The following is a 44,797-nucleotide window of genomic DNA, read 5'->3' as shown; positions in this document are numbered from 1 at the left end:
GGTTCCAATGGACAACGTTCTCCATTAGATTATGAAAAGGCCCATCAAAAGATGGTTATGTGTGTCTAGAATTTTGGTGGCTATTCAAAATTTCTAAATTGGGTTGGTCTATTTTTAAATGGATTAAAAGAATTAATACTGTTAGATCTGCTAGGTGTTATAGTCTCATAAAGGACTTTAACCATTTCATTTGTCATACTTTTATAGAGATACTTCTTTTCTCCGTGAATAGTTTTAGTAGATTTTCTAATAATTTTTTTCTTAAAATCGATATGTTTTTTAATATTTGATTTGATTTTTTCTATTTCTTTTCTATCTAGATGAGGGTGTTTCTTTACAGTCAGATAGTCATCCATAAGATAAGTAAAAAATTTCAAAAAAGAGCGGACCTTGTTACTAATATTTATATAATTTACTTTACGATTTCCCCCTAAGTATGTGACATGGCTTAAGTCATTATTATTTTCGAGGTAGATGATAAAAGTATCAATTTCTTCATAAATCAGTTCAAAATTATAATTTGAAGAATAGAAAAACTCGCAGAAGGAAATAGCGTATTTTTTATACCAAAACATATACCAATCTTTTAGTGCCATCAAATCAGAATATTGAGTAGATAAGCTTTGAAAACGTATCACTCTCAAGCTAAACAACAATGGAAATAAGCATGGGAATGTCGATTCAGTATCAAACAATAATTTGATTTCGTTCTTATTCGATATCTTTTGCTCTAACTGGATACTTTTGACTTCAAACATAGTGAACTTCATGAACTAAAATTTAGGTCAACATATCATATTTTTGATTAGGAGTTATATTTGTATAAGTTATTGATATTAGGTAGGTGAAGTATAATTATGAAGTTATTATCAGGTGTATTATATTTAACATAATATACATTATACGAAATACAAATATAACTCCAAATAGATCTGGTTGCGCTGCTCAAGCAACTTATATTTTTAAAGCACTTCAAACTCAATCCGGCGATTTTTCTTGCGACCTTCAGCTGTTGTGTTGTCTGCTACGGGTTTACTTGCACCTAAACCTTCGGTATTCAACAATTGTGCTGGAATATTTTTTTCGATTAAATAAGCTTTCACTGTTTCTGCACGTTGCTGGCTCAGCACAAGATTTTTATTGGCATCACCCGAACTATCCGTATGTCCAATAATTCGGACTTTTTTGCCTCCCACCTTATTTAAGGCAATTACCATTTCATCCAGAATCTGTGCACCTGAAACAGCCAATACCGCACTGCCAGATTCAAACTCGATAATCCGGTTCTTCAATGCGGCATCAATAATTTGCTGCGAAGCCTGATTAACTGAAAGCTGTGTATTTAAACGATAATTTGCAGGCGTTAAACCCTGAAATTTTGCAGTTGTCTGCTGAAGCTGTTCGGGATTTGATACTTTACCTATCAGCTGAATATCAGCACCTTTTACTGTTAATTTTCCCTGTTTTACCTTTTTCAGGTCTTCATTAATTACATTGCTGACGGTATTTGACCAGCCTGCTGATGCCGTAACCTGACGGATCTGGATGCGATCTACTACATTTTCCCGTCCATAAGTTGTATATAATTTACTCAATATTTCCTGTTTAGTGTTTTCGTTTGGTACAGTACCTTCGATAATGACCGGTTGTGCATATACAGAAAAACTCACTAATAAGTATGATATTGTATTGATTTTTATAAGTTTTTTTAATTTTAAATTCTTGATTTTTATATTCATTTTATATTTCTACAAATGTCTGTTTAAATAATTTGATGCCTCGAGCCAGACTCATCTGACGCTCACTTAAGGACTGTTCCAGTGTTGCCAGGCCTGCATTATTTTCCAGGTATTGATCAATCCAGGTTGCATTGATAAGTGATACCCAATGCTGACTATCCAGATTTTCCGTGAAAATGTCGCTCAAAGCCTGTATGTCTGCACCTTTAAAGCCAAATAACAAGATTGGCTTTTCTTGATGCAATACACCAATCAATAGTTCTGTATGATGATGTTTCACAAACTGACTGATTAAACTGACCCAAAATGCTGCAATTTCATAGCAATAACTGATGTTATGAATGGGTAAAATCAGTACCTTATTCAAACGACTTGTGCCTTGCTGAATAACCGGTTGCAGCAATAATCCCAATCCAATCAGGCTTTGCGACAGCTGATACGCACTAAGATTCATCAGTCTGGCAAAGGAATGAATAGTATGAGGTTCATAAAATATCTGTGCCTCTTCATAGCTGGATACCATAATCTGGTTACTAAGCTTATTCAGTTTATCCAGCAAAATATCGCTATCTCGTATTGAACGCATTACACGATTGCACTGATAAAGCTCAACCAGTGCTGACTTATAACACAAGGGTGAATACACGATATTTTCAAATGGCTGTTCATGCTCAATCATATGACTGACTACCATGGGAAACTGCCGGCCTGAGCTGTCTTCACTGGAAATCAGATTCGCTACCAGAAATAGCCTTGCCTTCGGATTGGCAATAAAGAAATCCAGCGATGGTAATTGCGCATAGGCCTGTTTGAACTCTGTCTTTTGCATGGCAAATTCCAATGCTTCCGTAATCCATTGATCAATCAGCTGAATCAGCTGATATTGTCCTCGTGACTTGAGAAAATCGCCACGAGCTGGACATTTACCATAATAAAGTGGTGTAGTTTTTAACTCATACATTACTCACCTCCACCATTTTCTTCAGTTTGAGTTGAATCCTCATCATGGTACAGCTGCTCCTGTATTGGCGAATGCCGTAGTCGGACCTGCTTGGCCTGAGCTTTGCTGAGGAGATATAGAAACACTTTGCGCAGCGACGACACGCACCGATTTATTGGAAACTACCTGATCTACCAGTTGCAGGTTGGCATAGTTCGGCTGGCCACCAATTGAATTGCTATTCTGGCCGCTAACCAGCCGGAAGTTTACTTTTACTGAAAGTTCCGGATTCTCCTTGCTCTTCCAGATCATTTCAAAGTTATTGCCTTTTTGGGTACGCTGGGCACTTTCAATCAGGCGGTTAATTCCATATTCACCTGGTTCATCAAAAATGGTGTGGGTCTTCCCTTCCAGATCCACCACGGTAATACGCGCACCCGGAATCGATCCCGGATTTGGCCAGACAAAGTTCACCCATTGTTGTACCCCATTTTCAAAAAGCATACGCTGCCCATCGATATCAAAGGTATAGGCTAAAAGTTTTGGATTTTCCAATGGGTAGAACTGGAAATTGGACTGGTTTACAGCCGGTACTATACGCTGCCCCTGATTCAATTCACCTGTTGCTACGCCATGACTAGGTGCTACATAGGTCTGGAAATTCGCTACAAAAGTTGGATTAAGGCTGATCCCCAGATCCTGCCAGCTTTTTGAAGTTAAGGTATAACCACGACGGATCACCAAAGGATCCAGATGCTCTTTTACAAAACGTGCAATACTGCCACTTTCACCAAAAATCTGATTAATTTCATTAGAAGTAGCTTGTAAATTTGCCTGACTGCTAAATGGATACTTCTGAGCCAGACTCTGGGTAAATGGCTGGTACGACTGCATGGTCCAAAGCTTGTTGATTTCTGCCTGTGCAGGAACAATCAGGCTTTCAAAAGACTGGATTAAGGGTGCAATCAGCAGGTTTTGCAGTAGCTGCTGATCCAGCTCTGTAGTGCCAGCCGACATTTTCTCGGCCACAAATTTATGGGTGGTGTTGAAAATGGAATTCTGCTCATGAATAGTTTGTTTTACTAAGGCCATACTTGCAGGACCAATATCACCAGAGCTTTTCAGGTCATTGAATTGACTGCGGATTTTGGAAATCGAAAGCATGTAGCCATCTAGCAGGGATTGATTCTGCAGATCATCCCGATGACGCGCCATCTGGTAGAATACCTGAAATTCACGTGCAATCACGCCATGGCCTAACTGGTTACTCGCCAGTTGTGCTTGTTTTTCTGCATCACGATTGAGCACTTTACGTTTGAACCAGGCAATAAAGCCTTTTTGTGGCACAGCCAGTTCTGCTTGAACCACCGGATTATCCCAGCTGGTTTCTTTGGCCACATGCTGGATCAACGTCCTGATTGGAGAATTTTCAGGTTCACCCAGGATATCAATCTGTTTGATTTGCTGGTTAAAATCACCTGCCTTGGCATAATGAACCGCATTCAGAAACTTACGCCATTCGGCAATATATTCCTTTTTATACAACTCAGTCAGCTGGCGACGGATCTGTTCAGGACTACCACTAAAGCTTAAGTCATCTGATTGTGTGGTATTCAACACCCAGTCTCGACTATCCGTTGAACTGGTTGCTGCCTGTTCAATCGCTTGCTGCACATAATCTTTCCAAGCCTGATAGGTATAAACTCCTGGCAAAGCATAGCTGCCCAGCATGACATTCTGGTTAGTTTCCCCCAGAATCTGTTTTACCGTAATTGCCGGGAAACGCACCGCAGCACGCATCTTGATTTCGTTATAAACGCGATCACGTGCAGAAACACCGGTGTTAATTGCTGTTAAGATCTGACGGGTCTGATCAACCAGTACCGCATCAGAATTCATCTGAGGGAAACCATTATGTCCTGACAATGTAATGGCATAGCTTAAAATCTGTTCAGCTTTCTGGATCATTTCTCCACGCGGCATTTCACCCCGGTTTTGCTCCAGCCATGTACGCCAGAAACGCGTCATCTGATCACTTAGGTGACTGGAATCCATATATTGAGGATTACTCAACATGAGATAGGTTTTCAGGGCATTGTAGGCATCTTGAGAATTTTGATCAGAAGGTTCTGAAGCAATCTGACGTCCTTGCGCCACATGAGTGATTTTCACCCGGATATGATTTTCTTTTAGAACTGCTTCATTGGCTTTAACCCGTTGCAGGTACTGTGCAATCTGTTGCTGGGTTGGCTGAAGAACCAGATGCTCAATGCCTTTCAGATATTCAGTTTGCAGTTTTTCCCGAATCTGATTACCTTGATACAAACTGAAACTGTATTTCAATGGCCGGTTTTGATCAAATTGATCCAGTTGCTGTAAATGACCTTGTAAAATCAGCAAGCTATCCAGTTGATGAGTGAGTGAAGGATTTGCCTGTACTTGCATCTTTACTACTTTATTAAGATCAGCCTGAACTTCAGCAATCAACTGCTGGTTATTACGGTAGGACCATAGCCATAAACTAAGAACAATTGATATGCTAAGAATCGCTCCTGTGAAGGCCATAAAGCGCTGGCGTTTTTTCGCAGGGTTAATATGCTGACGCACCAAATGCTTATCTTTTAGGATGACCTCAGAAAACAGATTTTTCAGAAAATAACCATGATCCTGAGAAATAGACTGTTTCGGCAGACCAATTTCACTATCATCACTGCGGATCAGATGAAAATCATCAGCGATCTGTTCCGTCATCGGACTTTCAATTACGCCGTCCTGCAAGGCACTGGTAAAGTAAAAGCCTCGGAAAATCGGTTTAAACTGGTAAGGATTTTCCTGAAATAGTGTAGAAATGAAGGTTTTTAGAACCGGTTTTAAGCTCTTAAACTCCAGCGGAAAAGTCATGACACTTGGAGAAATATGCTGTGAATGGCGACGGCTCAGATGTATTGTACTGACACTTTTCAGACCATCGTATAAAATGTTGTAATGTTGCTCGAATAATTCTACCGCCTGCTCGCTGGAATTGGCTGCATACGGTAAGGTTGCCCCCCAGACCTGATCAAATTCCTGTGCATCATAACAGTCAAAGAATTCAGTAAATCCTGCGATCAGGTCCATTTTAGAAAAGACTAGATATACAGGAGCAAAAACTTCCAGACGTTCGGTTAAATCCTGAATACGGGCACGAAGGTTTTTGGCTAATTTTATAGATTTTTCCGGGCTTTGGCTCACCAGTTCAGCAATACTGACAATGACAATCAGGCCATTTACGGGTGCCTTATAACGATTTTTCTTAAGAATGTTCAGGAAACCAAGCCATTCAGAATGATCTTCCGTATAGACTGAATAACGTCCTGCAGTATCCAGCAGAACACCTTCAGTTGAGAAAAACCAGTCACAGTTACGGGTTCCACTTAAGCCAGAAGACACCATTTTCTGGTGATGTTCTTCAAATGGAAAGCGCAGCCCTGAATGATAAATGGCAGAGCTTTTCCCAGCTGCCGGATTGCCAATCACCATATACCAGGGCAACTCATATAGCGCAGCATTGCCCTTACGATCTCCAAGTCTGGACTTGCGGATCAGTTGAATTGACTCCTTCATCTGCTGTTGGATCAGCTGTAACTCTTCCTTATTCTTATGCTTGTACTGTTCAGCTTCAGTGGTACTAGCAATCGCCTCGTAAATCTCTTCACCTTTTTTGGCATGTCGATAATGCTGGATTAATGCATAAATACCCCAGATCATCAGTATCAGGCTATAAACCGTTACCAGAATCCAGAACACACGCTCGGAAACGGTATTTTTCATGGAAAAAATCACCACGAAAAATGACAATGCCATAATCGCTTTTGGATTGGTCACATACTGCCAGACATATCCCAAGATCGTATAAAATAATGTATTCACTGTAATCTCTTATATTTCTTTATTATTTTTCAGATTTTTAAAATTTTTCAGGCTGCGTTCTGTTCAAGTTCCTCAACCATACTGACGGGTTGATAGACAAAAAATGTCTGAGGATGCTGTACTGAATAAGCCAATGTAATGACATCTTCATTCATTTGCATACACAGCAATGTTCCAAATAGTGCTTTCATCTCTGTTGCACCGCCTAGATAAGCATAACAATACAGGCCGTGATGCAGTTCTATTCCAAATTTACCCAGATACTGTTGAACCTTCTTTGCTGTGCTGATCTGTAAGGGATCATCCAGAAAAAGTATAAATGCAGCTTCCTGCTGTAGCTGATCAGCAAAGTTTGGACTTTTTTTCTTCAAATATTCACTAATATTTTTGACATGCTTAACGAATTTTATTGTTTTTATTTCTGTCAAATCTTCAATGCTTAACTGTAGTGAAGACAGGCATATACTCGCTGCATATTCTCCCGGCAGATATTGTTCCGACTGCCATAACTGCTGTTCCAGCCACTCCTGGTCAATTTCAGACTGTACAGCAATCACCAGACTGACCAGTTCATTTTGCTGCTGAATATCATTGAGCAGGTTCATCCAGAGTGAATAGGCATTGTTATGATCGACATAATGAAACTCGACATGAATCTGGCTCTGCACAATTTCATATTGCTGTTCTAGCTGTTCAATCAGCTTCTGTTGGGTTTCATCTGGCCAGAGATGAATTAAGGTTGCCGGCAGCAGAATATGCAGATTCAATTTATTTAATCGTGCAACCTGTTCAACTGGAATATCCGTTTCTTTCTCTTCATCAAACTGTTCATTGATCCAGCCCGGATGCATACGATATTGATAAGCTGTCTCTGCATCATAGAACATAGCTGACTTTCTAAGATGTGTAGCAATGTGATACAGGCTTTCACTATGTTGCTCCATCTGCTGCTGAATCAGTAAATTTATACGTTGCACTCGCATGCTGTGCAGGGTGTCATTCTCTTCTGCTTCGGGTAATAGCTCGTCCAGACTCCGAATACGATAAGACAGGATGGGCAGTCCATAGTGATTGGCCAAGGTTTCATCCAGTTCCGGGCTTTTAAACGCCTGCATAGCATCAATAATGTCCTGATTTTCACCAAAGCTGTGGATTGCCGCAGATGAATAGACTTTTAGCGTCAGTTCTTCGACCGGTTTCTCCTTGTTTTTCTCTAGTTCACTTTGCTGTTGCAGATGTTGCTCTTTATTTTTAGCAGCTTCTAACTTTTGTGCTTTCCCTGTCTGATAAGCTTTTAGCGATGTGTAAATCAGCCATGGAGAAAGCAATAACAAGCCAGCACAAACCGGCAGCAGAATAAAGAATTGCAGCATATCCATGCCGGTTGGATCGTATTGCACATCACGCCAGTAGTAGATGACTAGACTACTTGTAATCAGGATCAACGCCAGAATAGTAGAGACAATGACCTTAATCATGCTGCTCTCCCCATCAGGCTATAACAGGTTTCCTGATTATCAGCAGATGCTTGTGGCATCAGAAAAGCGCCCTGTCCTAGCCCTACACTTTCATCACCAAGCCGGATGGGACGGATTTCTTCCTTGTTTAATATCAGCCGCAGATCCACCATCAAGGTCGGGCTGCACCAGGTTGCAATGATCTGTTTGAGTTTTTCGCTCTGCTTTTGTTGCGGAAGAAAGCTTAGATAGTCTTGCCGGTTTAATGGGCCAATTACGATTTCAATTTTTTCATCAATCTGGGTCAGCAATTCACCACAAAAACTATTGATTCCCAATAAAGCGGGAGTAGATCCACCCAAGGAAGATTTTTGAAAATCTTCCAGCTTGAACTGTTCTGGTAAATACTCCCTGATCTTCACCTTATGCTTGAACATGCAACTCAGCATGGTTTTCAGCACATAAGTACTATTATTTTGCCCCTGCATTAAGCCGGAAAATTCAGCAAAATAATCATCCAGATGATTCTGCTGATGCTGTTCACGCACATAGCCATTTAGCGCATGTAAAATTTCCAGATAATAATTGTCCTGTTCAATTTCATAGCGCAGTGGCAAATGATAGTTAACTGAAGCATCAATATATTGCGCGGTGAGTTTATGATTAAACAACCCGAGAAAATGCAGGGTTTCCTCACGCTGTTGACGTGGACTTTGCTTAATACGATAGGTATAGGCATAAGGCAATACTCCCTGTATACCGGTCAAGCCAATCATCGCGCTGGTCAGCTGAATTTTCCGATCTTTCCATTCCAGACATTCAATCTCGGATTTTGCAAAATTCAGGTTCAGTGAACTCGTAAAACTAAATCCCCTGTTCCAGTCCTGTAATTGATTTTGCTCAGGATAATGACGCAACAAACGAGTCGCCTGCACCAGTTCAAAGCGGGTTGGCTGCTGATACAGCTGCTCCACTACAGAAGTTTTTTGCCACCAACGTTCTGCACGCATTGGTATACCTCCTGTTCTGTTGCAGCATCAATTACAACCATTTCCACATAACTGTTCATTTGTACTTTCAGGTTAAAAATATGATTAAGCAATTGGACAAAGACATACAGACTTGATCCGCGAAATGCTTCGTTATTCATCTTGACCTTTGCACTTACACCACGGACAAACAGTGGAAAAGGTTTATGGTCCAATAATTTCTGGCTCAATGAAAAATCAATCGATTGAATTGCTTCAATCATCTGCTGATTTTCTTTGGAAGCTGGCAGGTTATACAGTTCCAGCAATTCCTTAAGATGCGTGACTGCATCGCCTTTCATCAAGGAGAGATTATTCAGGCAAAGATGGGAAATAATACGCCATTGTTCTTTTTGGCTCTGCTTGAATATATAAGGTAAAGATGGGCGCTTTAACAACACTCCACGTCGAGCCAGCTGACTGTCATTTAAGCTGAGTGCATTCTGATCCTTGTTATAGCTTTCATAAGGCAGATCGCGGTTACAGCACAGCAGCCGAGTACTGATAAAATCAGAGAAGGTATTCTGTGGCTCCAGGCTTTTGGAAATTAAAGAAAATTTCAGGTCATTCTTTTGCGTACTGGCAATTTCTGGCTGCAGATGATAATAAAATTGCGCGCCGTCATGTCGATAATAGCTCATAGCAAAAAAAGGCAAAACTTGTTGAGTAACCTGTTCTTTATCACTCTTTTCACGAATCAGGTTCATCTCGGAGACCGAATACACTTGATAATATTCAGGATGATGCGCATCTGAAATGAGTGGATATTCCAGTCGCTGATGATTGATTTTCTGTGGTTCGGCCTGTTTCTCAAATAGATTAATGACTGGCGTAGTGAACAGCTTGAAATTGGCAAGATCCAGTTCTGAATAATTACGAATCGCGGCCTGATCATTCAGGTTCATTTTAAAGTGAACATGCAGCTCAAAATTTGACGTATCGGGTTCGACCTGATTGAGAAAATCCAGATTCAGGTTCAGGAAACTGAACTTGTCTGGAAAGCAAAAGTATTCAAGTAATAATCGATAGGCATGATGAGTATGCTGATCCACCGGCAGTAAACTCTCCTCCTCAGTAAAACCTAACAATTCAAATGGATTAGGAATTTTAAATTCTTGATCATGTATCTTGATTGAAAATTGGGTTTCAGACTTAAAGATCTGATCCATAACCTGTAAAGGAAAACTTGAAATTGCATCCAGATAAATGGGTAGCTGGTGCTGTTGCAGTAATTTCAGCTGATGATTAAAGATTTCAAAATCCAAAATCAGTGTGGCATTACGGTTTAAGTGAATATGCGCCGAAGGATGAGTTTTGAAATTGACAGCTTTCAATGCAATGGGGAGTAAAGTCACATTCTGCACAGTCCGGTATTCACATTGTACGCCGCGTACACTTTTAGACTTTAAAGATGTATTTTTAGGAATCAGATATGCATTACTTAGCTGTTTGATTTTATTGACATCTTCAAAACTAACAATAGAACATGCTGGAAACGGCTTTAAATACTGGGGAAACATCACCTCAAAAATTGATCGGGTGAAAATTTGATAGCTGTCATTCAGCTTTTTATCAATGCGTGCCGAGATCAGTGAAAATGCCTGAATCAGGCGTTCAATATGCGGATCGTCAATCTGCTCCTGATTTAAGGACAGACGCTGGGCAATTTTAGGATATTTATTGGCAAATTCTCGGGACTGCTGGCTAAATTCCTGCAGCTGTTTTTCGTAATAAGGTAATACTTCTTCAATCGCGCTCATTCTAATTATAATCTTGGCAAAATAACGTATTGTTGTGTGGTCGGCTTCAGTAAAGCATCAAAAACTACAGGTTCATATAAAGGATGGATATTTAAATAGGCATGAATGCTAAGGCAGAGACTACCCATATTGTTTTCATCCAGTAGCATTTCAACCCGTACATGCTTAAGCCGTGGTTCATGTGCTGAAATAGATGCTTCTATTGAGCGACAAATTTTGTCGCGATCCATTGGGTTTGCGGTTGATAAACCGACAAAATCAATAATGCCAAATTGCAGGATGGACTGTTTTACCCAAGCATAGTCATCAATAATATGATCCAGTTTGGCCAGGCGGCTATTTAATAAATCTTCCAGATCTGCCGCCACGGCTTCACGCAATTTCTGAATCGACTGGCCTTGTGTACTGACATCATCTTGTGGCAACAGTCGGTCAAACAAGGTTGGACGGAATCCATAAGGATAAAGCTGATCCAGATTCATGCGTTTCCATCATCCATTTGGAATATTCAAATTTCAGCTAGAGACTTGCATATGCAAGCCTCTAAACACAGAAGAATTAAGCTGCATAAGATGCGGTATTATTCGATAATGACCATTTTTTGGTTATGGCACCTTTCTGTGTTCCGTTAATATCTTGCTGGTTATAAGTCCACTCAACCGCAGCATATTTCAGACCAAATGCTTCAGTCGGTACACCTTCTTCATTCACGCTTGGCGTTACTTGAGAAACCAGCACGTGTTTCAGTTTGATCTGAAGGTATTTGATACGCTTGTCACCGTTGGCACGATAGAAGTCAATTTGCACTTCATCAAAGGTATAACCAGCAGAGCAGGCTTCCCAAAGTTTGGGGCTGGTTGCATCCAGGTCTTTAACAAAAATCATGTCAGAATGTTCTACACGCTCAGCGGTATGGCCACCAACGCTAGAAGAAGTTGCAGATTTTGGCTGACGAATATTATGTGACCAGGAATTTACTTCTAGCCAGCTTTTATGTTCAGAATCGCGTGATTCACCATCTACTTTATATTTACCGCGAAATTGGACGTATATATCTTTCATTGTTATTTTTAACCTGTTTTATTATAAATAATTAAAAATGCAACCGGCTTAGTTACTCGATTGCGGCAATTCAGTGACCAGTCTCAGGGATACTGACAACTCATCAAGCTGGAAATGTGGTCGCAAGAAGACCACTGATTTGTAGTGACCAGGTTCAGCTGGACTTTCTACAACTTTGATTGACGCTTCACGTAATGGATACTGCGCCTTGGATTCCTGAGAAGCACCGTCATCCAAGAGTACATATTGTGATAACCAGTCATTCAGGAAGGCTTCAACATTACCAGCTGAAGCAAAACTACCGACTTTGTCACGCATCATCGCTTTCAAATAATGCGCAATACGCGAAACTGCCATAATGTATTGGATCTGACTTGATAAAGCTGAGTTGGCATTGGCTGCATCATTGTCATATTTTTTCGGTTTCTGGGTCGATTGCGCACCAAAGAACGCTGCATAATCGGTATTTTTACAATGTACCAGCGGAATAAAACCCAGGTCGCTGAGTTCTTTTTCACGTCGGTCGGTAATGGCAATTTCAGTTGGACATTTGAATATTACATCACCATCATTGGTCTTGAACGTATGTACAGGTAGACCTTCTACCACCCCACCCCCTTCTACACCACGGATCGCTGCGCACCAGCCATGCATGTCAAATGCATTGGTCAAACGGGTACCGAAGGCATAAGCAGCATTCATCCATAGATATTCGTTATGGTCTTCACCAGAAACCTCTTCAACGTAGTTAAAACCTTCAGTTGCAGCACCTTCTTTTGGATGATATGGCAGACGACCCAATACTCGTGGCATGGTCAAGGCGACATAACGTGCATCATCACTTTCACGGAAGGAACGCCATTGCACATATTCAGCGGTTTCAAAAATCTTGGAAACATCGCGTGGACGATCAATATCAGTAAATGATTCAAGACCAAACATGCTTGGACTAGCTGTCGAAATAAATGGTGCATGTGCTGCTGCTGCCACATGTGAAATCTGTTCCAGTAAAAACATATCTGTTGGCGTACGATCAAACTCAAAATCACCAATCAAGGTCGCATAAGGTGCACCCCCGAAAGAACCATATTCTTCTTCATAAATCTTTTTAAATAAGGTACTTTGGTCAAAATCAGTCGCACTTTGGAAGTCCTTGATTAATTCCTTTTTAGTGGTATTCAACATCCGGATTTTAATCAAGGAATTGGATGGCGTTTCCTGACAGAAATAATATAAACCACACCAGGTTGATTCAATTTTCTGAAATTGTTCATGATGCATGATTTTGCTGAGCTGGGTTGAAATTAGCGCATCGATTTCGGCAATACGTTTATCCAATGCCAGGATCATGTTGTCAGATACGGTGATTGTCCCTGCCATGACTTCGCGTGCCAGTTCACCAATCAGGCTTTTGGCACGATCATGCTCTTCATCAGTACGCGCGATACGACTACGCTCAACGATAGAGTCAAGTAATGAGTATTCTTCTACATTCGTATTTTCAGCAGTTGCTGCATTTAAATTACTCATTTTCAGCCTCCACACTCATCTTGCGAATCTGATCCGTACTTTTCAGCACTTCATCAAGAAGATCTTCCAGACGTTCATTATTGGAAATTTTGTTGCGTAAATCCGTTAAACGTTCACGTGCCTCAACCAGCCGACGTAATGGTTTAACCTGCTGTACCACCTGTTCTGGCTTAAAGTCACCCATGGAATTGAAAGTCAGATCTACAGACATCTTGCCACCCTCTTCAGTCAGCGTGTTCTCAACCTGAAAGTTGGCACGTGGCGCCAGTGATTCCATGACTTCATCAATATTGTCTAAATCCACAGTGATAAATTTCTTGTCTTTTAGTTTGGTTTTTTCCAATTCGGATGCTGCTGAAAAATCTCCAAGTACCCCAACCACAAAAGGTAATTCTTTCACTTCACGTGCATCACCGACTTCTACATCGTAAGTTAATTGAACCCGCGGTGGACGAATCCGCTGTAATTTCTTCTGTACACTTTCACGCTTAGCCATGATGCTGATTCCTATATTATTTTTTATTAATTATTACGAAGTGCGCCAAATGGATTGGAGGTAGGCGGAACATTACGGGTGACGACAGGCTCATTTTTCTTGGCGACAACATTACTGGTAGATGTTTCTTTTGCTTTAGTCGGAGCACTTGGACGTGACTTGGTCGAGCTGGATTTTTTGCTCGAACTTGCCACAGTTTGTTTCTTGGTGCTTGAATTCTTCTCTGCACGTAGAGGCATTACAGTGACGGGTTGAGATAGACGCACATTATCGTTGAAGACTTTGGTAATGGCATAGGTTTCTTCAGTCAGCGGACGAATTTCGGTGCTGCGCATATAATTCACAGCTTTATTTGAAATCGCCACACTAGAAAAGAATGTGATATCTGTTAATTGACGTGTTGTATAATTTTCACGATTTAACTGATCTACAGCTTGAAGTGCCTTCAGATGCAGACCACGATCCAGATAAAGTTGTGCAATATTGGCTTTAATTTCACGCTGCAAATTAAGATCTTTCTGAGTTGGCTTGGCACAAAGCTGTTCATACTGTTGCAGTATTTCTGGATCAGTATCTCCGTTAGCCAATGGATACGCTTTAAGACATGATTTTTTCAGGGTTGCAGCATGTGTCTGCATCAAACTCATCGTGCAGACAGCCATCATCAGCACGAGTATGGAACTCATATTTTTTTTCAAAATAAGCCTCAATTTTTTCTTTTTCTGGTTGTTGATTTTTTTACTTGAAATGATTTTTCTGTATTTATTGTTTAAAAATCATCTTGCGAATTTAACAAAAAATGATCACACTAAGTCAACAACAAAAATTGACTTTTGTAAAATATTTTTTAACAGTCTTTCAAATAATGTTAAAGATTATATGACTTTGATCATTTTATTCTGTTAGAAAATATGCAACAACATGATCAAATAGATCAGTAAAAATGATTGGCTTGCAGTCATTCAAATAAATAATAAGAACAGCACAGTGGTATTTTTTAATTTTTAAAGACATTATGCCTTGCAAGAATAAATAATGAGAAACACATGAATAACCTAAAAATTTTAATTACTAAATTATCTGATCATGCACGCTTATGTCTTGAGAAATCTGCCAACACCTGTATTAACCAGCAAAACTACGAAATCGAAATTGAACATTTTTTCCTGGAATTGCTGTCGCATGAACAGCTAAATGATGTCCAGTTTCTGCTTAAAAATTACAAGCTCTCCAAAGATGCCCTGCTGGATGATCTAAAGGAAAGTTTACTCCAGCTTAACAAAGGAAACTCACGCACCCCTATTTTTGCCAAGTCAATTATCCGTTTACTTGAGCAAGCTTGGCTATTGGCATCTGCTGAAAAAGAACCTGTCATCCGTAGTGGACACCTACTGGTAGCTTTACTGACTGCTTCCGATCTGTATCAGATTGCGATGCGTTCATCCTGTATTTTTGAACTGATTCCGATCGATACAATGAAGCATCAGTTTCTGGCTTTATGTCAGGACAGTATCGAAAATGTGTCAACTCAAACTCATCCTTCTCTGCCAGTAAAAACTCCAAACTCTCAAACTTTACTCAAAAAAACACCAGCACTGGATCAATACACGATCAACCTGACCCATAAAGCTGTTGAAGGAAAAATTGATCCAGTGATTGGGCGTGAATTTGAAATTCGCTTAATGCTGGATATTTTAATGCGCCGTCGTCAGAATAATCCAATTTTGACGGGTGAACCGGGTGTCGGCAAAACTGCGGTGGTTGAGGGTTTGGCACTAAAAATTGCCCAGCAACAGGTACCTGACGCTCTGAAGAATGTGCAATTACATGTGCTGGACATGGGGCTGTTACAGGCCGGTGCCAGTGTCAAAGGTGAATTTGAGAACCGCCTGAAACAGGTGATCCAGGAAGTACAAAGTTCTTCTCATCCAATCATCCTGTTTATTGATGAAGCACACACCTTAATTGGCGCAGGTGGTCAGGCAGGCCAGAATGATGCTGCTAATTTACTCAAACCGGCACTTGCACGGGGGGAATTACGTACTATTGCAGCAACCACCTGGGCAGAATACAAACAGTATTTTGAAAAAGATGCAGCTCTCAGCCGCCGTTTTCAGGTCGTTAAAGTTGAGGAACCGACTGAAGCGGTCGCGATTGACATGCTGCGTGGCATGATTCCGGTGATGGCCCAACACTTTAATTTACAGATTGATGATGAAGCGATTATCGCTGCTGTATATAGTTCACATCGTTATATCAGTGGACGTCAGTTACCAGATAAAGCGATTAGTGTTCTGGATACTGCAGCTGCTCGTGTTGCACTGACTCAAAATGCGCAGCCGGCACAACTCGATCAACTACAAGCACAACTGCATAATCTGGAATTGGAACACAAGCTATTAACCCAGGAAAACCAGAACCTGCCAATTCATCATGCCAGACTAAATGATCTTTCTAAAAAAATCTCAGATCTAAAACAGGATATCCAGTGTCTTAAAGAGCAATGGCAACGTGAATTGCAGATTGTTCAGCAGATCCGGGATATTCAGGCACAAGAACATAATGAAAAATCCAGTCAAAAAATTGCAAAATTACGCTTAGAACTAATTGAAGTACAGCAAAAAAAACCACTGGTCTTTGAACGGGTCAATACCAGCATCATTCATGAAATCATTTCGGATTGGACAGGTATTCCAGTGGGCAAGATGGTCAATGATGAAATCCGGCAAGTATTACAACTTGAAGATCGTCTGGCTCAGCGCGTGATGGGACAGGATTATGCCCTACAACAACTGGTGCAAGGCATTAAAACGTCTAAAGCCAAATTGGAAGATCCTAACAAACCACAAGGTGTTTTCTTATTAGTGGGACCAAGTGGGGTTGGTAAAACTGAAACTGCCCTCGCCCTCGCCAATGAACTGCACGGGGGCGAATCACATCTAATCACGATTAATATGTCTGAATATCAGGAAGCACATACCGTTTCTTCATTAAAAGGCGCACCGCCAGGTTATGTCGGTTATGGGCAAGGTGGCGTACTGACTGAAGCTGTTCGCCGTAATCCATATAGTGTGGTTCTGCTGGATGAAATTGAAAAAGCACATAGTGATGTGCAGGAACTGTTTTATCAGGTCTTTGATAAAGGCATGCTGGAAGATGGTGAAGGTCGTTTGATTGATTTTAAAAACACTACAATTTTGCTGACTTCAAATGCAGGATCATCTGCGATTATGCAGGTCTGTCTCAATCAGGAACCTGAAAACTGGCCAAGTGCACATGAACTTATTGAACAGATTAAGCCAAGTTTATATAAACAATTCAAGCCGGCGTTCTTGGGACGTATGCAGATCGTACCATACTTCCCGCTGCATGATGATCTGCTGATCAGAATCATTGAACATAAACTTGGCAAAATTATTCAGCGTGTACAAGCTCAATACAAGACTGAAGTTACTTATAGCAATGATCTGTTAGAGCTTATCCTAAGCCGTTGTACAGAAGTTGATAGTGGTGCCCGTAATGTTGACCATATTCTTAATGCCAGCGTATTGCCCGCTTTAGCGACTGAAATTCTGATGGCGTTGAGTGAGGAAAAAGTTCCTGAAAAAATTCAGATTGATGTTGAAAATGATGAAATTATTTATCGCTTAGAGCCACAGCAATCTAAAGCGAAAACTAAAAGCATCCGGAAACAGAAAACGGATGCTGTATAAAGCTATATTTTAAAAGATCAGAAATTAAAGAAGAAGAATAAGTTTCAGGTGAAGAATGACTCTAGATATTGAACAACTGCTTGCCCCAATCTCTGATCATCAGCCAGGTGGTGAGGATTGCTCGTTTTCAAATGACTTTCATGCCATTAAAAAGGCCAAAACTCAGGATGATCCTTTGCTAGATCAAGGTGACTGGATCTCTGAGCCACGTCAGGCAGACTGGCAGTTTGTGTTGAATAAATCAGTTGAGTTGTTAAGTGATAAAACCAAAGACCTGCGTCTTTATACTTGGTTAGCTGAAGCTTGGGCAAGAACTCATGGATTTGCAGGAATTGCCTGCGGCCTGGAACTTAGTCATCGCAGTATTCAGCAATATTGGCAGGACATGCATCCTTTAATTGAGGATGATGATCTGGATCAGCGCTTAGGTTTGCTACAAGGCTTAATCAACCAGATTCCAGCTTTGATGAAACAGGTTCCCCTGGTCAGTCAGGCGCCGTTTTATCATTTAGGAAATTATGAGGCATTTTTACATCAGCAAAATGTCCGGATCCGTCAGATTCAGCAGGATGAAGATGGCGAATCTTCAAGTAGCAACGATGAGCTACAAAAGTTCGAGCAATTGCTACAGGCTACTTCCTACTCTGTAATAATAGAAAACTACCAGCAGGTTTTGGATATTCAACAGCACTGGCACCATCTAAAAACCATTCTGGATGAATTACTGGGTTTGAATGCACCGAGTTTTTCGGCAATTGACGAACAGATTGATTCAATCATTTCCCTAATTAAACGTCTATATAAAGTGGAACAGTTAGCGAATCAAAATACTGAAAGCTTAATCCCGCCGACAGACTCAGGAATTCAGCAAGTTTTTACGGATACTTCCTCTTCTGTTGTTCAAACTCAATTCCGGTTACAGCCACAAAATCATCTGGCAAATCGGGAACAGGCATTGAAAGTCTTAAATGAAATTGCGGATTATTTCCAGATGCACGAACCGCATAGTCCGGTAAGTTATATGCTGCAAAAAACCATTCGCTGGAGTCAGATGCCACTTCATGAATGGCTGGCACAAGTGATTAAAAATGAAAATCCCCTAGAACAGGTTCAAGAGTTACTGGGTGTACACGATATGAATAATTCCAATAATGAGTGGTAATACTGAATGTTTAAAGCAGAAAAAGTTCTTTGGGGTGAAGGCCTATTTTTAAGACCTCAGCATTTTCAGTTACAGGATGCCTATCATGAACAACGTCTGAACCATATGATTCAGGCGAGCTTGCCTTTTGCCTATGGAATTCAGTCAATAGAATTCGATGAAACCCAGTTAGGCATGAATATACTGGCACTCAGCCGGATTAAAATGGTCTGGCAAGATGGGGAAATTTATCGTGCACCTGAACTGGATCTATTACCTGAACCTATACAGCTTGATACTTTGAATCTGCGTACAGAAATGGCGATTTATCTTGCTTTACCGATGATTCAGGCAAGTAAACAGAATCTTTATCATCAAGATCATTCTCAATCCAGCCGCTACCATTCCTATTTAAGTTCAACCCATGATCTGTTTACCAATGCGGCTACAGCAGAAATCACCCTGGTACGCCGTCGTGCAGAATTTAAGATTTTTGAAATAAGCCAGGGACCTGAACAGGCTTTGGATGGCTATTTTTATCTTCCGATTGGCACAATGAAACGGCAAAGTTCCGGGAATTTTGTACTGGATCACAAGTTTATTCCCCCAATCCTGCATATCGAAGCATCAGAAAATCTGTTGAATAATCTGAAGCGTACCTTGAATATTATCCGGGCCAAGATCAAAACCATTCAAAACAATAACCGGGAAAATGAACAGAAACTGATTGAATTCCGTTCTGGTGATATTGTGTCTTTCTGGCTGGTGAGTGCACTCAATACTGCACATGCAACGTTGAATCACATCTTGCAGTATCCACGTATTCATCCAGAACGGCTGTATTCTGAATTATTACGTCTGACCGGCTCGCTCCTGACTTTTTCAACTGCCTATGCTGTCGATCATTTACCCCAATATCAACATCATCATTTACAGGAAAGCTTTGGCCAGCTCGACGTGATTTTACGTGAATTGCTGGATACGATTATTTCAAACCGCTATATCAGTATTGCCCTGAAAGAAACCCGTCCATCCTATTGGGTTGGCAGTCTTGAAACAGACAAAATTTCCCGAGATACCCGTTTTTATCTTGCAGTATCGAGTAGTGTCATGCCAGCCCATGATCTGATTGCCTATGTGCCGATCCGTTTCAAGGTTGGCAGTACTGTCGATGTTGAACAACGCGTGATTGCAGCACTGCCAGCTGTACCTGTTCAGCATCTGATTCAAGTGCCAACCGCCATTCCAGTGCGTTCAGGGGTAAGCTATTTTGAAATTGAACCAAATAATGAACTGTATCAACGGATGTTGGAGTCCGAGACCATTTGTGTCTATATCCCCAGCGGATTCCAGGATATTTCAATTGAACTGATTGCTGTGGTAAATGGATAAGAATAATGAATAGTATTAATAATGCGCCATCGCTATTTGATGATGGACAAATTGGTACAGGTTTTCAGACCAATACAAAGATAGATAAGAGTCAACACTCAGCAACTACCCATCTGGTCGATCTATTACATGATGGATTCTATGTGGTTTTCCTGATTCGCAATCAGTATGTACCCTCTAATCCGGAGTCCTTCCGCCAGAAAGTGCTAGATATGCTGGCACGTTTTGAAAACCAGGCAAGAAAACTGCAATTTTCTGCAGAAGATATTAATAATGCACAATATGCATATTGTGCTTTGTTAGATGAGACGATTGCCACCCAACAGGATTCCCGTTTTTTTGACCTGAAAAATTTCTGGATGATGAGCCCGCTACAACTCAGTTTATTTGGATCACAACTGGCTGGTTATCGTTTTTTTGAACACATGGAAGAAATCCGCAATAAAGACAAGGAATGCCTCGCCGTTCTTGAAGTTTATCATTACTGTTTATTATTAGGTTTTCATGGTAAATACAGAATTGAATCAATGAGTCAGTTGAACAGTCTGATTAGTCGTGTCGGTGATCAAATCGATTACCTCAAAGGGAAAAAGGCATTTTCTCCTTTTGCTGCAATTCCAGACCAGATTAAACATATCATTCACCGTGAATTGCCATTTTTCTGGATTCTGATTTTCTGGCTAGTGTTTGCTCTGGCAAGCTTTATTGGTCTGCACTATGTATTGTCCAAAGACCGTAATGCAGCATTTTCCCAATATCAGAATGTGATTAGTGTTCCTGTAGAACAAGCTCACATTACTATCCATTTACCATAAATATTATACTCACTATGGCAAACAAAAATAATAAACATATTCGTCTTTTACGGTCTATAAAGCCGGTTCCTCATTCTCCTAAATTTTACCTATTGAGCGGATTTGTATTGGGGGTGCTATCAGTAAGCTCTGTTTTACTAGGCTATGGTTATTATCAGAATCATTCGGGATCAAGCCGTACACGAGTTAATGCAGAAAATCATCAAATATCAGACTTAAATCATGCCGCAGAATCTGAGCAAATTATTCCAAAAGCCGCTACGCCGTCGGATCAGGATAATATCCAGAATCCAGAAGATGGTTTTGATCAGAATATTGAAAATATGTTTAAGGTAGCAAAGCCAGAAAGTAATGCAGAATCTAAAAACCATACTTCACCTTTTGAATCTGCGTTTGGTGCCCAAGAGCAAAAACCTTTAATTCAGGCCAATGATAAAAATAAACCACTTAAACCGGAAATTCGGACAATTCAATCTTCAGCAATAAAGACTAAGATAATTAAAGGTTCGCAAAAAAGTTCTTTAAATATAAATGCTGATCGTCTATCGCCAGCACAAACAGAAAAATCTGTTGAGCTAAAAACTACAAATACTTCGTCACAGGAACAGCCCTCAGCAACTACGCTACAGGAAAGTGCTGAAGTAGCACTGTCATAAACAGCATGATCTACTTCATTTTTTTCAGTTTTGTTTTGCTTAGCTTAGGTATGTTGCTGCTGGTTTCTTATGAATTCCGAATCCGGTTGATAAACCTGTGCATGCAAATTTTACCATATAGCAAGAACCGAATTTTGGCAGCCAGACAGGTTGCCTGGGAATTTAATCAGGCAGCATCTTCAGATAAAATCCAGTCACATTGGCATATTCAACAATGGTGGATTTTGCTGGCGGCCTTAGTGTTATTTAGCAGTATTGTAATTTTTACTTTAACCCGCCCCATTACTGCCAGTACTTTTGAAGCAAATTATTTACGTGAAGTTGATCCCCAAATTTATACTTTACTCGATGGTCAGGTGTTAGCACCGCCCCCAGAAGTAGAAGGTCATCTGATTGAAGAAGCCATACAGGGAGAAGTCCATTACTATACCAATGTTGTTTCTGCCCAAGTTATAAATCCACCTGATCCTACTGAAGATGTACATCTGCCTATGATCCATAATCATAGTGATCTCAATATAGTTAACCGGAAATGGAATAAAATTAATCCACGTTATAAACAGCGTTTATTGATGGTCTTCAAAATAATGCGTGAACAGTATGGATATGAACTGGTTTTACTAGAAGGTTATCGCAGTCCGGAACGTCAAAATTCACTTTCTGCAAATCCGAATACCACGCGTGCTAGAGGTTATCAAAGTTATCATCAGTTCGGTTTAGCAGCTGACGTTGCCTTTAAACGTCATGGTAAAGTCATCATCAGCGAACGTGATCCATGGGCAATGCGTGGTTATGAACTGTATGGTCAAGTCGCAGAATCGGTCGGACTCACATGGGGCGGTCGGTGGAAATCGATTAAAGATTATGGTCATACTGAATATCGTATGCCAGGTTTGAAAAAAACCGCTGAAATGGCAAACCAGTTGGTTAATGAAGGTCAGCTACAGGCAGCTGGATACTGACCTTCGATTCAAAGTTTCAAAGTTAACCGTGTTATTTATTATTGTGCATCTAGAAATGCTTGTATATGTTCCAGTACTTGTGCAGGATTTTCAGCATGCAGCCAATGACCTGCATTTTCAATGAGTTCAACTTTGGAATGGGTGAATTGGCGGTCAATCGCAGCGAAATGCTCTGGTTTAGAAATATAAAAAGAGTTACCACCTCTGAGAAAAAGTGCCGGAGTATCAATTGGAGTAATATCTTCCCAAAATAAAATATCCTGATAATGGTTAAAGAGTGCCTGTACATTAAACAGCCACTTCCCTTTGTTAAAAGATTTTAGCAAGAACTGAATTACCATTTCTTCATTCAGATATTCACGCATGATTTTTGTCGCTTCTAACCGGGAACTTAGGTTTGCACGCTCGACAGCAAATAAGGCTTCAAAAATTTCCGCATGATGATTTTCATGATATGGGATTGGAGTTATATCCAGAACCACAAGCTGCTCTACCCGATTACGCGCAATATCAGACAGTTTCATGGCAACTTTGCCGCCCATAGAATGCCCTACCACAACAAATTTGGTGATGTTAAGACTATCTAATGTTTCAAGTACATCTTTTGACATCAAGTGGTAATTATGCTCATCACTATGTCCAGATAAGCCATGGTTGCGCAGATCTAACTGAATGACGGTACGCTGGCTTGAAAAATGTCGCGCCAGCATTCCTAAATTACTCAAGCTGCCGAATAAACCATGAATGAAGACCATTGGTACAAGTGTTGAGTTATCATGACTGGTGATTTGGTAGTTGAGGATCATTTGAGAATTCCGTGATTTCATAGATGATGTGGTGATATTGGAATTTTATTGGGAATTAATCAATTGCTAAATTTTAAAATATGCTTAGGCTATTTATATGCAATAATTTTTGCTTAGGCTAAATAGGTGAAACTGGTACAATTTTTTAAAATCAGAGAGGTCTAAAAACTAGCTGTTATTATTCAAATAAGCTCAGGTAGCTTTAAAATTTTTAATTTTCTGACTATCACTTATTTACTCATTCATAATCAAAAACTGGATATGCATAATAAGCCACACTACATTTACAAGTCATATTTCGGGTGTATAAGCAGTCAGGTGGAATTTACTACCTAGCTTCTTACAAATTGGCTAAGCAGAAAATACTATTATTAAGTTTCCTCCCCTTTTCTTTTCATAGCTATTAACATTTATAATTCGCTTAGGCTATTTTGCAAACTTTTAAAGATATTTGAATTATTAAATATGAGCTGCGTGCAGCAACTAGCCTAGCTCGGATGAAAATCATTTCTTATCAAATACTATTTAGTATTTCTAGGAAGTTTTTAGAAAAATAATTGCCATTACTTAAATATTCTAATTAATGAGATAATATCAGTGGATATATCCCCGAGATATAAGGTAATTCTACAAATTTATTTTAAATTAACTTAATAGTTTTATTGAAAATATATTAATAATGAACTTTTCATATTTATAAAAGCCCGGTTATTCAAATTAGAATCATTTGCTTTATTTATATTTTCCAGCGAAAAACGTTCGAGAAAGAGAAGTGTTTTATAACCTATTCTACTTCCCTATTTTTACAAAATACACTCGCCGTCATTCCAGATTTAGTCAAACTTTGATCCTGCCGCTCCAGAAAGTTTCTGGCAATCATTGCCATCGTAGGTGCCATACTCAGATCACTATTTTCTTCGGACACCTTTTGAATATCCTCATAGGCTTTCAATCGATTACAGAAAGCCTGGCGTTGAGTTTGAGCATCTGCCTTTTGATCATCTTCATCTAAAATATGCTTGGTTTCATTCACGATTTTAGTCTGTACTGAAATAAACTGGTCGTAGGCACTTTGTGAAAGTGGCTCTGCAAAGAGCATACTATTTAGCCCTAATAGCAATCCAGCACAAATGAAAGATGATTTTTTTAGCATTTAGATTTCTTCTTTCCAGACATCTTCATAATCATCGGCATCGATCATGAAACGAAAACCTGTTTCCAGAGCCAGATACGGCAATACTTCTGGTGCAATATCCTGTAATTCACGTACGGTCATGGTTTCAAAAGCATCTTCACTTGAAGGTTCTCCCCCGTAAATATACCAGCTGATATTTTCAGCCGACTCAGGCTTTTTACGAATGCCGACAATTGGATCCTGTTTCAAGGTATGTACGGCCACGGCAACCACATCATCACCACTCACTGCAACATAAGCCGAACCAACTTCTTCACAGAGCAGTTTTTGTTCTGCGATCAGTTCTTGTAAAGGTGACAGGTTTTGCGTGTTTTTCGACATTCGGTTGTACTCATTAATTTTTTACATTAGCGCGCTATTTTAACTTAATTTTAATGAGGCTCATGAGAATTTCATCGAAATCTAAAAAATATCTACCCTTACACTGGTTAAGGGCAGATATGAATAAAGTTATTTAAAAACTTTAAAACGCTCTTCATCCGCAAGATAATCTTTGGCACGCGGCTCACCCTCTATCGAACCAAATACCAGCTGTGCACGAAGTTTCCAGTTTGATGGAATGCTCCATTCCGCATGAACCTGCTCATCTACGATCGGATTGTAATGCTGCAATGATGCGCCCAACCCTTCTGTATGCAATGCTGTCCACGTTGCAAATTGTGCGATTGCAGTCGAATGTTCCGCCCAGATTGGGAAGTTGTCTGCATAAGATGGGAACTGTTCCTGCAAACCTTTCACTACGTTGTGATCTTCAAAAAATAGGACTGTACCTACCCCTGCTGCAAAACTGGCCATCTTTGCTGTGGTCTTTGCAGCACTCTCTTCGTCTTTGGCATAGCTTTTTAATTTGTCTGCAACAAAGCCCCAGAACTTCTCATGTTCTGAATTGAATAAAATGACGGCGCGTGAAGATTGAGAATTGAAGGAAGATGGGCTTTGTTTTATCGCAGTCTGAATCAGATCAGTTAAATATTCAGGAGATTGTTCAACATTCTTGGCAATAGCATAAATAGTACGGCGTTTAGTAATTAAATCTAAAAACTGGTTCGACATTTTTCAAAATCCTGGGATATATCTTCGGGAAAATTTGAACCTTCAGCTATTTTTGTGAAGGATAACTAATTAATGAGGCTTTAACCTTATAATAAGCTAAAGCACCTATACCTTAAAAAATAATTGAATCAATTACTAGGCTATTTATTTGATATTTTTATATATTTTTTAGCTAAAAATGATCATTTTCATCTATTTTTTGAACAATCGTTAAAACATACGCACTATTAAAGGACCACATGATAAATCATGATCTGGCTTGCGCTATTACTGAGCAAAATTAAGATATTTATTTATAAAATCCCTATAGCTTAGGCTATTTGGGTAGACAAATAATTATGAAAAAATTCTCATATTTCAGATAAAATTAATCCCTCAAAATTGAGGGATTAATTTTATAAATAAAAGCTAAACACCGGGTTTAAAACTTTGCATTTAAAACCTGAGCAGATACTTTGTTTTTCCAAAGATCGCGTAAAACCGGTAAATAGAATTTTTCACCGAGCTCAACCAGCTCTGCATCAATTAAAGCATGCATCTCATGCATAAAAAGATAATCCAATTCAACTGTGCTGAGCTGGGTTTGCTGCTTTTGATAATCTTTGCGTTTCTGTTGGGCTTGTTTAACCAGACGATCCGCAAATGCTTTATCTTTAAACTGCATAATCGCTTTCAAACGTAATTCGATGATGCCCCAACCGGTTAAAAACATCTGGAAGGTTTCAAAATCATCGCTGGTCGATTCCCAAGACATTTCTTCCAGATTTTCATTATCTGGCAGTACAGGTAAAAGAAGCTCCATAACACTTGGAAAAATCTTTTTGAAATTCAGAATAAATTTAACAGGATGCTCACCTGGATAATCCTTGAATTGCACCTTTTTTTGAACATCCGTTAAATAAATATCAAACATAAAACAATCATCAGTAGGTAATCTTATCTAGCTCCTATTGTACGCAAGTCTGCCCGAGATAAAAACCATTGCTGACTATTCCATGATAAAACAGCTAAAAGATTAAAAACATTTACCTTTATTTGGCATTCGGTGAAACCATCTGTTCAGGTCTGACGACTTCATCAAACTGTTCAGCTGTTACGAGATCAAGTTCCACAGCCACCTGTTTCAAGGTTTTACCTTCCTTATAGGCGGTCTTGGCAACTTTGGCTGCATTCTCATAACCAATGACCGGATTCAAGGCTGTAACCAGCATTAAAGAATCATGCAAGAAATGTTCAATTTTTTCATGATTTGGCTCAATACCGACGGCGCAATGATCATTAAAACTATTACAAGCATCACCTAATAACTGGATAGATTGCAGCAGATTATAGGCAATGACCGGCATAAATACATTGAGTTCAAAATTACCTGATGCACCCGCTACACTAATGGTGGTGTCATTGCCGAGAACTTGCGCGACTACCATGGTCATCGCTTCACTTTGTGTCGGGTTAACTTTACCCGGCATGATGCTAGAACCCGGTTCATTTTCAGGAATACGGAGTTCCCCAAAACCACAACGTGGGCCACTGGCTAACCATCGGATATCATTAGCAATCTTATTTAAGCTAACTGCTAAAGTCTTTAAGGCACCTGAAGCGAATACTGCAGCATCACGGCCAGCCAAAGCCTCAAACTTGTTTGGTGCTGTTACAAATGGCAAACCAGTTAAATATCTAAGAGTTTTAGCTACTTCAACAGCATAATCAGGATGAGCGTTCAACCCTGTACCGACGGCTGTCCCGCCCAATGGCAGTTCGTAAAGTCCAACCAAGGCCTGTTCTAGACGAAGAAGTGCATGATCGAGTTGAGAAACATAACCGCTAAATTCCTGTCCCAACGTTAACGGCGTAGCATCTTGTAGATGTGTCCGGCCAATTTTTACAATATCAGCAAATTCCTGAGATTTGATATATAAGGTATCGCGTAAACGTGTGACTGCCGGAATTAAAAGTTCATTGATCTGTAAGCTCGCAGCTACATGAATCGCAGTCGGAAATGAGTCATTGGTAGATTGAGCACGGTTAACATGATCATTTGGATGGACCGGTTTTTGTGCCCCTAAATGATTACCCAGTTTCTGGTTGGCAATATTGGCAATTACCTCATTACAGTTCATATTACTTTGCGTACCTGAACCAGTTTGCCAGACCACCAGTGGAAATTGACTGTCCCATTGACCACTGATGACTTCATCAGCAGCATCCACAATATATCGTGACAGTTCTTGTGAAATCTGGTTCAGCTCGGCATTAGTCAAGGCAGCCGCTTTTTTGACGAGTCCCATGGCACGAATCATTGGCCGTGGCAAACGTTCATTTCCAATCCTGAAATTTTGCAAGCTGCGCTGAGTCTGAGCGCCCCATAATGCCTCACCCGGCACAGCAACTTCTCCCATCGTGTCATGTTCAATACGTGTTTGCATGTTCAACCTCAATTCTTTTTGCTTATTAATAATCTTAGGAATCTGTATATCAATGATTTACTCTAATAATTTAAAGTAGTCGATTACATTAAATATGTAAATGATAATTATTATCAAATATTAAATTAAAAATCTAATTTACTGCCCTTTGAGAATATTTTGATAAAACAACCATTCATCCTCAAGCATCTTTCTGATCGAGCGCTGCCTTTGCCAATGCAAAACCTGTTGTGCCTTTTCAGTATTCGCACCTAACTGGTCCAGCTCAGCATGGGGATAAGGTAAGGCATCCACAGTTTTAATTGCAGACTGGGTGACTTCAGCAAGCTGATCCAGTAAAGCCTGTATGGAAATCAGTTCTCCCGCAATATTAAAGGCTTCACACTTTAATTCCTGCTGTTGTGACAACCACTGTAAGGATTTGATCACGGCATCACAACAGTCTGCGACATGCAGAAAACTGCGCTCTACTGTGCCATCTGCGGTATGGGCCTGACGGCGTAATTCAAGATATTCACGTTGCTGCGCAGCGACCTGCATTGCCAGAGGAACAATATTTTTCGGTAAAGGTGGTACTGCTTCCCCTAAAATACCATGCTCAAAGGCACCGGCAATATTGGAAAGACGCAGGATCGCAATCCGCCATTCATTGTCAGTTTTAGCGGTATCCCGAATAATTTCCTCCACCATCTGTTGCGACTTGATATAAGGATTAGGATAAGTAAAATTAAAAGGCAGATCTTCGCTTAAGTCTGTGCCAGATTGTCCATATACCGCCAAACTGGATAAATGTACCAGATGACGTACCCCGGTACGCTGCATGGCACGCATGAGACTCATAATACAGCTGACATTATCATTATAATATTCAAGTGGTTTTAATACTGATTCTTCCAGTGACTTAAAACTTGCGGTATGCACCACAGCCTGAATCGAATTCTGCTCAAAGACTTTGTTCAATGCGGGCGTGTTGCGAATATCAATCTTGATAAAAGGCACATACATACCAGAAATAAATTCGAGACGCTCCAGAGTCTGTAAGTTAGCATTGGCCAAATTATCGACCACAATGACCTCTAGTCCTTGTGCTAACAGACTTAAAGCAATATGTGAGCCTAAAAAGCCTAATCCACCCGTCACTAAAATCATTTATACTACCTACTTTCTAATGAAGCCAAGATCAATCTGTTGCTATTGATCAAGCCTGTAGTGAATTTCGATGAGTACCTTAATTCTTGTTACCTCCGCACCGACTTCCATCTATGCCTGGCATGCCTTGGGTTTAGCTCAGGCTTTGCAGGATAAGCAGGAAGCATTCCGTGTGTTTTTCTATCAGGACGGCGTATCGGTCGCAAATGCACTGCAATGGGTACCCGACGATCAACGTCATCTTACACATGCATGGCAAGCTCTGCAGATTCGCCTCCCAGTCTGTGTAAGTGCAGCATTGGCGCGTGGAATTACAGATCCGGACAATGCTCAACGTCACAATATTCAGCAGCATAATCTGGCAGATGCGTTTGAATTGGTCGGTTTAGGTGAACTTGCCGATGCTGTTCAATCCTCACAGCGTCTGATTCAATTCTAGATGTTCCATTTTTTAGAATGTGTTGCTTTTCCAAGGAATCTTGTGTGAAATCTGTACTTGTTATATTAACCCAAGCCAATCTGACCAGCCTGCAGGTGCATGAAAGCCTGTCTGCGACAATGGTCCTGGCAACTTTTGGCGCAGAAGTTAAAGTCCTGCTACAAGGGGCCGCCCTTAGTCTGCTGCGTTCAGAGCTGCAATTTGACCAGTTGCAACATGCATTTAAACTGGCATCAAATATGGTCGACAGTTTCGAGTTTTATGATCTCACTCCGATTCTGATTGAGCAGAAAAATCAAAATTCCCCATTTGTGACGCAGAGCGAACAAGAAATCGAATTTATTGAGCTTAATCCTGAATTTATTCAAAGCTTTGATCATGTGCTGTATTGGTAAGGAATAAGGATATACAAATGTCAAATCATACACTTTATCTGATCCAATCCAGCTATTCGGCAACTGCACAGATCCTCGATCAATTGGCTCAGATTTATACAATGAGCGATCAGGTCGTGCTGATGGGTGAAGCGGTTTTGTTGCTAGAGCATTCATTTCTACAAAGCTTGCCGCAAATTTATATGCTGAAAAATGATGCTGAACTCTTGATACAGCCCTTACCTGATCAAGTAAAATTGTTGAATTATGCAGATTTTGCTGCTCTTTGCCTCCAGTTTAATCGCTGCATTTCAATGAAATAATGAATGGGTTAAATATGAATTTAGAATTGGATCAAGATGGTCATCTGGTTGACTACACCATCTGGAATGAAGAGGTCGCTCAACTCCTAGCCAATAGCCTGGACCTTGACTTGACCCCATGGCATTTTGAAATTCTGCAAGCGGTGCGTCAGTTCTATCAGCAGTTTGGCCATTCACCAGCAACGCGCCCTCTAATCAAATTTTTAATGAAAACTGTCAGTGCAGATATCAATAATGCCATGCTTCAGGAAAAGTTTAATACTGGTCTGGTGGCACGTCACTTAAGCCGTTTGGCCGGCGTACCCAAGCCTGCGAACTGTTTATAAAGCTATCAAGTCTTCGATATTTTGTATGTAAAAGCCTGAATTTTTATTCGGGCTTTTTTATGCGATCAATTTTCACTTCTAGAATAATCAAAGATACAAGTAGCCTGCAGACAGCAAATACAGGTTTAATCTAATGCTCGTAAGGCCCGATGCAGTTCATGTTCCATTTCAGGCAAGACTTTGATCAGAAAATCAATCTGTGCTTTCGCCTCGGCCTTGCTGACCTGTTGAGCCTCTACCAGCTTCTGCTGCTGGGTGATTAGTAAGCTGACCTGTTGAAGATCGGGCCGTTGCCCTTCGCTTAATGCATTAATCATCGTGGAAAAGTCCAGATACAATTGTTGCTGCTGCCTTAACAATTCACTTTGCTTTGCAGATGCATTATTTTGTCCGGTTTTTCTGGTTTGACTATTGGCAGTAGAGCTGACAGAGGCATCATTTGCAGATTTTTCAGCTGGCTGGACGGGAGCAGAATAAGGTTGATTATTAAAATGGGTTTGATAGATTTCTTTTCGTATCTGATAGCCAATACACAGTAAGGCTCCAAACAAGAGCAATGCGATCAATACATATAACTGAATTGTTTTATTATTCATCTTTGTGTCCTCAGCTTAGAAAAGACAGCCCCCCTATTCAAAAGCTGTCTTTTCTACTCATCAACTACGGTGTTGACCAGTCTGCAGGCGCATAACCAATCCGGACACGTTGTGGGTGATTTCCTACTGGTACACTAAGCACTTTATTGCCAGTAGCAAAATCAATCACGGTAACTACATCAGTTTCACTTTCGGAAATCACACAGCTACGACCGTCCGGGCTACGCGTTGCCCAATACGGTTTACCCGCAGAAATCAGTTTCCCGGCAGTCAGCGTCTTGCGATCAACAATAGTGGCATAATTGTCCATAGTTCCCGCAACACAAAGTTTTTCACCATCAGCACTGATCGATAGGCCATGATGGCGCGAATCATTCACCCATTTTGTCCGGTCTTTCGGAATACTGTCGCTCCCTGGCAACTGTCCAATCCGGCTAATCCTGTTCTGGTTCAGATCATATTCAATCAGACCATTAAAGAATGAAACCTGGGCATACAGTTTGGTTTCATCCTTACTAAATACCATTGGTCGTACTGAGTTGGACAAATCTTTTCGGCCAAATGCATCCAGTGCAGGTCTGAAGTCAATTTTTCTCAACACCTGATGGGTATTGGCATCTGCAATGGTGATAAAACGCTTTCCTTTGGTAAAATCTTGCCATTGGGCATCCATAGAGGTTTCTACGTTGCCGATAGCAGAGTTCAGAATCTTGTTGCCGCCATCAAAATAAATGTTTTCATGCGGTTTATCGCCCGTGCTGAAACGACCTAATTCCTTACCGGTATTGATATCCAATACATGCACCACATTTCCTGAAGAAGCAGATACGGCGACCCGCTGCCCATCTGGAGATACCGCCATATGGTCGGCACGGAAGCCTTCTACAGGTGTGCGCCAGTTAATCTTGCCAGTTTTGATATTGATTGATACGACATCGGCGAAACTTGGGCGTGATGCGACCACTGACTGCCCGTCTGGCGTAGAGTACATATCATCCACCAGTTGATCATTGCCTTCACCCGCTGTGGCCTGAATGTAAGTATAGGCAATCAGCTTGATTGGATTCAGGTGAATTTCCTTAAGGCGCTCTTTACGGTCAGGAATCATATTAATGATGCCAATCTTGCCAAAATCACCTGATGGACGAATCACAGTGACCGTGCCATCCCAGTTATTTCCGACAAAGAAAACCTGCTGTGAATTGGCAGGTGCCGCTGAAGGCGCAGAAGCGGCCTGTACACTTGGCAACGCTGATAGCATAGCCATCGCAGACAAGATCAGACAGAACTGTGGCCCTTTTTTATTTTGAATTTTCATCCCTTATGCTCCGCATAATAATTTGTATTTTTGTTTTTATTCCTTGTTATAGACACAGTCATTCTGTGTTTTCACACACCTAATATACAAATGCATAAGATGATTTACTGTTATTTCCGACCAAAAAACATACAACCCATTTAAATTTATCGTTCTATATCCTCTGAATTTAAAAGAACATCTTGCTGTGATTTTATGTATCCAGCACATCGACAAACTGGGCATTGAGCACTTTGGCGAGATCGGCTGGTTTTAGTCCTATATCCAGTCCTCTTTTACCTCCACTCACATAAATCTTGTTCAACTGCTCGGCACTTGCATCAATTACTGTTTTTAACCGTTTCTTCTGGCCAATAGGACTAATTCCCCCAACCAGATAACCAGTCAAGCGTTCTGCCTGTTTAGGATCTGCCATCTGGAGTTTTTTACATCCTACGGCTTGGGCTACTTTTTTCAAGTTAAGTTGATGATGTACTGGCAATACCGCAACGAAATACTGCTTATCATCCGTCACCAGTAAGGTTTTAAAGACTTCTTCTACAGAAAGCCCCAATTTTTCAGCAGCCTCCAGTCCAAAACTTTTGGCATTGGCATCATGTTCATATTCGTGAATGCTGTATTCAATTTTATTTGCTTTTAACAATTTACATGCAGGGGTCATGGAAAGTCTTATGGGTGATGAGGAATCATATGATTATATAAATATTGGTTTGAGAAGTTAAATCAGATGAACTAACTAATTTGCTTTACGGCTTTCATTTTTTAGTCAGTCAGTGTGTCTATCAGCTCTTTTTAAGTTTTTATTGCAAAGATGGAGATGAGCAAAATTACAGCAAATGTATGCGTTTTTGCCACTATCTAAGCATTAGAGGGGTCATTTTTTCACTGCAAGAAAATATCAAGATGAACACATTCGTCACTTCATCTATCTTAAAAATAGGAAGTACATATTCCAAGTATCTTCTATTAAACCTGCCGAGATATCAGCTTTATATCTCGGCAATTAAGTACATCTTGAAATCATATTTATGATGCTCAACTGAACTTACAGAAATATGACAAATTTTTGAATCTTGGAAAAAGATGCAGAATTCGCATTAAGTAAAATCCATTAAAACATTGTCTTATTTTAAGTTTTTTAAATTTCATAACATGACTAGAAGGGAATCATCACTTTTATTTAAAAGAAATGAGCAGAAAAAAATTTTACATTAAGCTGAGGTTTTTTTACCGGATTCAACTCACATATAGCATTCAAATTTGTCAGGAAAAAGCTGTTTAAAATTAAAAATATCGCTAAAAGTAAGAATTTAGCGTTAACATGAAGATACAGTTACACAAAGGATATTAACTGTTTTTGCCAATTGGGTTTACAATGAAAATAATATGAACACCTCGCGAATTGTAATTTTTTAACATTGCCAAATCTCTGCAAAGTTTTCATTATAGCGCCACTGTTTGCTATATGCTTTCTACGTCAATTCAAAGAAATTATAAATAGTAATGTAGAAAATCATGCAATAATAAGCAGAGTTTGCAGACATCTTGCAAACAAAACCCGATACTTTTTAATTGGAGCATGCTGGATGAGTTCGACCATTTTGGTTATTCATGGACCGAATTTAAACTTGCTTGGGAAGCGCGAACCGGAAGTTTATGGTCACCTTAGTCTTGATGATATTAACCAGCAACTGACTGTCCAGGCTCAACAGGCCACATTACAACTTGAAACTTTCCAGAGCAACTGGGAAGGTGCCATTGTTGACCGAATTCATCAGGCCCAGCAAGACGGCGTTCAATACATCATTATTAATCCGGCAGCATTGACCCATACCTCTGTTGCGGTTCGCGATGCCCTTCTTGGCGTCGCCATTCCTTTCATTGAAGTCCATCTGTCAAATGTGCATGCACGTGAGGCATTCCGACATCATTCGTACTTGTCCGATAAAGCCATCGGTGTGATCTGTGGTCTGGGTGCAAAAGGCTATGCTGCTGCCCTCGATTATGTCATTGAAAAAATACAATCTTCTACACAATCTTAATTAGGAATACTGTCTCATGGATATCCGTAAAATCAAGAAACTCATCGATTTGATGATTGAATCTGACTTACAGGCGATCGAAGTTAAAGAAGGCGATCAATCGATTGCATTAACTCGTCGTAATCCAGTGGTTGCAGCAGCTGTTCCTGCTATGCCTGCACCCCCAGCCGAAGCGCCAGCAGCAAAATCTCCTCGTGGTGCAGTTGAAACTTCGCCAATGGTCGGTGTGTTCTATGCTGCACCAAGCCCAGGTGAACCGACATTTGTTAAAGTTGGACAGACCGTTTCTGCAGGCGATACGCTCGGTATTATCGAAGCAATGAAAATCATGAACCCGATTGAAGCCACTCAAAGCGGTGTGATTGAAGAAATTCTGGTGAAAAATGGTGAAGTGATTCAATTCGGTCAACCACTTTTCCGCTACCGCGCTTAATCACCCCGGGGATTTATAATGTTGCAAAAAGTTTTAATTGCAAACCGTGGTGAAATTGCGTTACGCATCACCCGGGCTTGCAGAACTTTAGGGATCAAAACTGTAGGTGTCTATTCTGATGCAGACAAGGACCTAATGCATTTGCGTTTCTGTGATGAAGCAGTATGCATTGGCCCAGGTGCGAGCAGTGACAGCTACCTGAATATTCCAGCGATTATTACTGCTGCCGAAATTACCGGTGCAGACGCTATCCATCCTGGCTATGGCTTCCTCGCTGAAAATGCAGAATTTGCCGAAATCGTAGAAAATTCTGGTTTTATCTTTATTGGTCCACGTCCTGAACATATTCGTTTAATGGGGAACAAAGTTTCTGCGATTATGGCCATGCGTAAAGCCGGCGTCCCGACTGTACCGGGTTCAGCCCATGCAGTGACCCCTAACAATGCCTTGGCTGAAGCGAAAGAAATCGGTTTCCCGCTGATCGTCAAAGCTGCTTCTGGCGGTGGTGGTCGTGGTATGCGTATCGTGGAAAATGTCGATACCCTACTCGAATCAGTTCAGGCTGCACAGCGTGATGCGGAAATGTGGTTTGGAGATGATACGGTCTATATGGAACGTTTCCTGCAAAAGCCACGTCATGTCGAAGTACAAGTACTCGCCGATGGTAATGGCCATGCGATTCATCTGTATGATCGTGACTGCTCGCTGCAGCGCCGCCACCAAAAAGTACTGGAAGAAGCTCCAGCACCAAACTTGCCAGAGCAAGCACGTGCTGACATTCTGGAAGCTTGTGTGAATGCATGTAAGCTGATGCAATATCGTGGTGCGGGTACCTTCGAATTCTTGTTTGAAGATGATGAATTCTTCTTTATTGAAATGAATACGCGTGTTCAGGTTGAACATCCAGTGACTGAAATGGTTACGGGTATCGATATTATTGAACAACAATTGCGTATTGCGGGTGGTTTAGGTCTCGATATCCAGCAAGAAGATGTCAAGGTTTTGGGGCATGCGATTGAATGCCGTATTAACGCAGAAGATCCCTCTACCTTCTTACCTTCCCCAGGCAAGATCGAAAACTTTTATGCACCAGGTGGTGCGGGCATTCGCCTGGATTCGCATGTTTATCCAGGTTATAGCATTCCACCCTATTATGATTCGATGATTGCGAAACTGATTGCACATGGTAAGGATCGTGAAACGTCTATTTCGCGCATGAGAAATGCTCTGGACGAAATGATTCTGACTGGTGTGAAAACCAATATTCCTTTACATAAAGATTTAATCCTTCAAGACAAGAACTTCTGCAAACAGGCAATGGATATTCATTATCTGGAAAAACATTTGTTAAAGCAGCTTGAAAATCCTGAAGACAATGCCTAAAACCAAGCTTATAAATAACCGCTGAATGACAGCGGTTTTTTATTGTTTACAATTTAAGGCAATACGCGTCTGAGGACGGCAAAACATTGCTCGGCTTTTTCATTGGCGCAGAAATTAATCGTATAAGGGTTTTGCCATTTCACAAAATACTGTGAAATTTCACCAGATTGGTCAACTTGGTTACCCGAGCAGTCTTTTTCATTATTATCATATTTCACTTGCAGAATTAGTGCGGGAATCTGCTGCGAAGGGTCTTGTGCGGGTTGATAATCATATAACCCTGATGTCCATTCGTCGCCACTTTTGATCACAACATTATTATTTCCCTTAAAATTATAATATTCGATGCACTTTTTATTATTCGGAATTTCCATCCCCCACAAACCGACAATTTCCGGACGGGTTTTAACAGTAAAGGTATTTGGAATTTCAGCAGTTTTAACTGGAGTATTCTCTGATTTTTTATTTTCTGTCGCCATTAGCCAAGGTGAGCTCATGATTAAGATAAGGCTAAGACATGTTTTTTTCATATTTACTGGCATCTTTTTAACAATTAATTCTAAATTATCATATTTATTGGGATCATGTCCCACTCTAACGCAATTTCAATACAGAGTCAGAAACTATTTATCACATTGTTTAAAAACATAGATTTCTTTTCTGATTTTTTTTGTATATATTTCGTATATAAGAATCTTAATAGTTCGTATTAATAACAGATTAATCAAACAATAAAATCATATTTTGGGTCAAACTTAGTTGCTAAACAAAGTGATCATTCACACTTAAAAATTTGAATATAGGATTTTAAATTTGCAATTAGCTCGAATAATAGAAAAACAATTAAATCATGAAACTCATGCTTATTTCGTTATTGTTTTTGCTGTTTTAGTATGTTGTCTTATTGGGATCGCAACCAGACCGCTAGAGTATCTGGCCTTATTATGGCCGGCGAACGCGGCTTTGCTGGCCCTATTTTTACGCTTTCCACATTTAAATAATCTGGGAGGCTGGTTAGGCGCGTTCAGTGCTTTTATGTTTGCAGATCTGGTCACCGGGAATGGTTTACTGCATAGCCTGTTTCTTACCCTTTCCAATTTGATTAGTACCATTGTTTCGATATTTTTTATTCGATATTTCAAGATTAATTACAAATACTATAATACCGGTTATACCTTTGTTCATTTATTTGGCATCTTCGCTTTTGCAGGCTGTCTGGCCAGTGCAGCCTTTGCAGTTCTCACCTTGCCGAATCTACCAAATTCATTCATGACCAAAGAAAATTTATGGATTGATTTTGGTCTGTGGTGGACCGGTGAAATGGTGAATTATATTGTGTTTCTCCCTTTAATCTTGGCATTCCCAAGAATAAAAGACCTGCAGTATCTATTTAAAAACCGTCGTCAAAAACGTAATTATTTCAGCTATTTTTTACCGGCATCTTCAGTCGTGGCCTGTGTCATCATTACCAATATTTTTGCAGGCCCGGGCGCAATGCTCTACCCTTTGGCTGCACTGATCTGGGCTGCATTGACCTATCGCCTGTTTACCATGACGATGATCAATGCTTTTGTCATCATTTTGACCTATTACAGCCTGACACAGTTTTATGCGACCAATCACACCACACTGGCCGATTCCACGATTTATATTTCACTGCGGATCGGGCTGTTTATGCTGGCCTTATCTCCGCTCATCCTGTGTATTATCAGCCAAAACCGCAATGAACTGTTTAAACGGGTTCTGTATCTGGCTAATCACGATAGTCTGACGCGCACCATGAATCGTCATTTCTTCTTTAAAAAAGGTGAATATTTACTGCAATATGCCAAGACGATGGAATTTTCAGTGATCATGCTGGATATTGATTATTTCAAACGCCTGAACGATCATTTTGGCCATCATGTCGGTGATAAAGTCCTGCAACACTTTGCACAAATTGTACGTAACAACTTACGTGCCCAGGATCTATTTGCACGCATTGGCGGAGAAGAATTTGTACTCTTACTCTGGAATACTGAACCTTCAGAAGCCCGCATCATTGCAGAACGGATTCGAGACCTTGTGGAGAAAACCCCGATGCATCAATCAGATGGCTCATCTTTGTATATTACAGTGAGCATAGGCATCACCCACCAAAATGAACCCAACTCCCAAGATCTGCAAAACCTGATTAATATTGCAGACCAAGCCCTATATCAGGCCAAACATCGTGGGCGCAATCAGGTGGTACTTGCATCTTAAGCATAAAACCTCTACAACCTTAAAACAGTATCGACGCTAGGGAATGGCAATGAAATTAGAAGAATATCTGCAATATGACGGTTTAGGACTCGCTGAACTGGTCCGCAATAAACAGGTACATTCAAGTGAACTTTTATCTGCTGCCCTGGAACGTAGCTCAATTGCCAATCCCGAGCTGAATGCAATTATCATCCCGATGCATGAACACGCGTTAAAACGTAGCCAGCAAAATCTGTCTGGCCCTTTTGCCGGTGTACCATTTCTGGTCAAAGACCTGTTTCAGGAATATGCAGGCTATCCGACTTCTTATGGCTGTCAGGGTTTAAAACGGATCAGTTATATCGCCGAGACCAATGCCGAGATTGTCAATCGCTGGGAAAAAGCCGGAATTGTGACCTTTGGACGCACCAATACGCCTGAATTTGGCATTAAAGGTATTACTGAACCAGATGCTTGGGGCATCTGTAAAAATCCGTGGAATTTACAGCATAATAGTGGCGGCTCTTCAGGTGGTTCGGCTTCTGCTGTGGCAGCCGGAATTGTGCCAATTGCGGGTGCTGGTGATGGTGGTGGCTCGATTCGCATCCCTGCCTCCTATTGTGGCCTGTTCGGCCTGAAACCAAGTCGTGGCCGTACACCTTGGGGACCACAAATGAGTGAAGCCATGCATGGCGCCGCAATTCAGCATGTATTAACCAAAACGGTGCGTGACAGTGCTGCAATGCTGGATGCTACTCATGGTGAAGATCATAGTTCACTGTTTAAAATTCAACGTCCTCAACATCATTATCTGGATGTAATTCAGCAGCCACCCAAGAAGCTGAAAATCGCGTTTAGCACTTATTCTACGATTGGCACACCTGTCTCTCAGGATGCAATTCAAGCTATTAAACATACAGCAAAACTACTAGAGTCTCTGGGTCATGAAGTGATTGAAGACCGTCCAGCGATTGATGGGATGCAGTTGGCCAAGGATTTTATTACCACATGGTTTAGCCAGTTTTCTTTCATGCTGGATGAAATCCAGAAAAGCTATCCGTCTAGATCGAATGATTTTGAATTGGACTCTTTGGCACTGGCCGCCTTCGGAGCCAAGACCAGCGCGCTGGATTATATTCAGAACCTAAATAACTGGGGTCAGTATGTAACCCAGATGAATCATTTCTTTGATGATTATGATCTGTATTTGACGCCTGCAACGGCGACAGTGGCTCCGAAAAATGGTGAGGTCAAAACACCTGCTTGGCAAAAACCAATTTTAAAAGCTTTATTGAATGTGGGTAAAGCCCATTTGCTGGCACAAGGCAAACTGGTCGATAAAATTGTTAAAGAAAATCTGAAATGGGTGCCCTTTACCCAGCTCGCCAATATTACCGGCCTTCCGGCAATGTCGGTACCGCTGTACTGGAATGACCAGAACCTGCCGCTCGGTTCACAGTTTATTGCGCCGTTTGCACGTGAAGATCTACTGCTCCAACTGGCGGCCCAACTGGAGCAGGCACAGCCGTGGTTTGAGCAATACTCAAAAATCCGTATTTAATGTCAAGATAATATGTTCAAGCCTGTTTTTGCAGTTCGACTTTGTTAGGCAACCCGAAAACCAGCAATAAACCTGACAAGGTCGATGCCGCAGCAGCGATAAAGATAGATGTTCCGCCTATTTGATCCCAATAATGACCAGCCAGAATACTACCGCTTGCTACCCCGATCCCCCACATAGTGCTATAAAGTGCCTGTCCACGTCCTTGCTGCCCTGCAGAGAAGTTCTGGAAAATTACCCGCATCGCGATCATATGAAATAAACCAAAACTGAAAGCGTGAATCGTTTGAGCAAAAAACTGTGCCGTAAATGAAGCAGGAAATACCCCAACGATGAACCATCTTAATCCAGTCATTAACAAGCATAGCGTGACCAGATGACGCCATGACCAGCGTGTCAAAAAGAACGTCGCATAGGCAAACATGATAATTTCTGCAATAACTCCGACTGACCACAGCAAACCAATCTGGCTGGTACTAAATCCAGCCTGACTTAGATAATTGCTGTAAAAACTATAGAACGGTGCATGCGAAAATAACAGAATTAATTCGATCAGAAAAAAACTATACACGACAGGACGTTTGAATATCGGCCATAAAGGTTCGAGCTGTTTCTGTGCAGTGGGTGCCGTCCTTGGTTCTTTAATAGTAAATGACCAGAGAAAGGCCAGAAATGAAATACAGAGCAACAAGACTGGCAACATACTGATGCTGATAATTTCAAAGACGGTACCTAAGCCGAATACACCGATTATAAAACCGACAGATCCCCATTTTCGTACTTTGCCATAGAGCTCTGCTCTTTTTTCTCCGAGCCAGAACAAGGTTACGCCTTCAAACTGAGCAAGAATAGCATTCTGAAAGAAACTGAAAATCAGCATTAGCAAGGCTACAGATTGAAAGCTATTCGGAATAATGAAAATCATGAGCCAGATACAAGCTTCCATCCAGGTGGCTATACGCACCAGCAGCATTCGCTTACCCGACTTGTCTGCAATCCAGCCCCAAATCAACGGCGCAAAGAACCGGGTAATAATAGCAATAGAGGATAAAATCCCGATTTCCTGATAATTGAAGCCCTGATCTTCAAGATACAGACTCCAAAAAGGCAGGAACGCCCCGACAATTGCATAGTAAAAAAAGTAGAATCCACTGAGTCTATGCTGAATTGCTAGAGCTGGCATAGATATCTATATCCTTGTATTTTCAAAACTTGCAACTTACTAAAAGTGGTTCTTAACTGCACTGAATTGACCTTATTTTGCATTTCTACAATCTACAAATTTTATTTTTGTAGATTCCTTTCTAAATTGCTAATTCTTATAATTTTATCACTCTTGGAATTTTATATAATTCTTTTTAAAAATAATTTGGGATTCATAGATCTCGTCATTTTAATCAGTGATCTACGATATTTAAATATGGAAATTTATTTTGAATATGCACTTGATCTTATTTGGCATGAATTCAAATTGCCGCTTTTTCACATCTGAATAAGTTAGGTTAGCAATGGTTGTGATTGATGGCGAGATTTCTTCTTGGATAGAGGCTTATGGGTTAGGGTTTTAGATTAATGAGCGTCCATAAATTGCCACCATAAAAAAACCATCCGAAGATGGCTTTTTGTTAATCAGTCTTGAGTTATTAGCCACAAGATGCTTGAACGATAATTTTAGTTTGTGGATCAGTAACTACTGTAATTCTATTTGAACGGTAATCTAAAGTTACCGGCTGGCCAGGCGCCACCATACGTACAATTTCAGCTTTAGTCTTTGCCTTAATTGTCGCTTCAGATAAACCAGTTTGCCCAACAAGTTTTGCTGCTTCATCAGATATACAGCTGCTCATAGTATTTCCTTGGTGAGGAGGCATCTGTTCAGGATTATTTGCACATGCTGTCAATGCGACAGCAACTAACATTAAAGATAAATTCTGGATAATTTTCATAAAATTTTGTCTTTTCAGGATAAAAAAGTAATCATACAGAATATGATAGCCTCGACTACAGGCTTAACAACAATCTCTATACATTCTATTTAAACAGAAAGCTTAATAAAAAAAGTATCGTGCTTTCAGCTTGATGATTTGGCGAATTTCGTATTTTTTTAACAGTTATAATGGACATAACCTCCCGAAGAGGATTCTGTAGACTATTGCTTTTTAGTTTTTAATCACAAAATGCCTTAACAATTTTTTGAGTTTGTGGATCAACAATTACAGTAACTCGTCCTGGATGATAATCCTTAGTGATAGCTTGACCCGGTGCAAACAGTCTAACAACCTCAGCATTTGTTTTTGATTTGATATCAGCTTCACTTGCTAATGTCTTACGTGCTAATTTAGCTGCACTGTCAGCTACGTATTTTTTCATCATTTCAGGCTTGTAAACGACTTCTTTATCTGGAGTTCCGACACAAGCATTCAAGGCCACTGCTGCAAGAATAAATGATAAATTATAAATAAATTTCATAAACTTATATTTTTAACAAATAAAAGTAGGATCATACTTAAGACAGACGGTTTATATGAGCCTAGCTTTATCAACAATCTTAATACACATTTATGAAATAGGGATTTAAAAACAGAAATTAAAACCTTGATTTTTTAACAGGCAAAAAATACCTTCTAATAAAGGAGGTTTAAAATAGAGAGACCCTAATGCTATATGACCTATCTATGAGTTTTATAAAATTCTGTCTTTTAAAGATGTTAAATATTCAATTGCTAGTAATTTATAATGATTATTACAGCCTTTTAAATTCGCCCATTAAATCAAAAAGATATTCAATATATAGCTTTTTATTAGATATTTCAGGCATATCGAATACCCAATAGGTTCTAGACCTAGATCTGTATTTGAATCGTACGGTCAAAGTCTTAATTTCAATAAGAGCTGCTTCATTCCTTAATTTTGCATACAATGATAAGTATTCTGCAAGAAACTTCAACTTACCGTTTATGTCATGCGTAGCTGAACCATGCACCTTCAGAGCTTCATCATATACTAAAACCAGTGTTTCCTGTGTCATGTGAATGCCTATATCTTCTGGTCGAATTAATAAGCATTAAAAGATAAAACAGTTTTAGATTTTAAAATAGTTAGAAAACGTACTTAAACCTTTACTTTACGAAACTTAAATTCACATTTTGTTCGTATTAAAAAATCCCACTTAATTCTTATAAATTAAGTAGGTGGATTTGCGCCATAATTTTATTTTTATTTTCCATACAAATTATTATTAAAGTATTTTATTTTAATGACATAATTTTATAATCGAATAATTATTAGCCTGCTTCTCCAAAAAAACATAAAACTCCCTATTTTTCAAATATTAACCTATTTATTTTTGAAAAAAAAGAAATAGTGAAAAGAATTAAAATTTAAGCGTTAAGATCCTATGTAAATCTTTAAAAATTACATTTTCTAATATAGATTTAGACTGATATATGGTTCTTTATTCATTTTAATTAGTTTTTTCATTTCTACTAAAAATATATCAATTTAACCTTTATAAAGCGCAGATAGAATACACAAAAGTCTAACCTTACTATTATTATTTTTATATAATACATACACTTAAAATAATACAAATTATTAATATATATAAAATCTTAAATAAAAAAGCAAAAAAAACCTCCTTTATGAAAAAGGAGGTTGAAAAACTAAAGAAACTACAGCCATAGAATCTATTTTTGTATTATATATATGTTTAAATTATATTCAAGACTAAAATAAATTTATTTTTCAGTTGAAAAGCCCGCTTATTCTTGCGAACAAGCGGGCCATTACTGTAGTCATTTTCTTCGTATTACATGCGTCTTCTTCAGAGCGCATATAAAATGTACCATTGAAAATCATTAAATAAAATGTAGAAAATATGAATAAAATGTTTCAAAGTGTTTTTTTAGGTTATTTTATTACTTTGTAGCATTTTCTAAACAATAAAATAATCCATCAGCCGGTGTACTTTTTATGTTACTCATACTAAAAAATGTTATAAGACCAATATAAAAAAGTTATTATTGACTCTGATCACGGTTCATCTTCATACCAATTAATTTACTTATAGCTTCTTTTATTGGTAATAAATAGTATTTATAGATGTCTAAAATTTAAAGCATAAAATTTATCAGGTTGTTTTGATAGTAAATCAATAAACTTTGGAATTGTCGTTGCAATTAATAAGCAAGGATCGTGGTCATCACGATGATTCGCTGTGAAATATTTCATATGCCTTTTAAAAAATAGACAATTTTCAATATTTTCATGAGACATCAGTTCACAATTAAAGTGAGTCATAGACCGCCCACTTAATATAAAGCTCACCTTATAAATATCAGGAAAAATCTGGGTTTTAAATTTATGGAGATGTCAGATGGTACGTCTCTTAACCACGAAGACTGAGTGCAGTTATTCCTGTGATTTTTTCTAATATCACCTACTTAAAACCATAGTACTCAGGGCATCAATTATTGAGATTAGCTTAATAATTTTAGTTTACAAAGTTTACTCATAATTAATTTAGAAACATGGCTAAGACTGTTACATTA

At 39.8% G+C, this 44,797-nt stretch carries 41 protein-coding genes and 1 pseudogene; 15 read left to right on the top strand and 27 right to left on the bottom strand.

Annotated elements, in window-relative coordinates; genetic code table 11:
• Nucleotides 1-80: 80 nt before the first annotated feature.
• The 12 genes from AY605_RS09520 to AY605_RS09465 all read right to left on the bottom strand — a co-directional run bounded on the left by AY605_RS09520 (nucleotide 81) and on the right by AY605_RS09465 (nucleotide 14,607).
• Nucleotides 81-758, bottom strand: coding sequence for a hypothetical protein (locus AY605_RS09520; protein WP_064096159.1), 678 nt, complete (start codon nucleotides 756-758; stop codon nucleotides 81-83).
• Nucleotides 759-962: 204 nt separating this feature from the next.
• On the bottom strand, nucleotides 963-1,739 hold the full coding sequence (locus AY605_RS09515) for an OmpA family protein (protein ID WP_064096158.1): 777 nt from the start codon (nucleotides 1,737-1,739) through the stop codon (nucleotides 963-965).
• A gap of 1 nt (nucleotide 1,740) precedes the next feature.
• Nucleotides 1,741-2,700 carry a type VI secretion system-associated protein TagF gene (tagF, locus tag AY605_RS09510; RefSeq protein ID WP_064096157.1) on the bottom strand — a complete coding sequence of 320 codons (960 nt, stop codon included), beginning with the start codon at nucleotides 2,698-2,700 and terminating at the stop codon, nucleotides 1,741-1,743.
• Nucleotides 2,701-2,742: 42 nt separating this feature from the next.
• Nucleotides 2,743-6,588, bottom strand: coding sequence for a type VI secretion system membrane subunit TssM (tssM, locus tag AY605_RS09505; RefSeq protein WP_064096156.1), 3,846 nt, complete (start codon nucleotides 6,586-6,588; stop codon nucleotides 2,743-2,745).
• Nucleotides 6,589-6,635: 47 nt separating this feature from the next.
• Nucleotides 6,636-8,066 carry a hypothetical protein gene (locus AY605_RS09500; RefSeq protein WP_064096155.1) on the bottom strand — a complete coding sequence of 477 codons (1,431 nt, stop codon included), beginning with the start codon at nucleotides 8,064-8,066 and terminating at the stop codon, nucleotides 6,636-6,638.
• On the bottom strand, nucleotides 8,063-9,055 hold the full coding sequence (gene tssG, locus AY605_RS09495) for a type VI secretion system baseplate subunit TssG (RefSeq protein WP_064096154.1): 993 nt from the start codon (nucleotides 9,053-9,055) through the stop codon (nucleotides 8,063-8,065). Before tssG ends, AY605_RS09500 begins: the two co-directional genes overlap by 4 nt.
• The gene (tssF, locus tag AY605_RS09490; RefSeq protein WP_064096153.1) at nucleotides 9,019-10,833 is read right to left on the bottom strand and encodes a type VI secretion system baseplate subunit TssF; all 1,815 of its coding nucleotides are present in this window, start codon (nucleotides 10,831-10,833) and stop codon (nucleotides 9,019-9,021) included. Before tssF ends, tssG begins: the two co-directional genes overlap by 37 nt.
• A gap of 5 nt (nucleotides 10,834-10,838) precedes the next feature.
• On the bottom strand, nucleotides 10,839-11,315 hold the full coding sequence (gene tssE / locus AY605_RS09485; RefSeq protein ID WP_064096152.1) for a type VI secretion system baseplate subunit TssE: 477 nt from the start codon (nucleotides 11,313-11,315) through the stop codon (nucleotides 10,839-10,841).
• Nucleotides 11,316-11,391: 76 nt separating this feature from the next.
• Entirely contained in the window at nucleotides 11,392-11,895 is a 504-nt protein-coding gene (locus tag AY605_RS09480; RefSeq protein WP_064096151.1) for an Hcp family type VI secretion system effector, read from the bottom strand.
• A 48-nt stretch (nucleotides 11,896-11,943) separates the two neighbouring features.
• The gene (gene tssC, locus AY605_RS09475; RefSeq protein ID WP_064096150.1) at nucleotides 11,944-13,425 is read right to left on the bottom strand and encodes a type VI secretion system contractile sheath large subunit; all 1,482 of its coding nucleotides are present in this window, start codon (nucleotides 13,423-13,425) and stop codon (nucleotides 11,944-11,946) included.
• The gene (tssB, locus tag AY605_RS09470) at nucleotides 13,418-13,921 is read right to left on the bottom strand and encodes a type VI secretion system contractile sheath small subunit (RefSeq protein ID WP_064096149.1); all 504 of its coding nucleotides are present in this window, start codon (nucleotides 13,919-13,921) and stop codon (nucleotides 13,418-13,420) included. The genes tssC and tssB overlap by 8 nt, the downstream gene beginning before the upstream one ends.
• 26 nt (nucleotides 13,922-13,947) lie before the next feature.
• Complete coding sequence (locus AY605_RS09465) at nucleotides 13,948-14,607, bottom strand: hypothetical protein (protein ID WP_227509962.1); 660 nt, start codon at nucleotides 14,605-14,607, stop codon at nucleotides 13,948-13,950.
• Nucleotides 14,608-14,967: 360 nt separating this feature from the next.
• On the opposite strand from AY605_RS09465, the gene tssH reads away from it, so the two are divergent.
• Genes tssH through AY605_RS09430 form a run of 6 tightly spaced genes read left to right on the top strand, consistent with a single transcriptional unit; the run spans nucleotide 14,968 to nucleotide 22,600 of the window.
• The gene (tssH, locus tag AY605_RS09455; protein ID WP_064096146.1) at nucleotides 14,968-17,634 is read left to right on the top strand and encodes a type VI secretion system ATPase TssH; all 2,667 of its coding nucleotides are present in this window, start codon (nucleotides 14,968-14,970) and stop codon (nucleotides 17,632-17,634) included.
• A gap of 55 nt (nucleotides 17,635-17,689) precedes the next feature.
• The gene (gene tssA, locus AY605_RS09450; protein ID WP_064096145.1) at nucleotides 17,690-18,796 is read left to right on the top strand and encodes a type VI secretion system protein TssA; all 1,107 of its coding nucleotides are present in this window, start codon (nucleotides 17,690-17,692) and stop codon (nucleotides 18,794-18,796) included.
• Nucleotides 18,797-18,802: 6 nt separating this feature from the next.
• Complete coding sequence (gene tssK / locus AY605_RS09445; RefSeq protein ID WP_064096144.1) at nucleotides 18,803-20,167, top strand: type VI secretion system baseplate subunit TssK; 1,365 nt, start codon at nucleotides 18,803-18,805, stop codon at nucleotides 20,165-20,167.
• A gap of 5 nt (nucleotides 20,168-20,172) precedes the next feature.
• Nucleotides 20,173-20,982: a type IVB secretion system protein IcmH/DotU gene (icmH, locus tag AY605_RS09440; protein WP_064096143.1), complete on the top strand. Its 810-nt coding sequence runs from the start codon at nucleotides 20,173-20,175 to the stop codon at nucleotides 20,980-20,982.
• Nucleotides 20,983-20,996: 14 nt separating this feature from the next.
• Nucleotides 20,997-21,638 carry a hypothetical protein gene (locus AY605_RS09435; protein ID WP_064096142.1) on the top strand — a complete coding sequence of 214 codons (642 nt, stop codon included), beginning with the start codon at nucleotides 20,997-20,999 and terminating at the stop codon, nucleotides 21,636-21,638.
• Nucleotides 21,639-21,643: 5 nt separating this feature from the next.
• A complete protein-coding gene (locus AY605_RS09430) occupies nucleotides 21,644-22,600 on the top strand; it encodes a M15 family metallopeptidase (protein WP_064096141.1) in 957 nt (318 codons plus the stop codon).
• 38 nt (nucleotides 22,601-22,638) lie between these two features.
• On the opposite strand, the gene AY605_RS09425 is transcribed toward AY605_RS09430, so the two are convergent.
• The 7 genes from AY605_RS09425 to AY605_RS09395 all read right to left on the bottom strand — a co-directional run bounded on the left by AY605_RS09425 (nucleotide 22,639) and on the right by AY605_RS09395 (nucleotide 29,229).
• Nucleotides 22,639-23,406 carry an alpha/beta fold hydrolase gene (locus AY605_RS09425; RefSeq protein WP_064096140.1) on the bottom strand — a complete coding sequence of 256 codons (768 nt, stop codon included), beginning with the start codon at nucleotides 23,404-23,406 and terminating at the stop codon, nucleotides 22,639-22,641.
• Between the two features lie 784 nt (nucleotides 23,407-24,190).
• Complete coding sequence (locus AY605_RS09420) at nucleotides 24,191-24,559, bottom strand: hypothetical protein (protein WP_064096139.1); 369 nt, start codon at nucleotides 24,557-24,559, stop codon at nucleotides 24,191-24,193.
• The gene (locus AY605_RS09415) at nucleotides 24,560-24,922 is read right to left on the bottom strand and encodes a hypothetical protein (RefSeq protein ID WP_064096138.1); all 363 of its coding nucleotides are present in this window, start codon (nucleotides 24,920-24,922) and stop codon (nucleotides 24,560-24,562) included.
• Nucleotides 24,923-25,051: 129 nt separating this feature from the next.
• Nucleotides 25,052-25,654 carry a nitroreductase family protein gene (locus tag AY605_RS09410; protein WP_064096137.1) on the bottom strand — a complete coding sequence of 201 codons (603 nt, stop codon included), beginning with the start codon at nucleotides 25,652-25,654 and terminating at the stop codon, nucleotides 25,052-25,054.
• 421 nt (nucleotides 25,655-26,075) lie between these two features.
• On the bottom strand, nucleotides 26,076-26,567 hold the full coding sequence (locus AY605_RS09405) for a hypothetical protein (RefSeq protein WP_064096136.1): 492 nt from the start codon (nucleotides 26,565-26,567) through the stop codon (nucleotides 26,076-26,078).
• A gap of 118 nt (nucleotides 26,568-26,685) precedes the next feature.
• A complete protein-coding gene (fumC, locus tag AY605_RS09400) occupies nucleotides 26,686-28,080 on the bottom strand; it encodes a class II fumarate hydratase (protein ID WP_064096135.1) in 1,395 nt (464 codons plus the stop codon).
• 138 nt (nucleotides 28,081-28,218) lie between these two features.
• Nucleotides 28,219-29,229, bottom strand: a complete 1,011-nt coding sequence (locus AY605_RS09395) for an NAD-dependent epimerase/dehydratase family protein (protein ID WP_064096134.1) — start codon at nucleotides 29,227-29,229, stop codon at nucleotides 28,219-28,221.
• Nucleotides 29,230-29,299: 70 nt separating this feature from the next.
• Between AY605_RS09395 and tusD the strand changes: the two genes are divergently transcribed.
• The 4 genes from tusD to AY605_RS09375 are packed head-to-tail and all read left to right on the top strand — an operon-like array spanning nucleotide 29,300 to nucleotide 30,691.
• On the top strand, nucleotides 29,300-29,668 hold the full coding sequence (gene tusD / locus AY605_RS09390) for a sulfurtransferase complex subunit TusD (RefSeq protein ID WP_064096133.1): 369 nt from the start codon (nucleotides 29,300-29,302) through the stop codon (nucleotides 29,666-29,668).
• A gap of 44 nt (nucleotides 29,669-29,712) precedes the next feature.
• On the top strand, nucleotides 29,713-30,063 hold the full coding sequence (locus AY605_RS09385) for a hypothetical protein (RefSeq protein ID WP_064096132.1): 351 nt from the start codon (nucleotides 29,713-29,715) through the stop codon (nucleotides 30,061-30,063).
• A 17-nt stretch (nucleotides 30,064-30,080) separates the two neighbouring features.
• On the top strand, nucleotides 30,081-30,365 hold the full coding sequence (locus tag AY605_RS09380; RefSeq protein ID WP_064096131.1) for a DsrH/TusB family sulfur metabolism protein: 285 nt from the start codon (nucleotides 30,081-30,083) through the stop codon (nucleotides 30,363-30,365).
• A gap of 14 nt (nucleotides 30,366-30,379) precedes the next feature.
• Nucleotides 30,380-30,691 carry a TusE/DsrC/DsvC family sulfur relay protein gene (locus tag AY605_RS09375; protein ID WP_064096130.1) on the top strand — a complete coding sequence of 104 codons (312 nt, stop codon included), beginning with the start codon at nucleotides 30,380-30,382 and terminating at the stop codon, nucleotides 30,689-30,691.
• 125 nt (nucleotides 30,692-30,816) lie between these two features.
• On the opposite strand, the gene AY605_RS09370 is transcribed toward AY605_RS09375, so the two are convergent.
• The 3 genes from AY605_RS09370 to ybaK form a co-directional block, all read right to left on the bottom strand.
• Nucleotides 30,817-31,287 carry a hypothetical protein gene (locus AY605_RS09370; RefSeq protein ID WP_064096129.1) on the bottom strand — a complete coding sequence of 157 codons (471 nt, stop codon included), beginning with the start codon at nucleotides 31,285-31,287 and terminating at the stop codon, nucleotides 30,817-30,819.
• Between the two features lie 64 nt (nucleotides 31,288-31,351).
• Complete coding sequence (locus tag AY605_RS09365) at nucleotides 31,352-32,605, bottom strand: YncE family protein (protein WP_064096128.1); 1,254 nt, start codon at nucleotides 32,603-32,605, stop codon at nucleotides 31,352-31,354.
• A gap of 193 nt (nucleotides 32,606-32,798) precedes the next feature.
• The gene (ybaK, locus tag AY605_RS09360) at nucleotides 32,799-33,266 is read right to left on the bottom strand and encodes a Cys-tRNA(Pro) deacylase (RefSeq protein ID WP_064096127.1); all 468 of its coding nucleotides are present in this window, start codon (nucleotides 33,264-33,266) and stop codon (nucleotides 32,799-32,801) included.
• A 925-nt stretch (nucleotides 33,267-34,191) separates the two neighbouring features.
• Here ybaK and aroQ point away from each other — a divergent pair.
• The 3 genes from aroQ to accC are packed head-to-tail and all read left to right on the top strand — an operon-like array spanning nucleotide 34,192 to nucleotide 36,463.
• A complete protein-coding gene (gene aroQ / locus AY605_RS09355) occupies nucleotides 34,192-34,647 on the top strand; it encodes a type II 3-dehydroquinate dehydratase (RefSeq protein WP_064096126.1) in 456 nt (151 codons plus the stop codon).
• Nucleotides 34,648-34,663: 16 nt separating this feature from the next.
• On the top strand, nucleotides 34,664-35,080 hold the full coding sequence (gene accB / locus AY605_RS09350; RefSeq protein WP_064096125.1) for an acetyl-CoA carboxylase biotin carboxyl carrier protein: 417 nt from the start codon (nucleotides 34,664-34,666) through the stop codon (nucleotides 35,078-35,080).
• A gap of 18 nt (nucleotides 35,081-35,098) precedes the next feature.
• Nucleotides 35,099-36,463: an acetyl-CoA carboxylase biotin carboxylase subunit gene (accC, locus tag AY605_RS09345; protein WP_064096124.1), complete on the top strand. Its 1,365-nt coding sequence runs from the start codon at nucleotides 35,099-35,101 to the stop codon at nucleotides 36,461-36,463.
• 53 nt (nucleotides 36,464-36,516) lie between these two features.
• Here accC and AY605_RS09340 read toward each other — a convergent pair whose 3' ends face one another.
• The gene (locus tag AY605_RS09340) at nucleotides 36,517-36,960 is read right to left on the bottom strand and encodes a hypothetical protein (protein WP_171254952.1); all 444 of its coding nucleotides are present in this window, start codon (nucleotides 36,958-36,960) and stop codon (nucleotides 36,517-36,519) included.
• Nucleotides 36,961-37,276: 316 nt separating this feature from the next.
• Here AY605_RS09340 and AY605_RS09335 point away from each other — a divergent pair, with 316 nt between their 5' ends.
• Both AY605_RS09335 and AY605_RS09330 read left to right on the top strand, forming a co-directional pair.
• The gene (locus AY605_RS09335; RefSeq protein WP_064096123.1) at nucleotides 37,277-38,707 is read left to right on the top strand and encodes a diguanylate cyclase; all 1,431 of its coding nucleotides are present in this window, start codon (nucleotides 37,277-37,279) and stop codon (nucleotides 38,705-38,707) included.
• A 49-nt stretch (nucleotides 38,708-38,756) separates the two neighbouring features.
• A complete protein-coding gene (locus tag AY605_RS09330) occupies nucleotides 38,757-40,247 on the top strand; it encodes an amidase (protein ID WP_064096122.1) in 1,491 nt (496 codons plus the stop codon).
• Nucleotides 40,248-40,263: 16 nt separating this feature from the next.
• Here the strand turns inward: AY605_RS09330 and AY605_RS09325 are convergent, their stop codons facing one another.
• The 4 genes and pseudogenes from AY605_RS09325 to AY605_RS09310 form a co-directional block, all read right to left on the bottom strand.
• Nucleotides 40,264-41,430, bottom strand: coding sequence for an MFS transporter (locus AY605_RS09325; protein WP_064096121.1), 1,167 nt, complete (start codon nucleotides 41,428-41,430; stop codon nucleotides 40,264-40,266).
• Between the two features lie 460 nt (nucleotides 41,431-41,890).
• Nucleotides 41,891-42,079: pseudogene (locus AY605_RS09320) on the bottom strand (I78 family peptidase inhibitor); the annotation flags it as partial.
• A gap of 334 nt (nucleotides 42,080-42,413) precedes the next feature.
• Nucleotides 42,414-42,716 (bottom strand): I78 family peptidase inhibitor, encoded by a 303-nt coding sequence (locus AY605_RS09315; RefSeq protein WP_064096119.1) that lies wholly within the window; start codon nucleotides 42,714-42,716, stop codon nucleotides 42,414-42,416.
• Nucleotides 42,717-42,990: 274 nt separating this feature from the next.
• Entirely contained in the window at nucleotides 42,991-43,275 is a 285-nt protein-coding gene (locus tag AY605_RS09310; protein ID WP_064096118.1) for a hypothetical protein, read from the bottom strand.
• Between the last annotated feature and the right edge of the window lie 1,522 nt (nucleotides 43,276-44,797).

Source organism: Acinetobacter sp. SFD, assembly GCF_001647575.1.
Lineage (GTDB): Bacteria > Pseudomonadota > Gammaproteobacteria > Pseudomonadales > Moraxellaceae > Acinetobacter > Acinetobacter pecorum.
The sequence above is the reverse complement of the archived record's forward strand: the minus strand, read 5'-3'. Positions and strand labels throughout refer to the sequence as shown.

Excerpts from the sequence above, each read along its gene's own strand:
- tssF (WP_064096153.1), bottom strand. The coding sequence starts at position 10,833 with ATGAGCGCGATTGAAGAAGTATTACCTTATTACGAAAAACAGCTGCAG.
- AY605_RS09310 (WP_064096118.1), bottom strand. The coding sequence starts at position 43,275 with ATGACACAGGAAACACTGGTTTTAGTATATGATGAAGCTCTGAAGGTG.
- tagF (WP_064096157.1), bottom strand. The coding sequence starts at position 2,700 with ATGTATGAGTTAAAAACTACACCACTTTATTATGGTAAATGTCCAGCT.
- AY605_RS09515 (WP_064096158.1), bottom strand. The coding sequence starts at position 1,739 with ATGAATATAAAAATCAAGAATTTAAAATTAAAAAAACTTATAAAAATC.
- AY605_RS09405 (WP_064096136.1), bottom strand. The coding sequence starts at position 26,567 with ATGTTTGATATTTATTTAACGGATGTTCAAAAAAAGGTGCAATTCAAG.
- tusD (WP_064096133.1), top strand. The coding sequence starts at position 29,300 with ATGAGTACCTTAATTCTTGTTACCTCCGCACCGACTTCCATCTATGCC.
- AY605_RS09520 (WP_064096159.1), bottom strand. The coding sequence starts at position 758 with ATGTTTGAAGTCAAAAGTATCCAGTTAGAGCAAAAGATATCGAATAAG.
- tssG (WP_064096154.1), bottom strand. The coding sequence starts at position 9,055 with ATGCGTGCAGAACGTTGGTGGCAAAAAACTTCTGTAGTGGAGCAGCTG.
- AY605_RS09370 (WP_064096129.1), bottom strand. The coding sequence starts at position 31,287 with ATGAATAATAAAACAATTCAGTTATATGTATTGATCGCATTGCTCTTG.
- tssK (WP_064096144.1), top strand. The coding sequence starts at position 18,803 with ATGTTTAAAGCAGAAAAAGTTCTTTGGGGTGAAGGCCTATTTTTAAGA.
- AY605_RS09375 (WP_064096130.1), top strand. The coding sequence starts at position 30,380 with ATGAATTTAGAATTGGATCAAGATGGTCATCTGGTTGACTACACCATC.
- aroQ (WP_064096126.1), top strand. The coding sequence starts at position 34,192 with ATGAGTTCGACCATTTTGGTTATTCATGGACCGAATTTAAACTTGCTT.
- AY605_RS09395 (WP_064096134.1), bottom strand. The coding sequence starts at position 29,229 with ATGATTTTAGTGACGGGTGGATTAGGCTTTTTAGGCTCACATATTGCT.
- fumC (WP_064096135.1), bottom strand. The coding sequence starts at position 28,080 with ATGCAAACACGTATTGAACATGACACGATGGGAGAAGTTGCTGTGCCG.
- tssE (WP_064096152.1), bottom strand. The coding sequence starts at position 11,315 with ATGAATCTGGATCAGCTTTATCCTTATGGATTCCGTCCAACCTTGTTT.
- AY605_RS09500 (WP_064096155.1), bottom strand. The coding sequence starts at position 8,066 with ATGATTAAGGTCATTGTCTCTACTATTCTGGCGTTGATCCTGATTACA.
- AY605_RS09480 (WP_064096151.1), bottom strand. The coding sequence starts at position 11,895 with ATGAAAGATATATACGTCCAATTTCGCGGTAAATATAAAGTAGATGGT.
- AY605_RS09420 (WP_064096139.1), bottom strand. The coding sequence starts at position 24,559 with ATGCTAAAAAAATCATCTTTCATTTGTGCTGGATTGCTATTAGGGCTA.
- AY605_RS09430 (WP_064096141.1), top strand. The coding sequence starts at position 21,644 with ATGATCTACTTCATTTTTTTCAGTTTTGTTTTGCTTAGCTTAGGTATG.
- AY605_RS09330 (WP_064096122.1), top strand. The coding sequence starts at position 38,757 with ATGAAATTAGAAGAATATCTGCAATATGACGGTTTAGGACTCGCTGAA.
- AY605_RS09415 (WP_064096138.1), bottom strand. The coding sequence starts at position 24,922 with ATGTCGAAAAACACGCAAAACCTGTCACCTTTACAAGAACTGATCGCA.
- AY605_RS09465 (WP_227509962.1), bottom strand. The coding sequence starts at position 14,607 with ATGAGTTCCATACTCGTGCTGATGATGGCTGTCTGCACGATGAGTTTG.
- AY605_RS09340 (WP_171254952.1), bottom strand. The coding sequence starts at position 36,960 with ATGAGCTCACCTTGGCTAATGGCGACAGAAAATAAAAAATCAGAGAAT.
- AY605_RS09315 (WP_064096119.1), bottom strand. The coding sequence starts at position 42,716 with ATGAAATTTATTTATAATTTATCATTTATTCTTGCAGCAGTGGCCTTG.
- AY605_RS09425 (WP_064096140.1), bottom strand. The coding sequence starts at position 23,406 with ATGATCCTCAACTACCAAATCACCAGTCATGATAACTCAACACTTGTA.
- AY605_RS09380 (WP_064096131.1), top strand. The coding sequence starts at position 30,081 with ATGTCAAATCATACACTTTATCTGATCCAATCCAGCTATTCGGCAACT.
- AY605_RS09435 (WP_064096142.1), top strand. The coding sequence starts at position 20,997 with ATGGCAAACAAAAATAATAAACATATTCGTCTTTTACGGTCTATAAAG.
- tssA (WP_064096145.1), top strand. The coding sequence starts at position 17,690 with ATGACTCTAGATATTGAACAACTGCTTGCCCCAATCTCTGATCATCAG.
- ybaK (WP_064096127.1), bottom strand. The coding sequence starts at position 33,266 with ATGACCCCTGCATGTAAATTGTTAAAAGCAAATAAAATTGAATACAGC.
- AY605_RS09410 (WP_064096137.1), bottom strand. The coding sequence starts at position 25,654 with ATGTCGAACCAGTTTTTAGATTTAATTACTAAACGCCGTACTATTTAT.
- tssH (WP_064096146.1), top strand. The coding sequence starts at position 14,968 with ATGAATAACCTAAAAATTTTAATTACTAAATTATCTGATCATGCACGC.
- tssB (WP_064096149.1), bottom strand. The coding sequence starts at position 13,921 with ATGGCTAAGCGTGAAAGTGTACAGAAGAAATTACAGCGGATTCGTCCA.
- accC (WP_064096124.1), top strand. The coding sequence starts at position 35,099 with ATGTTGCAAAAAGTTTTAATTGCAAACCGTGGTGAAATTGCGTTACGC.
- AY605_RS09325 (WP_064096121.1), bottom strand. The coding sequence starts at position 41,430 with ATGCCAGCTCTAGCAATTCAGCATAGACTCAGTGGATTCTACTTTTTT.
- accB (WP_064096125.1), top strand. The coding sequence starts at position 34,664 with ATGGATATCCGTAAAATCAAGAAACTCATCGATTTGATGATTGAATCT.
- tssC (WP_064096150.1), bottom strand. The coding sequence starts at position 13,425 with ATGAGTAATTTAAATGCAGCAACTGCTGAAAATACGAATGTAGAAGAA.
- AY605_RS09365 (WP_064096128.1), bottom strand. The coding sequence starts at position 32,605 with ATGAAAATTCAAAATAAAAAAGGGCCACAGTTCTGTCTGATCTTGTCT.
- icmH (WP_064096143.1), top strand. The coding sequence starts at position 20,173 with ATGAATAGTATTAATAATGCGCCATCGCTATTTGATGATGGACAAATT.